Source organism: Nocardia elegans NBRC 108235 (assembly GCF_001612845.1).
Lineage (GTDB): Bacteria > Actinomycetota > Actinomycetes > Mycobacteriales > Mycobacteriaceae > Nocardia > Nocardia nova.
This window is the reverse complement of the sequence record NZ_BDBF01000019.1, coordinates 1-57465: the sequence shown is the minus strand read 5'-3', so window position 1 is coordinate 57465 and position 57465 is coordinate 1. Positions and strand designations below refer to the sequence as shown.

Here is a 57465-nt window from a genome sequence, read left to right as displayed (position 1 = left end):
TCGATCCGCGATGCGCGCCAGGCTCTCGCATTGCTCGAGGGACGCGATGTTTGGGGCACCGCGATGTGCTCCCAGCATCTCGGGCAGATGGCCTCGCAGGCGGCGCGGTACGAGGAGGCCGTGGGCTACTACCGTCGCGCGGTGGAGCTGATGCAGGAGTTGCGCTGCTTCGAGGAGAGTGTGGAACTGCGCAGCTTCCTCGCGGTCTCCATGGTCGGCGCCGGACAGCTGGCCGATGCGCGGCGGGAACTCGAACACGCGCTGGGCGTCATCGACGACGGCGTCGGATTGGACGAACCGGTGACGCAGCCGAACCACCGCAAGGGTGCGGTTGTCGCCGGGATGGCGGAACTCGAACTGGCGGAAGGTGATATCGAGCGCGGTCTGCGCACGTTCCGGCGCAGCCTGCAACTGTTCAATTGGCCGTATGCCGGGGCGGGTCCGGGGCCGGGGGACATCATCGTCGCCAGCGCCGTGCTCGACGCCCACATTCTCCACGACGCCGTGCACGAGGTGCCGGAGTTGCCCGGTCAGGTGGCCAGGGTGGCACGGGAGCGGCTCACCCAGTTCATCGACCTTCCGCAGATCGGCGGCGCCGCCGGTGCGCTCGGTTCCTATCTGGTCCGGACCGGAACCGATCCGCAAACCGGCACGACGCTGTTGGCGCTGGCGATGAAAGTTGTCGGCCGCCAGGATTATTCGTCGATGCGCTGGAATCGGCATCTGGATCTGGCGCGGGCCACCGTCGGTACGGAGATGATCGATGCCGGACAGGATGCGGTCTCGAGTCTCAACCGCCGTTCGGCCGCACAGCGCATCCTCGCGATGCTGCCGGAACTGGAAACTCTGCTCGGCGCCTGAGGCGGGGGTCGTGCGTTCTCCGCGGGAGGTGGCGACAGCTGCCCACAGCACTGTCCGCCGGTCACCTTCGCGACCGGCGGACAGTGTGGCGGTGGATTCGATCACGCCCGGCGCATGTAGGCCCGGATGGCCAGCGGGGCGAAGATCGCGATCACGACCGCCGAGCCGATCAGGCACCACGCCAGGTTGCTGCTGTAGACGTTGCCGTTCATCAGCTCGCGGCACGAATTCACCATGTAGTACACGGGATTGGCCTTGTTGATGCCCTGCATCCAGCCGGGCATGGTGCTGACCAGAGCGAACGCACCGGACATGAAGGTCAGCGGGAACATGATCATCATCGAGATGCCCTGGACCGAGGCGGCGCTCTTACCGGTGACACCGACCAGCGCCCAGATCCAGCTGACCGCGAACGAGCAGAACACCACGACCAGACCGGCGACGACCACGCCGACGACGCCGCCCTCGGGCCGGTAGCCCAGGATCAGGCCGACCACGATGGTGAGGACGGTGGCGATGCCGTAGCGCACCATATCGGCGATCAGCGCGCCCGCCAGTGCCGAAACACGGGCGATGGGAAGGGATTTGAAGCGGTCGAAGACGCCCTTGTCCATATCCTCGCGCAGCTGGGTGCCGGTGACGACCGAGGTGAGTACGACCGTCTGGACCAGGATGCCCGGAATCAGCACCGGTAGGTAGGCCTGCACGCTGCCGCCGATGGCGCCGCCGAAGATGTAGGCGAACAGGGCGGTGAACAGGATCGGCTGCACGGTGACGTCGAACAGCTGTTCCGGATTGTGCTTGATCTTGAGGATGCCGCGATACGCCATGGTGAGCGAGTTCTCGACGGTCTGGCGCAGTGAAATGCGGTTGCTGGCAACGGGAATCGCGGCGCGCGCGGCGTGCCGGCCGGTTGCGGGGGCGGGAAGTGTGGTGGTCACGATATGTCCTTCGGGGAAGTGGGGAACGTGGCGGGGGCCGGTCTCATGCCGCGGTGCCCTCGGAATCGGTATCGGCGTCGTCGGATTCGGCGGCGTGGCCGGTGAGGGCGAAGAACACCTCGTCCAGGCTGGGCTTGCTGACGGTGATCTCGTCGACGCGGATATCGTTGTCGCGCAATCGGATCAACAGATCCGCGGTCACGCTCGGATCGCTGAGCGGGGCGGTGACGCGACCGGCCTCGGGCGAGATGCTCGCCTCGACGAGCTTGCCGTCGGCGCGGGAGAGGAATTCGCCGATCAGGGTGCGGGCGCGTTCGATGGCGTCGCGGTCGGCGACGGTGATCTGCAGCGCGGACTGCCCGACCGAACCCTTGAGTTCGTCGGAGGTGCCGTCGGCGATCACCCTGCCGTGGTCGATCACCGCGATGCGGTCGGCGAGCTGGTCGGCCTCGTCCAGATACTGCGTGGTGAGCAGCACCGTGGCGCCCTCGCGCACGAGCCGGCGGATGGTCTCCCACATCTGCGCGCGGGTGCGCGGATCCAGGCCGGTGGTCGGCTCGTCGAGGAACAGCAGCGGCGGCGTCGCGATCAGGCTGGCGGCCAGATCCAGGCGCCGGCGCATACCGCCGGAGAAGTTCTCCAAAGCCTTGGTCGCCGCCTCGGTGAGCCCGAATTCCTCGAGCAGGTCGGCCGCGCGGCGCTTGGCCTGCGACCGGCTCAGCCCGAGCAGCCGGGAGAAGATGATCAGGTTCTCGGTGGCGCTGAGCTTTTCGTCGACCGAGGCGTACTGGCCGGTGACACCGATCAGCGAACGGACCGCGGTGGGTTCGGCCACGACGTCGTGGCCGAAGACCCTGGCCCGGCCGCCGTCGGGGCGCAGCAGGGTGGCGAGCATGCGGATGGTGGTGGTCTTGCCGGCCCCGTTCGGACCGAGCACGCCGTAGACGGCGCCCTGCGGCACCGCCAGGCTCACGCCGTCGACGGCCCGCTGCTCCCCGAAGACCTTGACCAGCCCGTCCGCCTCGATGGCGAGTGCATCAGCAGGTGCGTAAGAAGTCATGCCACAACTGTGCGGGGGCCGACTTGCACCCGTCTTGCACCGCTGTTGCACGGTCGCGCAAGGGCGATCGCGGGCCACTTGCATATCCGCACCGCCCACGCAAGTGGCGGCATCATCGCAGGTGGAAGCGTTGATCAGAGCTGCGACGCGGTGATCGGTGTCACCGCGGCACGGTCAGTGGGTCGCCTGCTCCAGCAGGTGTTCGCGCAGCTTCACCCGATTCGGTTTGCCGGGGCCGCGCATCGGGATCTCGTCGAGGATCGCCAGTTCCCGCGGGGCGGCGATCGGGTCGAGCTCAGCGACCACATGGGCACGCAATTCGTCCAGCGTGGGGGTCGTGCCCGGATTGGGCACCACCGCCACCGCCACCCGCTGCCCCAGCCGCGGATCGGGCAGACCCAGCACCACAACCTCGTTGATCGCCGGGTGGGTGGCGAGGACGGCCTCGACGACCTGCGGGATCACCAGCAGGCCACCGGTCATGATGGCCTCGTCCAGGCGCCCGGTGATGGTCAGCACGCCGTTGTCGAAGGTGCCGGCGTCCTCGGTGCGGAACCAACCGGGTTCGGCGAACGCCGGGTGGTCGGGGATGCCGCGATAGCCCTTGGCCAGCATGGTCCCGCCGAGCAGTACCCGTCCGTCCTCGATGCGCACTTTCGCACCCGCCAGTGGCACGCCCTCGTAGACGCAGCCACCGCAGGTCTCGCTCATCCCGTAGGTGCGGACCACGTTGATGCCGGCCGCGCGGGCCCGGTCGAGTACCGGCTGCGGTGTGGCCGCGCCGCCGACCAGTACCGCGTCCAACGCCGCGAGCGCCTGCGCGCCGACCGGATCGTCGAGTGCCTTGATGAGCTGCGTCGGCACCAGTGAGGTGTAGCGCCGGGGTGCCGTCATACCGGACACCGCCGTCGCCAGCCCGCCCGGCAGGAAACCACCCGAGACGTCCAGCACCACCGGTTCGGTGCCCGCCTGGATGCTGCGCAACAGCACCTGCACCCCGGCGATGTGATGGGTGGGCAGCGCCAGCAGCCACTGGCCCGGACCGCCGAGCCGCTCGTGGGTGGCATCGCCGCTGGCGCGCAGGGCGGCCGCGGTGAGCATCGCGCCCTTGGGGACGCCGGTGGTGCCGGAGGTGGTGACCACGAGGGCCACGTCGTCGTCGATCTCCTCACCCGGGCGCAGTGCGCTGGAGAGTCGATGGGATTCCCGGCGATCGCCGGTGGGGATCGGCAGCCACGCCGGACCGTTGCCCTCCAAGGCTTCCCGCAGATGCGGCAAGATGTCACCCACCGCGGCTCCGGTGGGCATGGGGAGGGTCCGCAGGGTGGTGCTCACGTTCGCGATCGTGTCATGTCGAGGTCGATGACCCGTGAACGGGTCCGCACTTCCTTCGCTGAATAAGGGGAGAAGGTCAGTCCGACGTCGGTGTCGCCAGCGGCCAACCACCCGCTGCCAGGTGCGATGCCACTCGAGCGATATCGTCCTCGCCCGGCAGCTCCTTGGCAACTCGGGCGATCGCCGCCTCGATCTCCTCCTGGGCGATCTCGTCGTCGCCGGCGCGTTCGCGCACCAGCTCCTCGACCACCAGATGCACCTCGTAGTCGGTGAGCCGGCGATGCAGGACGGCCAGCAGCGCGACATAGTCCGATTGGGGCACACCCTGCGGATATCCGGCGCGCAGCCAGCCCAGCACTTTCTGCAGAACCGACGGCGCGGCGTCGTTCGATTCGGGTTGCTGTGGCGATGCGGATTCGGTGGTCACGTATGTCCTTTCGACGATCGGGGCGGCGCCGCGCGGCAGCTCAGCCCTGACCGAACAGATGGATGCCGAGTCGGGCGGCCAGAAAACCTCTGGCAACGAACAACACTCCGGCGATGACGGTCAGCAATACCACCGAATAACACAACCCCGCGCAGGCCGCAGCCGCACGCCGGCGGGTGGAATCCGGTTGTGGCGCATCTCCCGCGATCGAATGCAGCCGCACCCCGAGCGCGAAGATCGCCGGCAATCCGGCCCCGAAGATCAAGGCGGCGGCGGTGACTCGCCACAGCTCGGTCAGATCGTCGATCAAGGTCTGCATCAGAAGTTCCTTGCGGCGCGATGGGCGGCGCGTGAGTCGCCGGAGGGGGAGGTCGTGTCACCGGAGTCGGCGGCGCCCGAATCGGTGGGCCCCGAATCGGCGGTACCCACGGTCTGCTCGGGGGCGGCGGACCGGGATTCGACGGCCGGTCCGGTGCCGTCGGCCCCCGGCAGGCTCGTCCACTGCTCGTTCACGTTCGCGGCGTGCACCGGGGTCCGGCGCGAGCGCAGGTAGATCAGGCCGGCCGTCGCGATCAGGAGGGCGAAGACGACCAGCACGCCGGGCAGTCCGCCGATCAGATGCGCCAGCGCCCAGCAGATCGCACCCGCCAGCCCGGCCAGCGGCAGGGTGAACACCCAGGCCACCACCATGCGCCCGAGCACCGACCAGCGCACCTCGGCGCCCGGACGGCCCATGCCGGTACCCAGGATGGCGCCCGTCACCGTCTGCGTGGTCGACAGCGGCAACCCGAAATGCGCCGAGGTGAGAATGATCGCGGCACTGGTGGATTCGGCCGCCAGGCCCTGCGGCGGGGTGATGTCGACCAGACCCTTGCCGAGGGTTCGGATGATGCGCCAGCCGCCCAGCGAGGTGCCGGCGGCGATGGCCACCGCACACGCCACGATCACCCAGAGCGGCAGCGGTTCGCTGGGTTGTGCGGACCCGTAGGCGATCAGCGCCAGGAAGATGATGCCCATCGTCTTCTGCGCGTCGTTGGTGCCGTGGGCCAGCGACACCAACGAGGCCGAGCCGATCTGGCCCCATCGGAAACTGCGGTTCACGATCCGCTGATCACTGCTGCGGGTGATCCGGTACACCAGCCAGGTGCCGATCGAGGCGACCAGCGCCGCGACCACGGGCGCCAGCACCGCGGGCACGATGATCTTGGTGAGCACGCCCTTCTGCCCGGCCGACCAGATCACCCCGCTCCAGCCGAGCGCGGCGATGGTGGCACCGATCAAGCCGCCGAACAGGGCGTGTGAGGAGCTGGACGGCAGGCCGAAGAGCCAGGTGAGCAGATTCCACAGGATCCCGCCGACGAGGCCCGCGAAGACGATGGCGAGCAGGTCCGCACCGCCCACCTCGTCCAGTCGGACGATGCCCTCGGCGACGGTGGCGGCCACCTCGACACTGAGGAAGGCGCCGATCAGATTCAGCCCGCCGGACAGCAGCACCGCGGCGCGCGGGCGCAGGGCGCCGGTGGCGATCGAGGTCGCCATGGCGTTGGCGGTGTCGTGGAAGCCGTTGGTGAAGTCGAAAGCGAGAGCCGTGACGACGACGATGAGCAGAACGAACAGTTCGGCGGTCACGCCTCCAGTGTGCGTTATCGATCCGTTAACGCGATGGCCAGGTTCCCGACATGTCCGACCGACCGGGATGGTAAGGCGGGGTCATTCCGGTGGCCTGCGGGTGTCGCGGCGCATCGGATGGTCGGCGGGCACCTCGACCAGAACGATCGGAACACCGTCCGGGTCGCGCAGCCACATCTCGATCAGGCCCCAGGGTTCGCGCACCGGCGGCCGGTCGATGGGGATGCCGCGGGTCGCGAGTTCCGTGGCCGCGATGCTCGCGTCGCGCACCTGTAACCACACCGCGCCCGCGAAGCCGGCGGGGGCCGTCTCGTCGCGTCCGTGCGCGGCCACCTCGATCAGCGACTGCCCGGCGAAGAACACCGTGCCGCCCGGATACTCCCGCGCGATCGCCAATTCCAGCCCGTCTCGGTAGAACGCCAGCGTGCGTTCGTAATCGCTCGGCCGCAGGATGATTCGACTGCTGAGGATGTCCACGAATCGAGCCTAGAGGGACCGCCTCGGGCCGAGTGGTGGCTTCGTGAGGTCCGACGCGAACCGGCCGGACTCCGTGACCGAATGACGGCCACGGAGTCGACGGGAGGCCGCTCGGAAGTGGGCCGCTCAGAAGTAGTACGGGTAGGGACTCCAGTCCGGCTCGCGCTTCTCCAGGAATGCGTCGCGGCCCTCGATCGCCTCGTCGGTCATGTAGGCCAGGCGCGTCGCCTCACCGGCGAACAGCTGCTGGCCCACCAGACCGTCGTCGGTCAGGTTGAACGCGTATTTGAGCATGCGCTGAGCCTGCGGCGATTTCGCGAGGATGTCGGCGGTCCACTCCAGGGCCTCGTCCTCGAGCCGGTCGTGGTCGACGACCGCGTTCACCGCACCCATGTGATGCATCTGCTCGGCGGTGTAGGGGCGGCCCAGGAAGAAGATCTCCCGGGCGAATTTCTGCCCGACCATCTTCGCCAGGTAGGCACTGCCGTAGCCGCCGTCGAAGCTGCCCACATCGGCGTCGGTCTGCTTGAACCGCGCGTGCTCCCGGCTGGCCAGGGTCAGGTCGCAGACCACGTGCAGGCTGTGCCCGCCACCGGCCGCCCAGCCGTTGACCAGCGCGATGACCACCTTCGGCATGAACCGGATCAGCCGCTGGACCTCGAGGATGTGCAGGCGTCCGGCGCGGGCCTTGTCGACGGTGTCGGCGGTCTCACCCTCGGCGTACTGGTATCCGCTGCGCCCGCGGATGCGCTGATCGCCGCCGGAGCAGAACGCCCATCCGCCGTCCTTGGGACTGGGCCCGTTCCCGGTGAGCAGGACCGCACCGACATCCGGCGTCGTCCGCGCGTGGTCGAGCGCGCGGTACAGCTCGTCGACGGTGTGCGGCCGGAAGGCATTGCGCACCTCCGGACGATCGAAGGCGACGCGCACGGTGCCCTGCTCGATGTGCCGGTGGTAGGTGATATCGGTCAGGTCCTCGAAACCCGCGACGGGCTCCCAGAGTTTCGGATTGAACGTCACCCGAGCCATCATGCACCCCACCCGTCACCGGCTGTTCGCCCCCGCCGGGGTCGGCCGTCGGCAATGTGATGTTCGTCCGATTCGTTCCGGAACCGGAGAGCTACCGACGGGTCGGGTTGGACGGTGTAAGAACTGGCGTTACCGTGCAGGTATGAGTGAGCGCGCGGAACCGGCGATCGACACCAGTGCGGTCGATGCCGATCGGTACGAGAAGCACGGCGGATTTCCCAAGGTGGAGGAGGCCGAACTCGGCGCGAACTACGCGCCGTTCCTGGAGGCGATGCGCACCCTCCAGGACCTCACCGTCTCGGTCGACTGTCCCGACGAGGTATTCGGGCAGGCCCTCGCTCAGGCCGACGCGCTGATCGAACTGCTCGCGCCCTATCGCGCACCGGAATTGCAGGGCCCGTCGGGACGCGTGCCGGCGCTACCGGGGCGCGGCAGCCTGCTGCTGCCGCCGTGGGTGATGACCGAGGCCGGTCCCACCGGTGTCCGGATGCGCGGCGAATTCCGCCGCTATCACCTCGGCGGCAACAACGCCGTGCACGGCGGCGTGCTGCCGCTGCTGTTCGACGATCTGTTCGGCTCGCTCGTGCACTATGCGGGCCGGCCGATCAGCCGCACCGCATTTCTGCACGTCAACTACCGCAAGGTGACCCCGTTGGAGACGCCGCTGACGGTCGAGGGGACCGTCGATCGGGTGGAGGGACGCAAGACTTTCGTCTCCGCGCGACTGCGCGACGAATCCGAAACGTTGCTCGCCGATTGTGAAGGGCTCATGGTGCAGTTGCTGCCCTGGCAGCCGTAGTCGGCGAGAGGACGGTGTGTCCGGTGCGTCCGATGCGTATAGTTACCCGCGCTCGCTCATCGAAAAACTATCCGGAGGAACCTGAAAGTGGTTGCAGCACTGTCTGAATCCCTGCTCGATGACGCCAAACGCCCGGCCTTCCTGGCCGACGCCCAGGAGGTTCTGGATGCGGAGGTGTCGGATAAGGGGGGTGCATCGGGCCTGGCCGTGAAGGGCGGCTACGCCGCGGTGAAGAAGGTCAGCCCGACCATCGTCTCGGACGCGCTGGAGTCGTTCGCACCCAAGTTCGTCGAGCGGCTGGAACCGTACTGGGCTCAGTACCAGGCGGCGGGTAGCGGCTCGTTTGCCGATCTGCTGGTCGCCAACTCCGACGAGGTTGCCGAGTCGCTGCTCGCGGTGACCGACGCTCGTGCCGAAGCGTCGTCGCGTCCGGCGCTGAAGAAGGCGTACTCGTCGCTGCGTTCGTCGGCGAAAAAGCATGTGGTCGAGGCGCTCCCGCGCGTCGGCGACCTGGTCCAGCGGCACGCCGGCTGAGTTGCGGTTCTGCGACCTCGTCGTTCGGCATCCGGATGGAGTGTGATCCCCGGATGCCGAACGGCGGGGGCCCGCGGCCGGCTCGATCAGCCCGGCGCCGACCTCCCGAACGGCTCGGCCATGTAGATTAGGTTAGCGAAACCTAACTAGATGGACGGGGTGTGAGCGGGTCGACGTCCCCTCCGGCCCAAAGGTCTGACAGTCTGAGAGTGTGAATCCATCGACAGCACAGGCCCAGGTCGTGGTGGACGAGCTGGTGCGCGGGGGTGTGCGCGATGTCGTGCTGTGCCCGGGCTCGCGCAACGCGCCGCTGGCCTTCGCGCTGCAGGCGGCCGATGCGGCGGGGCGGCTGCGACTGCATATGCGCATCGACGAGCGGACCGCCGGATTCCTCGCGGTCGGCATGGCGGTGTCCACCGGGGCGCCAGTGCCGGTGGTGATGACCTCGGGAACCGCGGTGGCCAACCTCGGGCCCGCGGTGCTGGAGGCGAACTACGCCCGGCAGCCGCTGATCGTGCTCAGCGCCAACCGTCCCTACGAGATGCTGGGCAGCGGCGCCAATCAGACCGTCGAGCAGTTCGGCCTGTTCGGTAGCCAGGTGCGTGCCGCGATCAGCCTGGGCTTGGCCGAGGAGGAACCGGATTACCGCAGCCAGAACAGCGTCTGGCGGGCGGCGGTCTGCCGCGTCCTGGCCGCCGCGCGCGGCACCCGGTCCGGCAACGCCGGACCTGTGCACTTCGACATCCCGCTGCGGGAACCGCTGGTCCCCGATGCCGTTGCGGGCGAGCCGATTCCGGCCGGACGCATCGGTGACGCGCCGTGGACCGAGACCCAGTACGCGACCCTGGACGTCCCGCTGGAGATCGATCTGACGCCCGATACCGTCGTCATCTCCGGTCACGGCGCGGGCTATCGCGCCGAGCTGGCGCAACTGCCCACGGTCGCCGAGCCCACCGCCGCGATGCCCGGTCCGGCCCTGCATCCGCTGGCGCTGCCGTTGCTGAAGCCGCGGCAGGCGATCATCACCGGTCGGCCCACGTTGCATAGGCAAGTGTCGAAGGTGCTGGCCGATCCGGATGTCACCGTCTTCGCCCTGACCACCGGCCCGCGCTGGCCCGATGTCTCCGGCAACGTCGTCGGCACCGGCACCCGCGCGGTCACCTCCGGGGCGCCGCGTCCGGAATGGCTCGAGCAGTGCCGCGAACTCGATGCGATGGCCTGCCGCGCGATCCGGACCGAACTGGTCCGCCATCCCAAGCCGACCGGCCTGCATGTGGCCTCGGTGGTGATGGACGCCCTGCGCGAGGGGGACCAGCTACTGCTCGGCGCCTCGAATCCGGTGCGGGACGCGGCGCTGGTGTCGCATCCCCATCCCGGGGTGAAGGTGCTGTCCAACCGCGGTGTGGCCGGTATCGACGGCACGGTGTCCACCGCGGTCGGCGCGGCGTTGAGTCATCCCGGCCGGACCTTCGCGCTGATCGGCGACCTGACCTTCCTGCACGATGCCTCCGGCCTGCTGATCGGCCCGGGGGAGCCGCGTCCGGCGGATCTCACCATCGTGGTCGCCAACGACGACGGCGGCGGCATCTTCGAACTGCTCGAACAGGGTGATCCGCAGTACGCCGGCGTCTTCGAGCGCATTTTCGGCACTCCGCACGGGATGGATCTGGCAGCGCTGTGCGCCGCCTACCGGATTCCGCATCGGCAGGTCGATCCGGCCGAGTTGGCGGTGGAACTGACCGGGCACGCCCACGGCATTCGCGTGCTGGAGGTCGCGACCGAGCGATCCAGCCTGCGCGAGTTGCATGCCGCGGTGCGTGCCGGCATCGAATAGGTCAGTATTCGGCCTCGGGCTCGTCGTATTCGTCGTCGAGCGGCACTGGAATCGACTGCTCGATGAGGTCGGCCTCGGCGGCTTCGCGTTCGGCCGTGGCCACGGGCATATCGACTTCGGATTCCTCCGGAGCGACCTCGAGGCTCTGCTCCAGCTGATCTGCCTCCGGAACCATGTCCACGGAGGTGGTGTCGATGGTGGGATCGGTCATCGGTTGCTCCCTTCCGCTGGGGGCCGACATGTCGGATACGGCGATCCGGCACTGTCGAGGATGCCCTCACCCGCTCCGGCTGGCAACCCGCTCGCATGCGACCACCGATGAATTCCGGCGGCTCGCCCCGTCCCTTCTGTGGGTGCCTGTGCCGGTACAGGCCGTATTCGGAGGAGGACCATATGGCGACACCCCACTTCGATCTGGAGAGCGCCACCGATGCGATGGTCGAGATCGTCAGCGGCATCGGCGCGGACGATCTGACCGCGGCGACCCCGAGCCCGGGCGTCACCGTGCGAGATCTGCTGTTCCACACCATCGGCTTCAGCGAGGCGTTCCGGCAGGGCGCCACCAAGGAGGGCATCGGTCGTTCCGCGCCGCCGGAGCAGGCGCCGGACGCCGATCTGCCCGACGGTTGGGGCGAGTTGATCACCACGCAGTTGAAAGCCCTGGCCGAGGCGTGGCGCGACCCGGCTGCCTGGGAGGGCGATACCGAGGTCGGCGGCGTCACCGCCCCCGCGCCCGCGATGGCCGGATTCGCCCTGAACGAGGTCGTGATGCACAGCTGGGACCTGGCCCGCGCCACCGGCCGCCGCTTCGAGCCCGCCGACAAGGATGTGGCGGTGCTGCTCGAGCAGTTTCGCGATACGCCGCGCGAAGGCGTTCCGGGTCTGTTCGGCCCGGTGATCGAGGTCCCGGCCGACGCGTCGGACTGGGAGCGCCTGCTCGGCCTGACCGGCCGCGACCCGCACCGGCAGGCCTGAGCTCACCGGGTGAACAGGCCTGCGGTGGCCGCTGCCGCCGCGGCGTCGGCGGCGGTCACCGCCACCGCGTCGTCGATCGTGTCGCCGGAGATCAGGAAGCGGTAGTACAGCGGGGCGGAGACGGCGGAAATCACTGCGCGTGTATCGGTTCCGGGGGTGAGTTCGCCCCGTTCGATCGCGGCCGCGACGCACGGCTCCCATTCGGTGATCCGCGCGTCGTAGAACCGGTGCAGGGCCGCGGTGGTTTCGGGATCGCAAACGGCCGCCGCCACAAGTGCTTTGAACAGTGGGCCCTGGCGTGGATCGGTCAGGGTGCGCGCGACGAGGCGAGCATTCGCGGTGAGGTCGCCGCGCAGCGATCCGGTGTCGGCGTGCGGCAGTGAGGTTTCCGCCATGTCGGTGAGCAGGTCCGCCACCAGCCCGGCCGGGGTGCGCCAGCGGCGGTAGACGGTGGTCTTGCCGACCTCCGCGCGGGCCGCCACCTCGGCGAGGTCGAGTTCGGCGAAGCCGTGTTCGGCCAGCAGATCCCCGGCCGCGCGCAGGACGGACTCACGAACGCGGGCCGTGCGACCGCCCGGGCGCACCGAACCGGGGGTGGCGGCGTCCGAACTCATAACGGTCCTCCAGTTTCATTAGCGTCCGATCGAGTGTAACGTCTTCGGTGTTAATGAAACTTCAGTTCCGTTAGGGGTTGATCATGGACTATCGTCGACTGGGTGCCTCGGGTCTGCTCGTTCCGGCTCTCAGCTTCGGAGCGGGCACATTCGGTGGCCGCGGTGAACTGTTCGGCGCGTGGGGCGATACCGACGCCCAGCAGGCGCGCCGGATGGTCGATGTGGCGCTGGAGGCCGGCGTCACGATGTTCGACACCGCGGACGTGTACTCCGACGGCGCCTCGGAAGAGATTCTGGGCCAGGCGATTCGAGGCCGCCGGGATCGAGTTCTGCTGTCCACCAAGGCGAGCCTGCCCACCGGGCCCGGAGCCGCCGAGGCGGGATCGGGACGTTCCCGGCTCATCACGGCCGTCGATACCGCGCTGCGCCGGCTCGGCACCGACTACATCGATCTGTTCCAGCTGCACGCCTTCGACGCCGCGACGCCGGTCGAGGAGGTGCTGGACACCCTCGCGGATCTGGTGCGCGCCGGGAAGATCCGCTATCTGGGCGCCTCGAATTTCGCCGGCTGGCAGCTCATGAAATCGCTGGCGGCAGCCGACCGGGGCGGCCATCCGCGATACGTCGCCCATCAGGTCTACTACTCGCTCGTCGGCCGCGACTACGAGTGGGAGCTGATGCCGCTCGGCCGTGACCAAGGCGTCGGCGCGATGGTGTGGAGCCCGCTGGGCTGGGGCCGGCTGACCGGCAAAATCCGGCGCGGACAACCACTTCCGGCGGGCAGCCGGCTGCACCGCACCGCGGAGGCCGGACCCCCGGTGAACGACGAACTGCTCTACGACGTCGTGGACGTCCTCGACGAACTCGCGGCCGAAACCGGGAAATCCGTCCCGCAGATCGCGCTGAACTGGCTGCTCTCCCGCCCGACCGTCGCGACGGTCATCGTCGGCGCCCGCAACGAGGAACAGCTGCGCCAGAACCTCGGCGCGATCGGCTGGCAGCTCGACGCCGAGCAACTGGCCCGTCTGGACAAGGTCAGCGCCGTGACACCGCCGTATCCGTACTACCCCTACTACCGCCTACCGGATTTCGCCCGGCTCAACCCGCCGGCGGTGTAGGTCCTCGACGATCGGCGGAATTCTTCCCGCCGGTGGGAACACCCATACTGAATTCCGGCGCACTGCGACGATCAGCGCGACGCACACAGCGAGGTTCCCATCGGCGATTTCACCACCGACTTCGGCGGCTTGCGGCACGCCGCGCCCCGCGCGGTTCATCGAATGCCCGCCGCGTTTCCCGCTGCCCTGCTCGGCTCGGGGCGCCCACTGACGCTGCGAGGTTCAGGACACTCGTGCGACGGGCAAACCGTCTCCGAGGCCGAACTCCTGGTCACCTACGAGCCCGACACCGCAGCGCGGCAACTTCGCGATCTCGGGGACGGATTGTTCGAGGTCCCGGCCGGAATGAGCTGGTACGGGCTGGAGCGGCACCTCAATGGCCGGGGGAGGGCGATCCCGGTCCTGCCCAACTACTTACACATGTCGGTGGGCGGCACGCTGTCGGTGGGCGGGGTCGGGGTCGACTCGGTGCGTCACGGCATGCAGATCGATCATGTCGAGCGGATTCAGCTGATCGATGGAATGGGCATCAGTCGCTGGTGCTCGCGAACCGATAATCCGGAGCTGTTCCGGTTCGCCCTCGGCGGACTGGGCACCGTGGGATTGATCGAGCGGGTGGTCCTGCGCACGGTCGGGTATCGCAGTCGTACCCACCTGCATCGCGTCGAGCACGCCTCCCTGGCGGAACTTGCTGATCACGCCGAGCGAGTCGCGCAGCGCGATGACGTCGACGTCTACTGGGCAGAGATGCGGCGAGGCAGGATTTCCGCCACGGTGGGATGGCATAGCGAGCGCACCGATTGCGCGTCCGGCAACTGTGAGATCACATCTGATCTCACCTTTGCCGGCCATCCGGTGAGCGCCAAAACGCCGCCGGCCGACCGGGTCCGACTGTGGGCCGACTATGTCGTGCCTGCCGGCCAGTTCAGTTCGATGCTCGCGGCCGTCGAGGGCATCGGCCACCGATCGCTGCTCGACGACCCGCTGACGATGGTGTACGTCCTGATCATCCGGCGTCCGATCGATGCGCCCGCGTTCGCGTTCGGTCCCGTCGGCGCCGCGCCCGTATCGATCGGCGTGGGCCTGTACGCATCGGTGGAACGGACGCCTGCCGCCATCGACGCGACGCGTTCGGCGCTGCGGGAGTGCTTCCAGCATTGTTGCGAATCAGGCGGGCGGCCTTACCTTTACGGCGTCACCGAGCTCGACGCGGCGACGGCGGAGCGGCTCTACGGGGACGATGTGGATCGGTTGGGCCACTTGCGTTCGTCTCACCGGCTGCACCACGTCAACTCTCACGTTCCGCTTGCCCGGGTGGCTGCGGAGCGTCATGACGCAGTCGCCAATTCACGAAGCGCGGAGCGAAGGTAACAGATCGGCATTCGCCGAAAGCCTCTTCACCGGCCGGGATTGTCGGCATCCCAGGTCGGGGTCCCGTACACATTGAGCTTATCGATGCCGTCAGCGGCCGAAAAACCGAGACCGAAAGCCGTGTAACGCCAATTCGCTCCCTGCGATTTCGCGACGTGGGAAAGCGCATCGACGGCACAAGTGCTGCCGTGGTGCCGGGACGCCAATTCATACACGAGCGGGGCGAGATCGTCATCTCGCCCGGCGGTGACGGAAAGAGTGAGCGACTCGGTTCCACTGCTGTCCCGCGAACAGCAGACGAAAAAGTCATGGTTGTGCAGACCGGCCGGATCGACGCCGCACCGGACCAGTTCGGACAACACCTCCCAGGCCGGCTCGCCGAAGTACCGGACCAGCTTCATCGGCACGGCGGTGTCTTGGGAGCGGGACGACAGGTAGAACTTGTGGCTGATACCTCCGCCCTCATCAACTTCGATCGCAGCGATGCCGTAACGGAAATGCTCGTCGTTCGCGGGGACCGACACCAGTTCGCGGAAGCCCGGCAACACGCTGTAGAGCCTTTCCAACGTCTTGGGCACCATCGGGGGCGTGCCGTACACCTTGAGCCGATTGAGCTGACTGGGCGCCGCGGAATGGTGGACGATACCCGTCCAGGTGGCGGAACGTTGCCGCCGCGAGACGTGCGCTGGATCCGGGTACAACATCGTCACGAAGGAGCACAGCACGTCCGCGGCTTTCCGCCCGCCGTTCGGTAGCCAGTCCACAAGATCTCGGATCGCGGCCAGTTGGACGTCGATCCGGGTGGTGAACACCGCCTCGTCCGTCCCGGCTTCCGTGAGGTATCGAATCGCGGGCGTGTACCGCCCCCGACCACCCGCCACGCTTACTTCGAACGGGGTTCCGGCGATAGTCAGCCCGCTTGCCCGACGGCCGTCCGGCATCCGCGTCGCCAGCCGTCCTCCGCACGCCCGCGCGAAGACGGCGCGGATGGTCGCCGGGTCACATCCGAGGTTCAGGCGCTCAGCCACGTCGACGAGATAATTCCCGGCGGCCGCAGCAGTCGCCTCGGTCACGTTTCGGTAGTCGACGTGGCGCCACTCGGCGGCGCTGCGGGTGCCGAGAACGCCACGGCCTGCGCACTCGAATTCCCTTGCGCCTGTTGCCCGTTGTTCGATCCGGCGCCGTCGGGATGGAAGAACGTGAAGTCCTGATTCGGGTCCTTGACGTTCAGCGGTCTCAACTGACCGTCGACGATCATGTACGCATTGTCCGGGCCCTCCCGGACGATAACCGCGCTGCCGCCGTTCCAGCGCACAATGTCACCGGTGTGCGCCGCAGAGGGATCGATTTGCGTCTCTTGACCGCGCAATGTCCCGTACGCGGCATCGGCATTGCTGCCGTTCGGGTTGTTCAACTCTTTGTTCACGACATCCGCGACCGTCGACGGGACCACCTGGTTGCTTCCGTCCGGCAGCTTCATATCGACATTCGAGTGCGTCGGCACAGGGCCGGCGGCCGGTGTCGCGGAAATTGGAGACACATGACCCGGACCAGCCGTCTGCTGGGTCGTACCAGGGATATTGAGCATGGGGTTGGAGCTCGCCACCGCGGGGGCCGCCTGTCGCGCGGCACCGCTGTCGCCTGAACCGGACCGACCGCCCATCTGCGTGAAGGGGTTGCTCTGATCGGCCGATGCCGGATTCATCATCGGATTCATCATCGGGTTCGTCATGGGGTTCAGCATCGGGTTGGTCATCGGATTCGTCATGGGGTTGGTCATCGGATTCGATGCCTGAGTGAACGGATTCGACGACTGTGCTGCTGGAGTGGCACCACTGGCTGCGTCGCTATTGGTGATATCGGCGATAGCCTGCTGAATAGCCGATGCGGCGTCAGTCTTACCGCTGGTGTCGGTCGATTGCTGGTCGCCACCGGTGAGGTCGGTCTGGGTGGGATCGGTCGACGTCAGATCGTTGCCCGCGGTCGGATCGCCTGCCGCCCCGATATCCTGCGGGAACAGGTCCTTGAAGTCTTGCGGGGTGGCATCGGCCGCTGCGGGGGTCGGCGTCGGTGTAGGCGTCGGCGTCGGAGTGGGGGTGGGGGTCGGCGTGGGAGTGGGAGTCGGCTTCGGCTTGGGCTTACCGCCGTCGCCGTCGTCGCCGTCTACATCCTTGGCCTTCTTCTGGAAGTAATCCACCGCTTCCTGGTAGTGCTTGTCCCACTCCGCCCCGGCATCGTCGATTGCCTTGACGTAGTATTTCTGTTCCGCTTCGGGAGACAGATAGAATTCTCCGGCTTTTTCGTAGACTTGGCCGGTCTTGTCGTCTTTGACGTCCACAGTGGCTTTGACGAACTTGATGGCCTCTTGTTTCGACGGCCCCCCGGGACCATACATAACGGTGACTGTGTCCCCGTCTCGCGTCGTTGCGCCCTGGGTGAGATCGACCGCGAGGGCGCTCTTCAGCGTCTGATAAACGGTGTCGAGGTTTTTATAGACGTCCAAGTTCTTCACCTTCGCGTCGAATGTGCTCGCTTTGACGTCGCCTTCTTTGGTTTCGAAGACCTGCTGCCGCTTGTCCAGTTCGGTCTTCAGATCGATGTGGTCATTTCTGACGTGTCCCCAACCGTCGGCACCCACGAGCTCGGTGTCGAGGACATTGGCTGTGCCGGGCGAGTCCTGCGGTTTTCGACTGCCGAGGGTGTCGAAACCCCATTGCATGGTCGATCGCATGTCGGAAACCAGTTGGATCAGCTGGGCGGAGGCACCGTTCGGGGGGTGTAGTTCAACCGGGATGAAGTGATCGCCTTCAAGCGGTGCGCCCCATTTTTGTGATCCGAATGTCGGCTTGTCGGCATCCTTTTCGCGTTGCTTTTTCCCATCGACGACGGTATCCGTCTTACCGTTCCCAAGCGCAATATATAGGTCCTTGTACTTGGTCTGAAGGCTGTCATTCGTATCCTCGTGGAGGTCATCCTTCAGCCACTGGGGCATTTTGTCCCAGACTTTTGTGAAATCAGATGAGCTCAGCTGGTCGAGAATCTTCAGAGAGTCTTCAGCTTCGCTATCGGTGAAGTGCGGATCGAAAACCCAGCCACGCTCGTCATGCTTTTTGATCTTGTTGTAAGCGTCATCTACAGTATCGCCCACCAGAGTTACCTCCGCTCATTCGCGACCGGCCGGCCCGTCGACACTTCCCATGCTGCAGAGGGGACCGGAGCCCCCTCGGTGGTCGCACGCAACGGATCCGCAAGTACAGAACCGGCGAGACGGCGGGTGTCAGCCTCGATACGAGGTAGTGCCCTGCCGCCGGGCGCCGAGACATCCGCATCGATCCCGACGGCCGACGACAACCGCGGATGATCGACTATCTGACCATGGGCATACAACACATCCCGCAACATCTGACTGTTCGCCTCATTGCAGCCGATCAACAGGAGGATTTCGTCGGCACGACGTTGAAAGACCGTTCGTCGTAGGGCTTCTGCTCCGGGCAGATCGAGTCGGCCGCGACCGAGTGTGATCGTAGATGTGTCGACCGACACCGAACGCAGCGGATACGCGGCTTTGTCGTACTCGGCGCGCAGCTGATCCCACCAACCCTCCGGGATCGAGCTGTTCGACTGCAATGCTGCGATGATCTGCCGCCGCATCGCATGTTGCCCATCACCGAAGACACCGACTCGGCCGCCACTGCGGGCGAGCAATTCGTCGGCTGCTCGCGCCAACTGAAGACAAACCGTCCATATGTCCTGTTGCGCAACGGCTTCGGCTTGATGTCGGGCGCGATCGGAACCGGCTGATCCGAGCCGATCGACGAGCCCTTTTCCTGGCCTGGAGAAATCCACCTCGGACTCCGCGGCCGTTACGTTTTCTTCGAACGCCACCTCTGCCCCCAACGCGATACGGAGTTCGTCCGAGATCCGTCCGGATGCTGCCAATGCGGTGATCACAGATCGACGCCGACGACCTGCTCGCACACCGAATTCGGCCAAGATCCGGGCAGGATCAGCGATACCTTCGTAGGTCGAAATCGCTTCCATTCCCGCTGTACCGAGAACCGAATCCCACCGCCATGGAACGACTATCTCCGAGGGGATGAACAACCCTGGCGGCAACCATCCTCGTCCCTCGCTGGAGGTCAGCAGGATCATCGGTCCGTCGGGCCTTCGCAGTATTCCCACCGCCCAGCCGAGGCCATGCTGTGACGGCCCAACGGCCGCGAGAACCCCGGCGAGTACGGTGCGCGCGAGCGACAAGTCGTCGTCGACTGTCGCGCCGACCACCAGTGGAGGGCGTCCCCGCGCCACGCCGACATTGCCGAGCGCGGCCGTCAGCGGGCCGATCCGTAATGCCGTGGGCGCCGCAGCGGAAATGCCGGTTCCCAACGTAAGTGTCGTCGCCGAGCCCGCTGTGGGGGACTCCGGCACCCCGACGCTCGGCGGGGTACCTTCCACACCGGGCGCGCTTTCCGTCGATGCGCCGGACGCCGCAGGAAGAGCGGCGGCCGGGTCGCCGGTGAGGGCTTCGGAATCAGCCCGAGACAGCGGTGTCGCCTCGGATGTCGCTACCGTCGCCGACCCGGAGCCGGGAGGGAACGCAAAGGTAGTGTGCGGCGCCCCAGGGGCTACCGCGGAGGACGCTCCTGGATGTGACGAACCGACTCCGCTGGGCGCGGCCGAAGCGTGATGAGCGACCGGCGCACGATGGGCTCCCGGACCGGGGGCTGTTTCGTGTGTGGTCGGCATGTCCGAACGGGTGTGACCTCGCGCCCTCGATTCCCCGGGACCGACAGGCCCGACAGGGCCCGTACCACCCGCCGCCGGATCCTCCCCGGCATGCGTTATCTGCCTGCCCCCCGCCCCATCGCCATTCTCCAGTGCCGCTGCGGCCGCGAGCAATTGGTCGCGAGTGTTTTCATGAGCCTTCGCGTGGCGCTCGGCATTGTCGTGGCGGCGCTGGTAGTAGTCGTGGAGCGCCCCGTGTAGCTGGTCGGCTATGCTTCCGTAGCCCGAAGGAAACTCCTCGAGCCATTCTTTCGGAATCTTCCCCCATCTACGGAGTTCGTCGGCACGCTGCTGGTGTTGGGCCGCCATTTTGCGGAGTTGGTCCGGCTCGATATCCAGATAGTCGGGCATCCTCCGCCATTCCTCCCACCAGACATCTCGTGTTCATTCTCCTGGCTTCTCAAAGTTGGGAAGCGCGTCCCGATCGGACGAGGCCCGCCATTCGCGTACTGCCTCCTCGAGTGGCCGGGGGAGGTTCGCGCGATCATTCATGGCGATTCGGTACTGCCTCTTCGCATCCTCGGTGCTTTCTGTGATTGCGGCCATGATGTCTGTAACCAGCTCGTCGCTGTCGAACCGATCACACGTTCCCGGCGCCAGGTACAGATCTGTCAAGCGGCCCATTACATCGACCTCGGGGATGACCAGGCCGCTGGGTGAGGGGCGACGCGCCACTATCGCCTCCGAGCGCTCACGCACAGTTGCGACGCGATGGCGTAGCTCGCGCATCATGGCGAGGGCGACGCGCACATCGGGATGTATCTCTCTCATCAGGCCTCACTCACTGTCCGATGTGAATTGTGGCGGCCGGACTCGAGGCGATCCGCACCGGACTTCCCAATGATGGGGACAGTCGTGCCCGGCAGGCAGCGGTGCTGACCGGAACGAACTGACCCGCCCCTGCCGGCCGCACCCGCGTAGCGCACTCAGTACACGTCGCGCACGTACCGCTTCTCCGCGGTCAGCTGCTTCTTGAAGGCCAGCGCCGCATCCTCGTCGAGGTTGCCGTGGATGCGGGCGATCTTCAGGAGGGCGTCGTCGACGTCGCGGGCCATGCGCGCGGCGTCACCGCAGACGTACAGGTGGGCGCCGTCGCGCAACCACGCCCACAGCTCCGCGCCGTGCTCGATCATGCGGTGCTGCACGTAGATCCGTTCGCGCTGGTCCCGCGAGAAGGCGAGGTCGAGCCGGGTGAGAAAGCCCGAGCGGAACATGTCCTCGAGTTCGGTGCGGTAGTAGAAGTGGTCCTGGGCGTGCTGATCGCCGAAGAACAACCAGTTGCGCCCGCGGCATCCCAGCGCGCGGCGTTCGTGCAGGAAGCCGCGGAACGGCGCGATGCCGGTGCCCGGACCCACCATGATCATCGGCGCGTTCGGATCCAACGGCGGCCGGAAATGCGGTGCGCGCTGCAGGAATACGGGTACGCCACCGGTCTCGTCCCGGTCGGCGAGAAAGGTGGAGCAGACTCCGCCGCGCGGGTCCTCGGTCGCGCCGTAGCGCACCACGCCGACGGTGAGCTGCACCTCGCGCGGACTCACCAGCGGGCTCGACGAAATCGAATATTGCCGCGGTTGCAGCTTTTTCAGCACCGACAGCCACTCCACCAGATCGGCCCGCACGGGAAAGTCGCGCAGGACGTCGACGGCATGGCGATCCCACAGATAGCGGTCCAGTTCGTTGCGGTTGTCGCGGCGCAGCAGTTTCGCCAACTGCTGACCGGGATTGCGGGCGGCGATGAAGGACAGCAGATCGCCACTGATCTTGGTGATGTCGAAATGCGTGCGCAGTGCCGATTCCAGCGGCACGTCGCGCCCGTCGATCTCCACCGGCCGGGCGCCGTCGAGCCCGGTCGCCGCCAGCCAATTCCGCACGGCGGCAACCCCGTTCGAGGGCCATATGCCGAGGCTGTCGCCGACCTCGTAGCCGGCGTCCAGACCGCTCAGGTCGAAACCGAACTGCCGCACCTCCTTGCCGGATCCGGGCCGCGACAGCAGTTCGTTGCGGACCAGCGGGGCCAGGACCGGAGCGTTGCGGGTGAACGGCGCGGGGATCGAGCGGGGGGCGCGGGTGGGCGCGGGGGAGCGGGCCTCGACGCGGTCGAGCACACGCACACCGAGCCCCGCGGGCGCGCCGGCACGACCGCCACCGGTGGACGGCACCACACCCTCGGAGCCGCCGGACGTCTCGGCCACACCGCTACCGCTGGGCGCACCCGCACCATGGTCGCCGGTGGGCGCATTCCCACGACCGTCACCCAGCGCGGCGAGGACCGCGGTGATCCACTCGTTCGACAGATCCTCGTGATCCGGTTCGCTGTCGACGCGATCCAGCAAGCGGACACCGCCCCGTTCGGACAGCAGCCGATCCACCTTGCGGCCGTAACCGCAGAAATCGTCGTAGGAGGAGTCGCCGAGGGCGAAGATGCCGTACCGCAGACCGTTGAACCGAATCCCACTCTCCTGCAGCCGGTCCCAGAAGTCGGCGGCATTGTCCGGTGGGCCGCCGTCACCGAAGGTGCTGGTGACGAGCAGTACGTCACCGGTCAGCTCGGGCAGATCGCACGCGTTCATCTCGACCAGCCGGGGCGCGTGCCCGTGTTCGGCGAGCGCCGCCGCCACCGTCGCGGCCAATTCTTCGGCGGTACCGGTCTGGGAAGCCCACAGCACGGTCACCGGCCGTTGGTGTGAGCCTGCCGGCGCGGCGGGTGAGGGTGCTGCCACTGTGGCGCCGGTCGGGGAGCCCGCCGCCCGCGAGTACATCCCCGCCAGCAGCCCGTCGATCCACCAGCGGCTGCGGTCGGACAGCGGCGCCGATTCCGGGAGGACGGGCTGCCCCTGAACCGGAAGCGATTGCAGCGCGGCCAGATAGCCGCCCAGATAGATCCGCTCCGCCTCGCTGAGCATGGGCGCGGGCGCGGAATCGAGTCCCAGCATGGCGGCGAGTGGATGCGATGCCGGTGCGCCGCCGGATGTGATCGGGCTGCCGCCCGCGGCGTCGACACGGTGGTCCGGTTCGGTGCCGCCCCGGTTGTCCTCGTCGATGCCGTCGCGGGTGTCCCGTGCGGGGCCGACGCGTCGCAGCGTCACCGCGCACACCTTGAATTCCGGTTGTAGCGAATCCTGATCCACGGCATCGTTGGTCACGGCATTGATCGTCAGATATTCGCCCTGCTCGTCGTTCCAGTGGAACGGTGCGAAACACGAACCCGGCCGCACCCGATCGGTGATCCGTACCGGCAGCACGGCTCGGCCACGGCGAGAAGCGATGTCGATCTGGTCGCCGGGACGCACATCCAGCGCGCGCGCATCGTCGGGATGCACTTCGAGAAACGGCGCCGGATTCAATTTGTTCAACTTCGCGACCCGGCCGGTTTTGGTCATCGTGTGCCATTGATGTTGGACGCGACCGGTGTTCAGGACGAAGGGATAGTCGTCGTCGGGCATTTCGGCGGCCGCCATATGCGGCCGGGGCCAGAACACGGCTCGTCCGCTCGTGGTGGGAAAGAGCAGCGCACCCGCATCGCCGGTGCGACAGCGAATCGGATTGCGGCGCTGCGCGGAATCGGCACAGGGCCACTGCATCGGACCCTCGCGCAGTGCGGTGTAACTCATTCCGCTCAGGTCGTATCCGGTCGCCGGATTGGCGAAGCCACGGATTTCTTCGAAAATCTCGGCGCTGGAACGATAGTCGAATCCGTCGAAGCCCATCGCCGTCGCGATCCGCGCGATCCATTCCCAATCCGGCAGTGCCGCGCCGAGTGGATCCACCGAATGCCGCAGGAGGGTGACCGTGCGTTCGGAATTGACCATCACGCCGTCGGATTCGGCCCACAGCGCCGCCGGCAGCAGCAGATCGGCATAGGCATTGGTCGCGGTGTCGAGATAGGCGTCCTGGGTGATCACCAGTTCCGCCGCCTCCAGACCGGCGATGACGGTTTTGCGATTCGCCACCGAGGCCACCGGATTACTGCAGATGATCCAGCACGCCTTGATGGTGCCCTCGGCCAGTTCCCGGAACATCTCGATCGTGCCGTGTCCGGATTCGGCGCGAATGGTGCCGGGCGGCAGGTGCCATGCGGTTTCGACGAAGCGGCGATCGGCCTCCACGAGGGCACTGCGCTGGCCGGGCAAGCCGGGACCCATGTAGCCCATTTCCCTCCCGCCCATGGCATTCGGCTGCCCGGTCAGCGAGAACGGCCCGCTGCCGGGCCGGCAGATGGCGCCGGTGGCCAGATGCAGATTGCAGACGGCATTGGTGTTCCACGTGCCGTGGGTGGACTGATTGAGCCCCATCGTCCACAGCGTCATCCAGTCACCGGCCGCGCCGATCCACGCGGCGGCGGTGCGAATATCGTCCTCGGCCAGCCCGGTGATCTCGGCGACGCGGTCCGGTGGATAGTCGGCGAGGAACTGCGGCATCGCCTCCCAGCCCTCGGTGTGCGCGGCGATGAATTCGGTGTCGATATCGCCGTTGCCGACCAGCAGGTGCAGCAATCCGTTCAGCAGCGCCAGATCCGTGCCGGGTCTGATCTGCAGGAAGAGATCGGCCCGGGCGGCGGTGTCGGTCCGCCGCGGATCCACCACGATCAATTTGGCCCCGGCCTTGAGCCGATCGGCCATGCGCAGGAACAGAATCGGATGACAGTCGGCCATATTCGAGCCGATCACGAAGAACAGATCGGCACGGTCGAGGTCGTCGTAGGACCCCGGCGGGCCGTCGGCGCCCAGCGATTGTTTGTATCCGGTGCCCGCGCCGGCCATGCACAGCCGTGAATTGGATTCGATATTGATCGTGCGCAGGTAGCCCTTTGCGAGTTTGTTCGCCAGATACTGCGCTTCCAGCGACATCTGCCCGGAGACGTAGAGCGCGACGGCATCGGGACCGTATTCGTCGACGATCGCGCGCAACCGCTGTGCCGCCTGCCGCACGGCCTCCTCGACGGGCAGTTCGACCGGTTCTCGTCCGCGCTGGGGCCGGTGCAGGGCGGTCGTCATCCGCCCGGGCGCACGCATCAATTCGAGGTGGGTGGCGCCTTTGGTGCACAGCCGCCCGGCATTGACCGGATGCAGTTTGTCGCCGCTCACCTTCGCGATGACGGGTGCGCCGGCCGCGTTACGCTCGGTCTGCACCGTGATGCCGCAGCCCACGCCGCAGTAGGAGCACGCGGTCCGGACGGTGCTCTTGGAGTTCTCGGCGCTCGACACATCCCCGATGATGGCGAGCCGCCGTTGCGACGGATTTACCGAACGTTATCGGCAGATGACGAAAATCCTCACCACTTCGGCATCTGCACGGTGAGATTTCCGGTTCGCGCCCGGTCGGGCGCCGTTTCCGCGGTCGATACCACGGCGTGCGGTGAGCTACTTCACCCCAGTTTGTAACCGCGATGCAGTGCGACGATGCCGCCGGTCAGATTGCGCCACTGCACCGACGACCAGCCGGCATCGGCGATCCGCATCGCCAACTGCCGCTGATTGGGCCACGCCCGGATCGATTCGGCCAGGTAGACGTAGGCGTCCGGATTGCTGCTGACGGCCTCGGCGACCTTCGGCAACACCTTCATCAGGTATTCCATGTAGATCGTGCGGAACGGCCCGAAGACCGGGGTGGAGAACTCCGCCACGACCAGGCGTCCGCCCGGTTTGGTGACGCGCAGCATCTCGCGCAGGGCGGCGTCCGGTTCGGAGACGTTGCGCAGGCCGTAGGAGATGGCGACCGCGTCGAAGGAGTCGTCGGCGAACGGCAGGGCGGTGGCGTCGCCGTTCACCATCGGCACCCGGCGGAACCGCCCCGCCTCCAACATGCCCTTGGAGAAGTCCAGGGCCAGGCACCAGGCGCCCGATTTCGCGAATTCGGCGGTGGAGACGCCGGTTCCGGCCGCCAGGTCCAGCACCCGTTCCCCGGGCCGCAGGGCCAGCGCCCGGCGGGTGGCCCAGCGCCAATAGCGGTCCTGCCCGCCGGTGAGCACCGTATTGGTCAGGTCGTACCGCTTCGCGACCCCGTCGAACATGGACGCGACCTCATGCGGTTGCTTGTCCAATGAGGCCCGAAACGACTCTGTCTTCGCCACGGAAGTGACCCTAGCGTCCGCCGCCCGGCGCAGGGACGCGGGCCGGTGCGCGATCACGGGGAGGATTGGGCGCCTGCGCTATTCGCTCGTCCGGCTCGACAGTGCATAGGCCAGATGCTTGACCATCTCGGTCGCCAGCACCGCCTGACCGGAGGTCGAGAAGTGGATGCGATCCGCGCTGAGCAGGTTGTCGCGATCGTTGACGGGGTGATCCCACATGTCGACGACGACCGCCCCGTAGTCGGCGGCGATTCGGCGGGTGAGGGCGTTCATGGTGCGAATTCGCTCGGGCCAGTCGGGAAAGGCCGGTACGACATAGGCGCTTGCGAGAGTGAACGTCGTCAGCAGGGCGCCGGTGCCCGCCGCGGCGTCGTACATTCGCCGCATCCCTGCGTCGATCTCGTCGAAGTCGGGATCGCGCCGCGTGATGTCGTTCGGACCGCACGGCAGATGCAGCAGGTCCGGACGGAAGTCCACGATGCGGTCGAGTTGGCGGGCCGAGGTCTGCGCCGTGGTGGCCCCGACCTTCGCGGTGCAGAGATAGCGCAGGTCCGGGCGTACGCGCCGCAGTATTTTCACGAGTCGCTCGGGCCAGCCCGCGTTCGAGTAGCCCGGCGTGGGATCGCCGACGCCGGCCGACAGACTGTCACCGGCCACGGCGAATCGTCGCCACGGCACATCGAACAGCAATGCGGCCGCGGTGGTGTCGGAGAGGCAGAGCGGATCGGATTCCTCGGACGGGGCCGCGGAGGTGATCGGGGGATTCGACATGATGACCTGCTTCATTTCGAGCTACGGGCACGAGGCGTGATACCGAATGCCGTTGCCGCCCCGACGACGGCTACGACCGCGATGAACAGCCAGCCGTGCCGAAAAGCGGTCACCATCCGGTCGGTGGTGGCCAGCGATCCGAGCAGCGCGATCAGCACCGCGACGCCCAGGACGTAGCCGAGTTGGCGGGCGGTGTTCACCACGGCGCTGCCGGTGGCCGACCGTTCCGGCGGCAGATCGACGGCGGCGGAGGCGATCATCGTGGGCAGGGCGAGACCGATGCCGATGCCGGAGATCACCCACCCCGGCAGAACCGCGGTCGCGTACTGCACCGGAGTGGCGGCCGTGAACAGCACCAGCAGGACGCCGGCCGCGAACAGCGCATTGCCCAGGGCCACAACGACTCCCGCCGGTATCCGCCGGATCAGTCGCTGGCTGACGGCGGCGAAGATCGGCACCATGATCGGGCCGGGGACGATGGCGAGCCCGGTTTCGATCGTGCCGAAACGGGCCGCGTTCTCGAGCCACAGCGTGATGCTCAGGAACCACGCCCCGAATGCCGTGCAGAAGGCCAGCACGGTGGCGTTGGCCCAGGCGAACGTCGGCACCCGGAACAGGTCCGGCGGCACCACCGGATCCGGATGCCGGCGCATCCGCAGCACGAACAGGACCACGCCGAGCACCGCCACGGCCGATGCCGTCCACGTCGCGCCGCCGGTCCACGCATCGCTTTCGACCAGCGCCAGCGCCAGCGCCCCGATCGCCACGATCAACGCCACCACCCCGAGCAGATCGGGCACGCGGGTGGAGGTTCGCTGCGCGAGATTCGGCACCAGCCATACGGCCGCGAGCCCGGTCACCACACCCACCGGCAGATTGATCAGGAAGACCCAGCGCCAGGAGATCTCGACCAGCGCTCCGCCGACCACCGGGCCGCAGGCCGCGGCGAACGAACTCGTCGTGGCCCAGATCTTCACCGCGCCCGGCACCCGCGCCTGCGGCAGCACCGTGAGCAGCAAACCCAGGCCGGCCGGCGTCAGGGCCGCGGCGCCCACCGCCTGCAGCAGCCGGAACGCCACCAGCGCCCACAGCGTCGGAGCCGCGGCACAGGCCACGCTCGCCGCGGTGAAAAGGCCGAGGCCGGAAAGGAATCCGGCCTTGCGGCCGAAACGATCGGAGAATCGGCCCGCCGGAATCAACAGAGCCGCGTAGACGATCGCGTAGCCGTTGAGCACCCAACTCACATCGGCCGGCGACGATCCCCGGTAGGACTCGCCGATCTTCGTGAAGGCCACGTTCACCACGAAGACGTCGAGCATCGCCACGAATGCGGCCGAGCACAGGATCCACACGATCGCCGTCGAACGGTCCCGGACCGGCGTGAATTCGTCCGCGGTTACGGACTGTTCTGCTGTTACGCCATCCATCAGGCATCCCTTCTCGTCACCATCGGCGGTGCCGTCGCGCGCCGATGTGCTCGAAAGAATACGGTCGACCGTATGTTTAAGGCAACAGTCGATTCGCCGCGATCAGTGACATACGATCGACCGTATGGTCGTATCCGAGGAGCGCGAGACAGCGGAAAGTGCCGACCAGCGGCTACGCCGCGGTGCGCGCTCGCGCCGCGCGGTGACCCGCCGTGCGATCGAGATCGCCTCGGTGGACGGACTCGACGGGCTGAGTTTCGGCCGGTTGGCCGAGGATCTCGAGGTCAGCAAGGCCGGCATCCAGACCCTGTTCCGAACCAAGGAGAAGCTGCAACTCGCGACCGTCGACGCGGCGCGGGAGGTGTTCGTGGAGACCGTCGTCCGCCCGGCGCGCGACGCCCCGGCGGGCATCGCGCGGCTTCGCGCCCTCGTCGACCGATGGATCGACTATGTCGAGCGCCCGGTATTTCCCGGCGGATGCTTCTTGGGCGCGAATCTGCCCATTTTCGACAGCCGGCCGGGGCCGGTCCGCGACGCATTGCGCGAACAGCAGCGCGACTGGGTCGCCGTTCTGGCAGCGCAGTTCCGGCGCGCGGTCGACGCCGGCGAGATCGCCGACGTGGATCCCGAGGCGGCCGGCTTCGAGGTCGCGGCCGTCCTGAATGCCGTCAACGTCGCGCTGCGCCTCGGCGACGACGACAGCGTGGCCATGGCACGAGGGGTCATCGACCGTCTGCTCCGGAAGGCCGTCTGAAACCGTCGGGCGCGCCGGGTCGTCTCGGATCGGCTGCGATGCGGCGCTTCACGCGCTGCGGTGCAGAGCTTCCTGCCCGCCGATCACCTCGTGATAGTGCCCCATCAGCTCGGTGCAGATCGCGGGCCAGGTGCGGTGCAGCACCGATTTGCGTGCCGCGCCGGCGAATCGGGCTCGCAGCGCCGGATCACGCAGCGCCGCAACCGCACTCGGCAGCAGTTCGGCGAACCGGTCGACGGGCAGCAGATATCCGTTGCGGCAGTGGGCGATCAGATCGCGCGGACCGCCGGCATCGGGTCCGATCACCGGAGTGCCGCAGGCCAGCGCCTCCTGCACGCCCTGGCAGAAGGTCTCGTGCTCGCCCGGGTGGACCATCAGGTCCAGGCTCGCGTAGGCCTGGGCGAGTTCGGCGCCGCCGAGTTCGCCGGTGAAGACGGCCGTCGGCAGCAGGCGTTGCAGATGCGCCCGCTCCGGTCCGTCGCCGACCACGACCAGCCGAATATCGGGATCGTTCGCCAGCGCGGCGAGACGTTCGACATGTTTCTCCGGCGCCAACCGGCCGACGAATCCGACCACCAGCCGGTCACCGTCCGCCCATCGCGCGTGCACGTCGGCGTCGCGCGCGCCGGGTGTGAACCGCACGGCATCCACGCCACGGGCCCAGCGGTGCACGCGGGCGATGCCGTGCCGCTCGAGGTCGTCCATCGCCGCTGTCGAGGGCGCCAGGGTGCGCGCCGCGCGATTGTGGATGCGCCGCGTCCACGCCCACGCCGCCCGCTGCGCCGCGCCCAATCCGTAGCTGGCCGCGAATCCGGCGACATCGGTCTGATACACGGCCACGGCCGGCAGATCCAGGCGCAAGGCGGCCGCCGCACCGCCCGCACCGAGCAGGAAGGGTGAGGCCAGATGCACCACATCGGCATCGAAATCCTCGATCGCCGAGGTCAGCAGCGGTTGCGGCAGGCCCACCGGCAGTGAACTGACCCGGGGCACCATGACCGCCGGCACCCGGATCACCGGAAAGCGGCCGTACGAGCGAGGCGCCGCGGCCTGGCCGCGGGGAGTGTCCGGGGCGATGACGAGCGCATCGTGTCCGTTGCGGTCCAGGTGGGCCAGGACCTGCAGCACGGAGTTCACGACACCGTTCATATTCGGCAGAAACGATTCGGAGACGATCGCTACACGCACCCCTGCAGTGTGCGATGCGCGGCACGCCAGGACACCACACCCATGTGACGGATGTGCGAAGTTCGGGCGAACAGCTAGCCGGAGGTGCGCACCGAACGGCGCTCGAAGCGGCGCACCACCAACAGCACCGGCAGCGCCACCACCCACACCACCACGATCACCGACAGCGCCGGAATGACCGCGACCCGGGCGTCGCGCCCGGCGACTCGGACCAATTCCGGATCGCTGCGGCTGTATTCGACATTGATCCGCTCACCGGCGGTGAGTTTGGTGGGATACAGCACCCCCACCTTCGGATTGTGCGTGACACCGTCCGGCGTCACGTAGGTGACCGCGGAGCGCAGCCGGCCCGCCGACAACACTTCCGCGCTGGTCACCCCCTTGTCGGAACTGATCAACATGTCGTCGCGCCACGCCGCCAGCACCAGCAGTACGGCCAGCACGCTCACCGCGGTGGCGATCACCACGAGGATGATCCGGGTCCGGCGCAGCCGAGGCGAACCGGCCTCGGCTCGGTGCTCGCGCGCAGCAGACTCGGTGGTTTCCGACACCGCAACAGGCTATTGCATGCTTCCGATAGCGTGTGCGCTCATGTCCCGAAACTTCCGCTTCACCGTGTCATACACCGTCCCGGTCGAGGAATTGCACCGGGCGCTCACCAGCGACGAATTCTGGCAGGCCCGCTTCGAGGGCGCGGAGACCGCGACCATCGAGCTGGCGCACCCGAACGGGCCCGGCACCATCCATCTGCGCATGACCGAGACGGCCCGCCAGGACAAGATTCCGGCCATCGTCCGCAAGGTGCTCAAGGCCGAACTGGTGCTCGAACGCACCGACGACTGGGGTCCGCTGGAGGGCAATTCCGCCGCGGGCACCTTCTCGGCGACCTCCTCGGGCATCTCCTCCGAGATGACCGGCAAATACCTGCTGCGGCCCGCGGGCACCGGCTCCGAACTGGAGGTCAGCGGCAGCGTGAAGGTGAAGGTGCCGCTGGTCGGCGGGGCCATCGAGCCACTGGCCGAACAGTTGCAGCACCGGGTGGTGAACAGCGAGCGCAAATTCGTCGAGCAGTACTTCGCCGCCAAATCCGGGACATAGATCCGGGACATCGCGGAAAGTGGGTGCGAGCAGCGCGGCCGCTCGCACCCGTCGCACGATCGGCTACTGCGCCCCCGGACCGAAAGCGCCGCCGTCGAATTCACGCTGTTCGACCAGGACGAGCCAATTGCCGGAGTTGTCGCGCATCACCGCTTCCACGCCGTACGGGCGCTCGGCGGGCGGCTGCACGAAGTCGACACCCTTGGCGGTGAGCTCCTCGTAGGCCTTCTGGCAGTCCTCGGTGCGCAACCCCAGCGCGCCCATGGTGCCGTTGCCGAGTGAGCGGCGGATCGCCTCGGCCATCGTCTCGTCGAGCGGCGGTCCCGGCACCATCAGCGTCACCTCGAGTTCGGGGTGATCCGGTTGGGCCACGGTGACCCAGCGGAAGCCGTTGTCGCCCATGGAGATATCGGCGGTTTCCACGAAGCCCAGCTTGTCGATGTACCACTGCTTGGCCGCGGACTGATCGGTCACATACACGGTGACCAGCGATACGTTGGTGATGGTCGTCATGAGCTCAGGCTATGAGCCCGCGGCGCCCGCCGGCTTCTCCGAAATTGCGCCACCGGGATCGGGCGCGGGCTCCGGCGGTTTCCGATCGGAGAGCCCGTGCATGAACACATAACACCCCGGAATGCGCGGGACTCCGTCCGCCGCGAATTTCGCCTGATAGGCCGACGGCGTCATCCCCACCAGTTCGGTGAATTTGCGGCTGAACGAGCCCAGGCTGGTGTACCCGACCAGCATGCACGCCTCGGTCACGGTGATGTTGGTGGCGCGCAACAGGTCCTGCGCGCGTTCGATGCGCCGCTCGGCCAGATACAGCGCGGGGGTGCGGCCGTAGGTGGCGGCGAAACAGCGCAGGAAATGATATTTCGACACCCCCGCGGTCGCGGCCAGCTCATCCACGTCGAGGGGACGGGCGTATTCGCGATCCACCAGATCCCGCGCCCGGCGCAGATGCGGCAGCAGGTCCTCCGGCACCGACGGCGTTCGATCGCGACGCGGACGTGCCCCGCCGCGGTCGTTCTCGCTGCGACTGTCCACGCTGCCTCCTGCCCGCCTGTCGGCGCCGCGTATCGCTAGCTGAACGGCGCCGGATCGTCGAAACGCAGCGATGCCCGGCCCGCCGCCCGCCAGGCCCTGGCGGTGAGGTCGGCATCCTCCTCGTCGACGAGATTGCCCATCACCCGCACGGCCGTGCGCTGCAGCAGCGCCGAGCGCATCACCGGCGGTCCGCCGGTCGGCACCATCCGCGGGTGGGTGGCCAGCGCCGCGATCCGGCGGGCCACCGAGAAGGTGCGCCCGTAGCGGGCCCGCAGCAGATCCGGCCACACCGTGGTCAGATCCGGTTCGCCGAGTAGTCCGGACAGCAGATGCCCGCCCTCTAGCCCGTAGTCGATGCCCTCGCCGTTGAGCGGATTCACACATCCGGCGGCATCGCCCACCAGCACCCAGTTGCGACCCGCGATATTCGACACCGCCCCGCCCATCGGCAGCAGCGCCGAGGCGACGGCCCGCGCCTCGCCCTCGAAATGCCACTCCGGCCGGCGCAGCGAAACATAATGCTGCAGAAGCGGTTTCAACGCGATATGCGACGGCCGGCGTTCGGTGGCCAGTGAGCCCACGCCGATGTTGACCTCGCCGTTGCCGAGCGGGAACACCCAGCCGTAGCCGGGCACCAGACCGCCTTCGGCATCACGCAATTCCAGATGCGACGTGATCCATTCGTCGTCGCTGCGGGCGGAGCGGATGTAGGCGCGTGCGGCCACGCCGTAGGCGAAGCGGCGATGCCAGACGCGGCCCAGCAACTTCCCGACCGGCGAGCGCACCCCGTCGGCGACGATGAGGATGTCGCAGCGGATCTCCCGCGCGCCCGATTCGGTCTGCACGGTGACACCGGTGACCCGATCGTCCGCGCGCGCCACATCGACCACCCGCACTCCGTCGACCATGCGCGCACCCCACTTGACCGCGGTTTCACGCAGTTTGTCGTCGAGTTCGGTTCGAGGAACGGCACTTCCGTAGGTGGGAAAGGACCCGCCCGGCCAGGGCAGCAGTGCCTCCCGGCCGAATCCGGCCATCCGCAGGCCCCGGTTGACGGTATGCGCGCGCAGCCAATCGCCGAGCCCGAGCGCCTCCAGCTCCGCGGTGGCACGCGGCGTCAATCCGTCGCCGCAGGTCTTGTCCCGGGGAAAGACCGCGGAATCGGTGAGCAACACTTCGCGCCCCGCCCGCGCCGCCCACGCCGCCGCCGCCGAACCGGCTGGTCCCGCACCCACCACCAGCACCTCGACGTGCTCGGGCAGGACGGTGCCGCCCTCCCGTTCCGGTGCTGTCGAACCGCCGTGAGCTGAACCCATAGCCCAATAGTGGCAGAGGGGCCGCCTCGGACTCGCTCGGGCGGGTTGTGTGCCGAGCGGATCGGTACGCCGACGAGGTTGCGCTACCCGAAACGATTCGGGCGATAGTCACACCGCACTTCTGGGTATGCGTTTCGAGGATGGTGCTCGGATCACGGTTTCGGCCCGCCTCGATTTCGGACCGACGGAGCGGGGGAGCGAAGCGGAGGAGCGGAGGAGGGAAAAATCGAGGCCCAGGGGGCCGAAACCCCGCCGGAGCGAAGCGGAGGCCACAGGCAGAGTGACGGTGTTCATGGGAGCGGGGAGGGCAACACGCTAGGTTCTTCGGTGTGGGGACGGACGCGGCATTGGGAGAAGACATGAGTGCATCGGCTGTGAGCGATGAAAGCACCGTGGTTGCCGGGGTCGATCTCGGCGATCCCGAGCTCGCGGCGACCGTGCGCAACGGGCTCGACGAGGTGGAGAAGCTGCTGGTCAGCGAGCTCTCCGATGGGGAGGACTTCCTGCTGGAAGCCGCGCTGCACCTGGCGCGCGCCGGCGGTAAGCGGTTCCGGCCGCTGTTCACCATCCTCACCGGCCAGCTCGGCCCGCGCCCGACCGACCCCGATCTGATCACCGCCGGCACGGTGGTGGAACTGGTGCATCTGGCCACGCTCTACCACGACGACGTGATGGACGAGGCGTCCATGCGCCGCGGCGCCCCCAGTGTGAACTCCCGATGGGGCAACAGCATCGCCATCCTTTCCGGCGACTACCTCTTCGCACACGCCTCTCGGCTGGTGTCCACCCTCGGCCCGGACGCGGTGCGCATCATCGCCGAAACCTTCGCCGAACTGGTCACCGGTCAGATGCGGGAAACCTTGGGCGCCAAGAAATCTCAGGATCCGGTCGAACACTATCTGCGGGTGGTGTGGGAGAAGACCGGCTCGCTGATCGCCGCGTCGGGGCGCTTCGGCGGCACCTTCTCCGGCGCGAGCCTCGACGACGTCGAGCGGCTGGCACGCCTGGGCGACGCCGTCGGCACCGCCTTCCAGATCTCCGACGACATCATCGACATCTCCTCGGTATCCGAGCAGTCCGGTAAGACGCCCGGCACCGACCTGCGCGAGGGTGTGCACACCCTGCCGGTGCTGTACGCGCTGCGCGACGAGGGCGCCGAGGGTGACCGGCTGCGCACGCTGCTGGCCCGGCCGCTGGAATCCGACGACGAGGTCGCCGAGGCGCTGGAACTGCTCTCGCGCTCGCGCGGCATGGTCCTGGCCAAGCAGAAGCTGCAGGGCTACGCCGATATCGCGCACGCCGAGCTCTCGGCCCTGCCGCAGGGCCCGGCCAACGACGCGCTGGAACGCCTGGTCCGATACACCATCGAGCGGGTCGGCTGAGCCCGCCGTCGCGGCGGTCGACGGGGTGCCCGGACAGCCGGTTCGCGCTGGTGTGATCGATATCGCAGCGCCGAGAGCCGGACCGCGGGCGGAACCCGAGTTCGCCGCCGATCGTTGATCCGACATGCATGGTTACGCGAACGGTTTGAAGACCTTCGGGCTCATGGTGGGCCTGTCGGCACTGATCGTGTTCGCAGGTGCGATGTTCCGCAACCCCACGATTCTGATCATCGCCATCCTGCTGGCCGTGGGCATGAACGCCTACGCCTATTTCAGCAGCGACAAGCTGGCCCTGCGGGCCATGCACGCGCAGCCGGTATCCGAACTCGAAGCGCCCGTCATGTACAAGATCGTGCGCGAGCTGGCCACCACCGCGCGCCAGCCCATGCCGCGGCTGTACATCAGCCCGACGAACGCGCCCAACGCGTTCGCCACCGGTCGCAACCCGCGCCATGCGGCGGTGTGCTGTACCAGCGGCATCCTGCAGCTCCTCGACGAACGGGAACTGCGCGCGGTGCTCGGTCACGAACTGTCGCACGTCTACAACCGCGACATCCTGATCTCCTCGGTGGCCGGTGCCCTCGCCGCGGTCATCTCCGGCCTCGCCAACCTGGCCTTCTTCGCGAGCATGTTCGGCGGCGGCAGCCGCGACGGTGAAGGCCCGAACATCCTCGGCGTGTTGTTGGTCTCACTGCTGGGCCCGATCGCCGCCACCCTGATCAAACTCGCCGTCTCCCGCTCCCGCGAGTACCAGGCCGACCAGGACGGCGCCGAACTCACCGGCGACCCGCTGGCCCTGGCCTCGGCGCTGCGCAAACTCGAACGCGGCACCCAGGTCGCGCCGCTGCCGCCCGAGCCGCAGCTGACCGCGCAGTCACACCTGATGATCGCCAACCCCTTCCGGGCGGGCGACAAGATGGCGCGCTGGTTCTCCACCCACCCGCCCATGGGCGAACGCATCCAGCGCCTCGAGCACATGGCCGGCGGGCCCCGCAGGTACTAGCGGTAGTTGACGAACTGCAGGGCCACGTCCAGGTCCGCGCCCTTCAGCAGGGCGATGACGGCCTGCAGATCGTCGCGCTTCTTACCGCTGACCCGCAGTTCGTCGCCCTGGATCTGCGCCTTCACGCCCTTGGGGCCCTCGTCGCGGATCTTCTTGGCGATCTTCTTCGCGTTCTCCGGGGAGATGCCCTGGACCAGGGTGCCGGTGATCTTGTAGGTCTTGCCGGAGGCCGCCGGCTCGCCCGCGTCGAAGGCCTTCAGCGAGATGTCGCGGCGAATCAGCTTCTCCTTGAACACCTCCAGCGCCGCCTTCACCCGTTCCTCGGATTCGGCCGACAGTACGATCTTCTCTTCACCCGACCACTCGATGCTCGCACCCGTGCCGCGGAAGTCGTAGCGGGTGTTGAGCTCCTTGGCCGCCTGGTTGAGGGCGTTGTCGACCTCCTGCCGGTCGACCTTGCTGACGACATCGAATGACGAATCGGCCACGCTGCGCTCCTGTCTGACGGCTCACATTTCACCCGGAACTCCGGTAGGGAACTTTCTACCCCGGCCGCCGTGCAGCGGTCACGGCACCCCTGCTGGCCAGCCGGTTTGCATCCGGGCGCCCTGGTCGTTGTATTCTGCTCTGCGCGCTGGCAACAGCGCGAAAGGCGGATTGCCCGAGTGGCCAAAGGGAGCTGACTGTAAATCAGCCGCGCAAGCTTCGGAGGTTCGAATCCTTCATCCGCCACCCTCTCAGGGCCCTCCCTATCGGGGAGGGCCCTCTTCTTGTTCGAGGGTGATGTGTGGGGGCCCGGCCCCCACACCCCCACGCCGGAGGGGCTTCGCCCCCCGGACCCCCCTTCCAGCCGGTGGCGTTTCTCGTGTCGGTTGAGTTCCCGAGCGTTCGTCGCAGAAAATATGGCTCTTACCAGCTGGTTTGGTAACTTCGCCGGGGAGTGTGTAACCTCGTTCAAGGCTTCAGCGCCCCGGGTTCGAGGATTCGAGTTCGGAGCGAATGCAGCCATGCCCCCTTAGCTCAGTCGGCAGAGCGTTTCCATGGTAAGGAAAAGGTCAACGGTTCGATTCCGTTAGGGGGCTCGCCGGATTGCCGGTGGTGACCGACTCGGCACTCCACATAGAGCCGAACCTGGTTCCGCCCGCATTGCCGCGCATATGGCGGTGTAGCTCAGGCGGTAGAGCAAACGACTCATAATCGTTGTGTCGCCGGTTCGAGTCCGGCCATCGCTACCCATACTGATTGACCCTCTAGGTTGACCGGAAAGAAGGCATAATCGTGGCCGCGAAGTCCACCGATGTCCGGCCAAAGATCACCTTGGCCTGCGAGCAGTGCAAGCATCGCAACTACATCACCAAGAAGAACCGGCGCAACGACCCGGATCGTCTGGAGCTGAAGAAGTTCTGCCCGAACTGCGGCACCCACCGGGCGCACCGCGAATCTCGCTAGATCTCATCGCGTGCACGCTGCCGCGCGCGAAGTCGGCGCCCGGATTCAGGGAGGTCTGTCGATGACCTTCCCGGATATTCGTGGACCGCGCCGACCCATGCAGCACTCCATGCCGGAGCAGGTTTCCCGACCCGCTCCGGCATTTGCTGTACATGCGGTAGTTTCACGCTCCGCAGACTCCCGGTAGCGGAGTCAGATAGGGACCTACTTTCCGTGACAATCAACACCGGAACCGATGCCGTGGACGCGCAGACCGCCGACAGTGAACCGTTCGACCCCTCGGCCCACGCTGCCGCCATGGTCGGGCACCACTACCGCGTCGACGACTACTACGAGGTCGGGCGCGAGAAGGTGCGCGAGTACGCACGCGCGGTGCAGGACTACCACCCCGTGCACTGGGACGAGAGCGTCGCCCGCGACTACGGCCACGACGGCCTGCTCGCACCGGTGACATTCATCTCCCTGGTCGGGATCCTGGCTCAGCGCAAGCTGTTCGAGCAGGTCGTCACGGGTTACGACCTGAGCCAGATCATGCAGACCGACCAGATCCTGGAATTCCATCGTCCGATCCGGGTCGGCGACCAGCTCACCTGCGACGTCTACCTGCACTCGTTCCGGCAGGCCTTCGGCGGCGACATCATCGTCACCAAGAACATCGTCACGGCGCAGAACGACGAGCTGGTGCTCACCACCTACACGACCTTGGTCGGCCGTAGCGGCGGTGACGTCGATCCCAATATCGCCGACGCGGTCCGCAACATCCTCATGCACGGCATGGGCGAGGCGCCCGACCGTCCCACCGCCGAGCCGCCCATCACCGCGCCCCCGGTGCCGGTGACCACCGTTCCCGAGGTCACCGTCAGCAGCCACACGCGCTCGTTCGACAGCGTGGCCGTCGGCGACGAGCTGCCGACTCGCGTCGTCCGGCTCACCCGGGGCGATCTGGTGAACTACGCCGGCGTCTCCGGTGACGCTAACCCGATCCACTGGAGCGACGAGGTCGTGGCACTCGCCGGCCTGGACAACGTGGTGGCGCACGGCATGCTGACCATGGGCCTGGGCGGCGGATTCGTCACCTCCTGGCTCGGTGATCCGGGCGCGGTGAAGGAATACAACGTGCGGTTCACCAGCCCCGTCTACGTGCCCAGCGATCATCCGGCCGAGGTCGAATACACCGGCAAGGTGAAGTCGGTGGATCCGGAGAACCGCACCGCCGTGATCGCGATCGTCGCCAAATCCGGCGGCCGGAAGATCTTCGGACGTGCGACCGCGACGGTGCAGCTGGCATGATGGTCGGCGGGCCGGTAAGCCGCTTCGCGGTGGCGGACGGCCCGATTGGCTATCCGCCGGGGCGGTAACGTACACTCGGATTTCTGGGGTCGCCAGCCACTGCGCGCTGCTCTGAGGGGCTGGTTCCGGGCGGGTGACCGCCGGGGCCGGCACACCGGCGGAGCGGCGCGCGTGTTGTGTGGCCCCGGGTTGGCACAACTGAATAAGCACCGTGCTGGATGACATTGCGATTCCAGCCGAAGGGGCGTAGCTCAATTGGCAGAGCAGCGGTCTCCAAAACCGCAGGTTGCAGGTTCAAGTCCTGTCGCCCCTGCACTGGATGCCAGCGACGAGAGAGGGTTCACGTGAGCGACGAGCGGGACATTCGCCACGGCGCGCATGCCGCCGATGACGAAGACACCGCTGCGGTCAGCCGGCCGAGTGGTAAGCGGTCGACTCGCCGGGCTCGCGCCGGATCCTCCTCGGACACCGGCTCCGTCGCCACGATCGACCGTGGTGACAGCTCGGATTCGGCATCGCGTAAGGCGTCCAAGTCGGCGGGGAAGAAGAAGACCGCCGAACGCGGTCGGGGCAATCCCTTCAAGCGTCTGGTGAAGTTCCTGCGGGAAGTCATCGCGGAACTGCGCAAGGTGATCTGGCCCAACCGCAAGCAGATGGTCACCTATACAAGCGTTGTCCTGGTGTTCGTGATCTTCATGGTCGCGTTCATCAGCGGGTTGGACCTGGCGTTCATCAAGGGTGTCAACTGGCTGTTCGGCTAGCTGACCGGGTGCGTCAGGAGCGGAGCCTGCGGAGCGACCCATGGGCGCTGCTAGCCGTCCGCCACGCGAGGACGGAAACCATCCGCCGGATTCACCGCCGGCGTAGTGGATGTACGTGACGACACAGGAAGCGAGTGCCCAGTGAGCACCCCGGAGAACGGCACAACCGACGAGTTCCCGGTCGACGACGAGGCGGCGGAGACGGCCGTCGACGAGGCGACCGTCTCGGACGGTACCGAGGCGTCCTCCGGCGAAGTCGAGGGCGACACCGATACCGACGAGACCGAGACCGACGCATCCGCGGAGCCCGCGGCACCGGAAGAGCCTGCCGACCCCGTCGCCGAGATGAAGGCCGCGCTGCGTCGCGCCCCCGGTGACTGGTACGTCATCCACTCCTACGCCGGTTACGAGAACAAGGTGAAGACCAACCTCGAGACACGCGTGCAGAACCTGGGCCTCGAGGACTACATCTTCCAGGTCGAGGTGCCGACCGAGCAGGTCACCGAGATCAAGAACGGCCAGCGCAAGAACGTGCAGCGCAAGGTGCTGCCCGGTTACATCCTGGTCCGGATGGATCTCAACGACGAATCGTGGGGCGCGGTCCGCAACACCCCCGGCGTCACCGGATTCGTCGGCGCCACCTCCCGTCCGTCGCCGCTGACGATCAACGACGTGGTCAAGTTCCTGGTCCCGGCCGAGCAGCAGCAGAAGAAGCCGGCCGCCGCCGCGGCGGGTGCCGCCGCGTCCACGTCGGAGACCGTCACCGAGGCCGCGGCCAAGCCGGCCATCGAGGTCGACTTCGAGGTCGGCGAGTCGGTCACCGTCATGGACGGCCCGTTCGCGACGCTGCCGGCCAGCATCTCCGAGGTCAACGCCGAACAGCAGAAGCTGAAGGTGCTGGTGTCGATCTTCGGTCGCGAGACCCCGGTCGAACTCGCCTTCACGCAGGTCGCGAAGATCTAAGACTTCCGGGGTTCCGCCCCCGGGACAGGCTTACGGAAGTCCGTAAGGAACCTAAACCAAGGAAAGAAAGATGCCCCCCAAGAAGAAGAAGGTCGCCGGGCTCATCAAGCTCCAGATCCAGGCCGGCGCGGCCAACCCGGCCCCGCCGGTGGGTCCCGCGCTGGGTCAGCACGGCGTCAACATCATGGAGTTCTGCAAGGCGTACAACGCCGCGACCGAGTCGCAGCGCGGCAACGTCATCCCGGTCGAGATCACGGTCTACGAAGACCGCTCGTTCGACTTCAAGCTGAAGACTCCGCCCGCCGCCAAGCTGCTGCTGAAGGCCGCCGGTGTGCAGAAGGGCTCCGCCGAGCCGCACCGCAACAAGGTCGCCACGGTCACCATGGACCAGATCCGTGAGATCGCCAAGACCAAGCAGGAAGATCTGAACGCCAACGACATCGATCAGGCGGCCAAGATCATCGCGGGTACCGCTCGCTCGATGGGTATCACCGTCGCCGACTGACGGTCCCCGTCTCCGCCGGTGACCGGCGGGATGTGCGTGGGAGGGACGGCCAGTCCCGACAACCACTTCTGACTTACGAACAGGACAGAGAATCATGGCAAAACGAAGCAAGGCTTATCTCGAGGCGGCCGCCAAGGTCGACCGCTCCCAGCTCTACACTCCGCTGTCGGCCACCCGGCTGGCGAAGGAGACCGCGACCACGAAGACCGACGCGACCGTCGAGGTCGCCGTCCGTCTGGGCGTCGACCCCCGCAAGGCCGACCAGATGGTCCGCGGCACCGTCAACCTGCCGCACGGCACCGGTAAGACCGCGCGCGTCATCGTGTTCGCGGCCGGCGAGAAGGCCGCCGAGGCCGAGGCCGCCGGTGCCGACGCCGTGGGCGCCGAGGATCTGATCGAGCGCATCCAGGGCGGCTGGCTGGACTTCGACGCCGCGATCGCCACCCCGGACCAGATGGCCAAGGTCGGCCGCATCGCGCGTGTGCTGGGCCCCCGCGGCCTGATGCCGAACCCGAAGACGGGCACGGTCACCACCGATGTGACCAAGGCCGTCAACGACATCAAGGGCGGCAAGATCAACTTCCGCGTCGACAAGCAGGCCAACCTGCACTTCGTGATCGGCAAGGCCTCCTTCGACGAGAAGAAGCTGGTCGAGAACTACGGCGCCGCGCTGGAGGAGATCCTGCGTGTGAAGCCGTCGACCGCCAAGGGGCGCTACGTCAAGAAGGTGACGATTTCGACGAACACCGGACCGGGCATCCCGGTGGACCCGAACCGCACCCGCAACCTCACCGAAGAGGACGCGTAAGCGTAGGTAGCTTTCGAATCCGAAGGGCCGGTAGGGATTTCCCCGCCGGCCCTTCGGCATTTCGGGAATTGCGGCGGAGTAGAGGCCCGCAGAAACAGCCGTTTTGGGTTTCAGCTGCTCATCCGCTATTCTGTACTGCGATCGCTGACCAGTTCGGCGATCACCCCCAATCGTTCTACCGAAGACCGTTGGTTGCTGCCGTCAGGCAGTCGAAGGTCCGGCGATATTGCCGGCGGCCCACGCAGGGAGAGCCGAGGTGAGGGACGACATATGAGCCGTGTGTTCATGTCGAGTTTCTTGTGCGCCCCGGGACCACTCTGCGTCCGGGGCGTTTGCTTTGTCGCCGGGTCGACGTAGCCTCCCCGGGCCCAGCCTCCGTGAGTCGGTAGTTCATCGCAGAACCGACCATCCAGAGAGGAGGCGAAGTATGGCGAAACCAGAGAAGGTCACCGCGGTCGCGGAGATCACCGAGCAGTTCAAGAGCGCTACGGCCACCGTGGTCACGGAATACCGTGGTCTGTCGGTCGGCAGCCTCACCCAGCTGCGTCGTGCGCTGGGCAGCAATGCCACCTACTCCGTCGCCAAGAACACCCTGGTCAAGCGTGCGGCCGCCGAGGCGGGCGTCGAAGGCCTGGATGACTTGTTCGTCGGTCCGACCGCGATCACCTTCATCACCGGTGAGCCGGTCGACGCCGCCAAGGCCCTCAAGACCTTCGCCAAGGACAACAAGGCGCTGGTCATCAAGGGTGGCTACATGGACGGCGCCCCGCTGTCGGTCTCCGAGGTCGAGCGCATCGCCGACCTGGAGTCGCGCGAGGTGCTGCTGGCCAAGCTGGCCGGCGCCATGAAGGGCAACCTGACCAAGGCGGCCGGCCTGTTCGCCGCGCCGGCCGGCCAGGTGGCTCGCCTGTTCGCCGCGCTCGAGGACAAGCAGCGCGCCGCGGGCGGTGCCGAGGCGGCTCCCGCCGCCGACGCCGAATAAGCCGACACGAACAAGTCGACAAACCAACTCTTATCTCCCCGCCGACGCGGGGATGAACTACCGAAAGGAAACACCATGGCCAACGTGGACGAGCTGCTCGAGACCATCGGCAACATGACCCTGCTGGAGCTCTCGGACTTCGTCAAGAAGTTCGAGGAGAAGTTCGAGGTCACCGCCGCCGCTCCGGTCGCGGTTGCCGCTGTCGCCGGTGGCGCTGCCGCCGGTGGCGCCGAGGCCGCCGAGGAGCAGGACGAGTTCGACGTCATCCTCGAGGGTGCCGGCGACAAGAAGATCCAGGTCATCAAGGTCGTGCGCGAGATCGTCTCCGGCCTGGGCCTGAAGGAAGCCAAGGACCTGGTCGAGGGTGCCCCGAAGCCGATCCTGGAGAAGGTCGCCAAGGACGCCGCCGACGCCGCCAAGGCCAAGCTGGAAGAGGCCGGCGCGAAGGTTTCCGTCAAGTAATTGCGGTAATCGAGTCCGGAAAAGAGCGGTCCCGTTGCGGGGCCGCTCTTTTCGCATTTTCGTGGTGAATGTTGTGGACCGCCGCGACCAGCTCATTACCGTCGACATTTCTACCGACCAGTCAGGTAGGGTGTCCTGCACCAGCGGCATGCGATACAGTGGCCGCACCCCAGTGTGACGCGTCACACCGCGCTGAAATACGGTGACGCGGCCATGGGCGCTCGTCAGAAGAAATATGGAGGTCGGCGTGGGCGTCGAAGTCAGGACCGAAGGTGTTACGAAATCTTTCGGGTCCCAGCGGATTTGGCAGGATGTCACTCTGACTCTGCCCACGGGGGAAGTCAGCGCTCTGCTCGGCCCCTCCGGTACCGGTAAGTCGGTGTTCCTGAAGTCGCTGATCGGTCTGCTGCGCCCCGAGCGCGGCTCGATCTACATCGACGGCACCGACATCACCACCTGCTCCAACAAGGAGCTCTACGAGATCCGCAAGTTGTTCGGCGTTCTGTTCCAGGACGGCGCGCTGTTCGGTTCGATGAACCTGTTCGACAACGTGGCCTTCCCGCTGCGCGAGCACACCAAGAAGAGCGAATCCGAGATCAAGCAGATCGTGATGGAGAAGCTCGAGCTGACCGGTCTGCTCGGCGCCGAAGGCAAACTGCCCGGTGAGATCTCCGGTGGTATGCGCAAGCGTGCCGGTCTGGCCCGCGCGCTGGTGCTGGACCCGCAGATCATCCTCGTCGACGAGCCGGACTCCGGCCTGGACCCGGTGCGTACGACCTATCTGTCGCAGCTGCTGATCGACATCAACGCGCAGATCGACGCGACGATTCTGATCGTTACCCACAACATCAACCTGGCTCGTAGCGTGCCCGACAACATCGGCATGCTCTTCCGCCGCCAGCTCGTCATGTTCGGTCCCCGCGAGGTGCTGCTGACGTCGGAGGAGCCGGTGGTGAAGCAGTTCCTCAACGGCCGCATGGTCGGTCCGATCGGTATGTCGGAGGAGAAGGACGAGGCCCAGATGGCGCGCGAGCAGGCGCTCGCCGACGCCGGCCACTACGACAACGGCACCGAGGAAATCGAGGGCATCATCCCGCAGATGAAGGCCACCCCGGGCATGCCCGTGCGCCAGGCCGTGGAACGCCGCCGCCGCCGCGTACTCGAGATCATGCACACCCTGCCGCATTCCGCGCAGGTGGCGATCCGTGAGTCGATGGAAGAGAACGGCGATACACAAGTCCTTCCGGCGTATACGGGTAACGGTCCGCAATATCAGGGCGGCACGTACGACACCACCGTGCGTCACGACACAACCAACGGGTAACATACGCAACCGTGAATCAACCCCTGGCACGGCTGCGCACTCCGGTCGAGTCGGGATTTGCGCAGGCCGGCAATATTTTTGCGCTGCTCATTTCCGTGGCACGCAACACCCTGCGCCGGCCTTTCCAATGGCGTGAGTTTATTGAGCAGTCGTGGTTCATCGCGAGTGTCTCGATCCTGCCCGCCGCACTGGTGGCAATCCCGTTCGGCGCCGTTGTGGCATTGCAGACCGGTTCACTTATCAAGCAGCTCGGTGCTGAATCGTTCACCGGCGCAACCAGTGTGCTGGCAACTGTGCAGCAGGCCGCGCCCGTTGTCACCGCGCTGATCATCGCCGGTGCCGCGGGTTCGGCCGTCGCTGCCGACCTCGGCTCCCGAACCATCCGCGAAGAGATCGACGCGATGGAGGTGCTCGGCATCGATCCGGTGCAGCGCCTCGTCGTGCCGCGCGTCCTCGGCATGATGCTGGTGGCGCTGTTGCTCAACGGCCTGGTCTCGGTGGTCGGCATCTGCGGCGGATATTTCTTCAATGTGTTGCTGCAGGGCGGAACTCCCGGCGCCTACCTGGCGTCGTTCTCCGCGCTGGCGCAGCTCCCGGACCTCTGGATCGGTGAATTCAAGGCACTCATCTTCGGACTGCTCGCGGGCGTGATCGCCGCATACAAAGGTTTGAATCCCAAGGGGGGACCGAAAGGTGTTGGTGACGCGGTGAATCAATCCGTGGTGATCACCTTCCTGGTGCTCTTCTTCGTCAATCTGCTTTTGACGTTGGTGTACCTGCAGGTTGTCCCGGCCAAGGGTTCGTGACGATGGTTGTTTCCCAGCGTTCTCCGATCTTTTCGAGGCGGATGCGCCGAGTAGGCGCTGCGCTCAAGTCGCCGGTGAACGTCATCGATCGCGCGGGCGATCAGATGTCGTTCTATTCCAAGGCGATCGCGTGGATTCCGCGCACGGTCGTGCACTACCGCAAGGAGGTCATGCGGCTGCTGGCCGAGGTGACCTTCGGCTCGGGTGCACTCGCGGTCATCGGCGGCACCATCGGCGTCGTGGTGATGATGTCGGCCTCGGTCGGTGTGGTCGTCGGCCTGCAGGGCTTCAAAGCGCTCGACGCCCTGGGTAGTTCGGTGCTCACCGGCTTCCTGACCGGCTACATCAATACTCGCGAATTGGCGCCGCTGGTCGCGGCATTGGCATTGTCGGCGACGGTTGGCTGTGGTTTCACCGCGCAATTGGGTGCGATGCGCATTTCCGAGGAAATCGACGCGCTCGAGGTGATGGCGGTACCCGGCGTTCCGTTCCTGGTGACCACACGCGTGATCGCCGGATTCGTCGCGGTCATTCCGCTCTACATCGTCGGCCTACTCGGCACGTTCATAGCGTCCAGGCAGATCAGCGTGTGGTTCAACGGGCAATCCACGGGATCGTACGACCACTATTTCGGTCTGTTCCTGCCACCCGAGGACGTGCTGTATTCGTTCGTGAAGGTGCTGGTGTTCGCCTTCGTGATCATCCTGATCCATTGCTATTACGGCTTCAACGCCACCGGCGGCCCGGCCGGCGTGGGCGTGGCCGTGGGCCGCGCGGTGCGTGCGTCGATCGTGCTGGTGAACATCCTCGACTTCTTCCTCAGCCTGGCGATCTGGGGTACGACGACAACAGTGCGGGTCGCGGGATGAGCGGACAGGGCCGCGGCGCGACCGACGGTTTGAGGGCGACGGCGTCCCGAAAGGTGGGAGCATGAGCGCGCGCAGTGTGCAATTCTGGCGCTCTACCGAGAAACTCCGCATCCGCACGCTGGGCATCGTGTTCTTCGTGGTGATGGCGCTGTTTCTCGGTACGACGATCGCGTCCTACAACAAGGTGTGGGTCAAGGTCGTCAAGGTGGATCTGATCACCGATACCGTCGGAAACGCGTTGACCCGCAACGCGGATGTGAAAGTCCGCGGGGTCAATGTCGGCGAGGTGCGGTCCAGTGAATCCGCGAACGGCAAGGTGACGCTGCACCTGGCGATCGATCCGGACAAGACCTCCAAGATCCCGTCCAATGTGACGGCCCGGCTGCTGCCGAAAACCCTGTTCGGTGAGCGTTATGTCGACCTGGTCTGGCCCGAGCAGCCCAGCCCGAAGCATCTGCAGGCGGGGATGACGCTGTACCAGGACGCCAGCGGCAACGCGATCGAGGTGAGCCAGCTGCTGGATTCGATCATGCCGCTGCTGCAGGCGATTCCGCCGCAGTATCTGGCCTCGACGCTGGGCGCGCTCTCGCAGGCGCTGGGCGGTCAGGGTGAGGAACTGGGCCACACCATCGATCGGCTCGACGACATCTTCCGCGATATCAACGGCGTGATGCCGCAGCTGCAGGACGACATCCACACCTTCGCGACGGTCGCCGACACCTATTCGGACGCGTTGCCGCAGCTGGTGGATGCCTTCGACAATCTGCGCACGCTGAACGCCACCATCGTGCAGAAGCGTTCACAGTTGGACACGCTGTACTCGGTCCTGACCCCGACCTCGTCGAAGACCGCCGATTTCCTGACGGCCAACCACGACAACATCATCGATGTCGCGGCCGATTCGCGTGAGGCGCTGGAACTGCTGGCGACCTACTCTCCCTCGTTCCCGTGCACGCTGAAGAATTTCGCGCAGCTGAAGCCGCGCATCGACAACCTCTTCGGCAAGGGCACCGATACTCCGGGTTCGCGGGTGACGATCGAGATCACCAATCCGCGCGGCCGCTATCTGCCCAACCAGGACGAGCCGCGCTGGCTGGACACGAACCGGCCGCCGGCGTGCTTCCCCGAATATCCGCTCGGGGTGGATCCCGGTCAGTATCCGACCGGGTCGGCCAACGACGGTTCCTATCAGCCGCCGACCCGGAATCCGGGTGACCAGAACATCGGTCAACTGCCGGCGGCACAGTTCTCGGTCTACGGCGCAGCGGGCGCCACGACCATGGGTTCGCCCGCCGAACAGCACACCCTGGGTGCGATCTACGGTGCGGCGAACGGGGTTTCGCCCGATCAGGTGCCCAGCTGGGTGAGCCGGATCGGCGCCCCCGCGATGCGTGGAAGTGAGGTGAGTGTGCGATGAAGGCAAAGTTGCGTGGTCTGGGCGGACCCCTGACCAAGCTGGGCATCTTCGTGCTCGTGACAGTGCTCGCGACCGCGTTCCTGGCGCTCACCATCGCCAACTATTCCGGCGGCGGCACCGAGTTCAAGGCGCGGTTCAGTGATGTGACGTCGCTGAACAAGGGCGACGAGGTGCGCATCGCCGGTGTGCGGGTCGGCAAGGTGACCAAGGTGTCGGTCGTCGACCGCAACATGGCCGAGGTTCACTTCCAGCTCACCGATCGGGACTGGCTGCCCGCCTCCACCACCGCGACCATCCGCTACCGCAACCTGGTGGGGCAGCGCTACATCGCGCTGGAACAGGGCGCCGGACAGCAGGGCCGCAAGATCACGAAGGGCGCCACGATTCCGCTGGAGCGGACCAAGCCCGCGCTGAACCTCACCACCCTGTTCAACGGTTTCCGGCCGCTGTTCCAGACGCTGTCGGCCGAGGACGTGAACAAGCTGTCCTACGAGATCATCCAGGTCTTCCAGGGTGAATCGGGCACGATCACCGATCTGGTGCGCAACACCGCGAGCCTGACTAACAAGATCGCCGACAAGGACGCGGTGATCGGCGAGATCGTCAAGAACCTCAACCAGGTGCTGGATGCGGTCAACGCCCGCGACGGACAGCTCAACGATCTGATCGTCAACACCGAGGCGCTGGTCAGCGGGCTCAACGCCGAACGCGGCACGATCGGCTCGGCGGTGCAGTCGCTGGGCAATCTCGCCTCGGCGACCGCCGATCTGCTGGTTCCCACTCGGCCGACCCTGCAGGGTTCGATCGCCGGTCTGAACCAGCTGACCGGGACCTTGAACGATCGCTCCGGCGAGGTGAACCAGGCACTGGAGAATCTGCCGATCAAGATGGAGAAACTGGGTCGGGCGGCCAGCTACGGCTCGTGGTTCCAGTTCTATCTCTGCGGTATCGATATCGTCGCCGGCCCCGGGGTGCAGGATGCGCCGCAATTGAACCTGCCGGCCCAGATGCCGACAGTGAATCAGCCGGTCTACACCAACCCGGCGCCGCGCTGTCACGGGAAGGGTGGCCGCTGATGGAAGACCGGGTTCTCTTCGGCAGGCGCAGCCCGGCGTTCATGGGCGGGCTCGGCCTGTTCATGGTGCTGCTGGTCGCGCTGTCGGCGTTCTTCTTGGACAAGCTGCCGATCATCGGCGCGAGCACCAGCTACACCGCGGAATTCTCCGAGGCGGCGGGACTGAAAAAGGGTAACGAGGTTCGCATCGCGGGCGTGAAGGTCGGCGATGTGTCCGACGTGCGCCTGGACGGCGACCGGGTGCTGGTCGACTTCCGGACCAAGGACGCGTGGATCGGCGATGCCACCACCGCGTCCATCCAGATCAAGACCCTGCTCGGGCAGAAGTATCTGGCGCTGGATCCCAAGGGTTCCCACCCGGCCGATCCGGGCAAGCGAATCCCGTTGTCGCGCACGGTTTCTCCGTACGACGTGGTCGAAGCCTTCAGCGACGCCGCCTCGAGTATCGAGAAGACCGACACCGCGCAGCTGGCCACCAGCTTCCGGGTGCTCTCGGATGCGTTCTCCGGCACCCCGCCGGAGATCCGCGGCTCGATCGACGGCGTCGCCCGGTTGTCGGAGACGCTGGCCAAGCGCGACGAAGAGCTCAAGCACCTGTTCAACGCGACCAACAAGACCACCAAGGTGCTCGCCGATCGCAACGAGCAGTTCGAGCGGTTGCTGGCCAACGGCGGTCAGCTGCTGGCCGAGTTGAACGTCCGCCAGCAGGCCATCTCGCAGCTGCTCAACGGAGCGAAAACCGTTGCCGCCGAATTGAGTGCGCTGGTGCACGACAACGAGCAGCAGATCGGTCCGGCGCTGACCAATCTGAAGAAGTCCATCGACATGCTCAACGACAATCAGCAGAACATCTCCAAGACGCTGAAGCTGGCGGCGCCGTTCTACGGCCTGTACGCCAACGTGCTGGGTAACGGGCGCTGGTTCGACGCGGTGATCGTCAACCTGATCCCGCCGGCGCTGCCGGAGATTCCGGGTAACCGCCCGCCGATCCGCACCCTGGGAGGCAACTGATGCAGGCTGCTCTCGGTAAGGGATCGCGCCGGGATCCGCTGACCGCGATCCGGGAATCCGGCCGCGGCACCAAGATCGCTCTCGCCCTCGGCACGGTCGCCGTGGTGGTCCTCGCCGGTGTGCTGTGGTGGGTGTTCAGCAGCTACAACACCACCAGGATCACCGCCTACTTCGACAAGTCGATCGGCATCTACGAGGGCTCCGAGGTGCGCATCCTCGGTGTCCCGGTGGGCAAGGTCGATTCGGTGACGCCGCAGGGTGATCAGGTGAAGGTCACCATGCACGTCGACCGGAAATACGACATTCCGGCCGACGCCAAGGCCGCTCAGATCACGCCGTCGGTGGTGTCGGACCGCTACATCCAGCTCACGCCCGTGTACAAGGGCGGGCCGAAGATGCCGCGCAACGCCACCATCCCGCGCGACCGCACGGCGACCCCGGTCGAGGTCGACCGGCTGTACAAGAGCATCCAGGAACTGTCGGATGCGTTGGGGCCCAACGGCGCCAACAAGGACGGCGCGGTGAACGAGCTGGTCCGCACCGGTGCGGCGAATCTGACCGGAAACGGCGACGCGCTGGCCAACAGCCTGACCCAGCTCTCGCACGCCGCCCGGTATCTGTCCGATGCCCGTGGTGACATCTTCGACACGATCAAGAATCTGCAGGTCTTCGTGCACACCCTGGCGGTCAACGACCAGCAGGTGCGCGAATTCAACACGCAGCTGGCGGATCTGGCCGGATTCCTTTCCGGTGAGCGGGAAAACCTCGGGCAGGCACTGAATCTGCTGTCGATCGCGCTCGGCGATGTCGCCCGGTTCATCGACAACAACCGGGATCTGGTGGCCGACAACGCCGACGCGCTGACCAAGCTGACCCAGACGCTGGCCGACCAGCGCCAGGATGTGGCGAACGCGCTGCCGGTGCTGCCGCTGGCGCTGAGCAACCTGATCAACATTCACAACGGTGAATCCGGCACGCTCGACATGCGCGCCAACTTCACCGATCTGCAGAACCCGTTCGGCGCCGTCTGCAAGATGCTCGACCTCGGCCAATTGCGGCCGGGCGACCCGAAATTCGATGCGATCAGCCGGCAGATGCGCCCGATTCTGGATCAGTGCAAGGTGATCACCGATCAGATCAAGGACGGTGTGCAGACGCCGTCGCTGGTGTTGCCGTTCGGCATCCTCAGCGGTGAGAACATCCAGAAGACCCCCGCTCCCGGCAGCGTTCCGGGCACCCCGTCGGACCGGCAGCCGCCGTCGCAGCAGGAAGGTGGCCAGCGATGACGCCCTTCGCATTCCGCAGGACGGCCCGCGGACTGGGTGCCGTCGCGGTGGTCGGCGTGACCGCGGTGCTGGTGGGTTCGTGCTCGTCGGACGGTATCTACAGCGTGCCGCTGCCCGGCGGCGCCGATGTGGGTGACCACCCGATGCATATCGACGTGCGCTTCGACGACGTGCTGGATCTGGTGCCGCAGTCGGCGGTCAAGGTCGAGGGTGTGCCGGTCGGGCGGGTGGAGTCCATCGACGTCGCCCCGGACGGCTGGACCGCCAGCGTGCACACGGTGGTCAACTCGTCGGTGAAGCTGCCCGCCAACGCGCACGCCGAGGTGCGGCAGTCCAATCTTCTCGGTGAGAAATTCATCGAACTGTCCGCGCCGAAGGACGAGGCCTCGCCCGATCGGTTGAAGGACGGCGCGGTCATCCCCGTCGACCGGACCCGGCACGCGGTCGAGATCGAACAGGTTCTCGGTGCGCTGTCGCTGCTGCTCAACGGCGGTGGTGTGGCGCAGCTGCAGCCCATCGTGGTGGAACTGAACAAGGCGCTGGCCGGCCGGGAGAACCGGGTGCGGTCGCTGCTGGATCAGGCCGACACCCTCATCGACGGCCTCAACCAGCAGGTTGCCGATATCCAGCACGCGCTCGACAGCCTGGGCACGTTGTCCAGCCGGGTGGGGCAGCAGTCCGATCAGATCGGCAAGATCCTCGACGAGCTGCCGGCCGGTATCAAGATTCTCGACGAGCAGCGGCCGCAGCTGATCGGCTTGCTGAAGCAGCTCGACCGGGTCGGTCAGGCGGGCGTCGACGTGCTGGACCGGTCCAAGGACAACTTGATCCGGGATCTGCAGGCGCTGCGGCCGACGCTGCAGGAGCTGGGCCGCTCGGCGCCCGATCTGGTGACCGCGTTCCCGCTCGTGCTGACCTATCCGTTCCCGGACGAGGCGATCAAATCGACCTTCGGCGGTTCGGTGAACACCTGGCTGTCGGTGGACACGCAGATCGGCGTCCTGATGTCGAATCTCGGTGTGGGCAAACCGGATCCGGTGTACATCCCGCCGAAGTACGGGCCGCCGGTGCCGGTGGATCCGACCAATCCGTATTACAACGGCAACGGCCCGCGGCCGGGCTGGCCGACGGTATCGCTGGTGCCGCTGCCGCCGACCGTGGTGGCGCCGGCCCCGGCCAAGCCGGGTGACCCGATCGGGTCGATTCTGGATCAGTTGGGAGTGAAGCCGCGATGAGTAGATTGGTGCGCTACCAGCTGGTCGCCTTCGCGGTGATCGCCGTGCTCGGCGTGGTGTTCGTCGGCGCGAAGTACATCCACCTCGACCACATGCTCGGCTTCGGCCAGTATCAGGTGAAGGTGAAGGCGAAGACCACCGCCAACCTGTCCAAGGGCGCCGAGGTGACCTATCGCGGTGTGCCGGTCGGGCGGGTGGACTCGCTCGATGTCACCCCCGACGGCGTGATGATCTATCTGGAGCTGGATTCCGGGAAGCCGAAGGTCCCGGCCAGCGCCAAGGCCGTGATCGCCAACCGCTCGGCGATCGGTGAGCAGTACATGGATCTGGTGCCGGATACGGCGAAGGGTCCCTACCTGCGCGAGGGTTCGGTCATCGACGGCGCCGAGACCCCGATTCCGGTCGAGGATCTGCTCGCCAGCGTCAACCACTTCTCGAGCACGACGGATCTGACGGCGTTGAGCACGACCGTCACCGAACTCGGTAAGGCCTTCGACGGACAGGGCGACAACCTGCGCATCCTCGTCGATTCGCTGAACAAGTTCTCCCAGACGGGAATCGGGGCGCTGCCGCAGACCGTGCAGCTGATTCGGGACGCTCAGACCGTACTCGGCACCCAAGCCGATCAGTCTCCGGCGATCCGGACCTTCAGCGACGGCCTGGATCGGCTCGCGGTGCAGCTGCGGGCCAACGATCCCGATATCCGGCGGTTGATCGGCACAGGCGCCGACGCCGGCGACCAGATCGGCAAGCTGCTCGATCAGAGCGCGCAGCCGCTGACCACGGATCTGTCGAATCTGCGACTGCTGCTGCAGGCGGTGTCGCCGCAGACCTACACGCTGAAGCCGCTGCTGCAGATGCTGCCGCTGCTGTCGGTCGGTGGTTCGGCGACCGCGCCCGGCGACGGTACGACCCACTTCGGCCTGGTGCTGGAAACCAACAATCCACCGGCCTGTACCGTCGGGTACGAGGGAACTCAGCGCATTCTCGACCAGATGAAGGCGCAGAACCCCAATTTCGACGACACCCGTGACGATTTCCCGTTCAACACGGACGCGAAATGCACGGTGCCGTTCGGAAGTCCGACCGACGTCCGCGGCGGCGCGCGTGCGCAGTACGCCGATCCGAATGTCCCGCAGCCGTGGGATTCCAAGCCCAAGACCGATCCAGACAAGCTCAACCTGAGCCCCGTCGCCATCCAGCTGGCCACTCTCATCGGAGTGACCCCGAAGCGGTGAGGCGGGCACGGAGGCAAGTCCGGAAAACCGACGACGCTAGGGTGTCGCTGTGAGTTCTGATCTGCCCAACCCCTCCTCGCAACCTGCGGTGGAGCCGCCGGACGATGCCGAAAAGGCGGTAGCTGATCCGTCGCCGGCCGCCGCCCGGCCCGGCTCCTCGACGCTGCGCACGGTCGTGACCTCCGTCGCGGCGGTGTGGCTGGTGGCGGCGCTGGTGCTGGCGGCCTGGTTCGGCGCCGGCTGGGTGCGCGCGATGTGGTTCACCGACGGTCCGCGCGCCGATGCGCGCGATACCGCGCTGGATGCGGCCCGGCAGGCGGCGATCAACCTCACCTCGATGAATCCCAGCGATGTCGAGGGGTCGATCACCACCATGCGGTCCTCGATGACCGGCGACATGCTGACCCAGCTCAACGAGAACCACGACCGCATCAAGGATGCCGCCGAGAAGTCGAAGACCAAGATCGACAGCAAGGTGCTGGGCGCGGCGCTGAGCTCGCTGGACAGTGAGCGCGACAAGGCCTCGGCGATCGTGGTGCTGAAACTCACGCAGACCGCGCCCAACGTTCCGGTGCAGTCCTTCCGGGCCACCTGGACGCTGGATATGAAGAAGGACGGCGACACCTGGAAGGCCGAGCAGGCCAATTCGCTCGGCCAGCTGGTGTCGCTGGACACCCCCGGTCCCGCCGGGGCGGCACAGCCGCCCGCGAACGGAAACGCCGCGCCGGCGCCGGCGCCGGCGAATCCGTCCGAGGCGCCCGCCCCCCAGCCGGGATCGTAGGAGAGGTACACCGATGGCATCCCGTCCGCCGATCAACAAGGTTTCCCCCCGGCTCACGCCCGGCGATCGCTCGTCCGACGCCGCCGATCGCACGATCCGGCGTCGCGGCTCGGCCGATCGCGCCGCATCCGGCGGCAAGTCCGCCAAGCCCGCCGGTAAGTCCGCGAAAACCAAATCACGCACCAAGACCGTGCGCGCGGGTGCCGCGGGCACTCGTCCGGCCCCGACGGTGGCGTCGCGCCGGCCCCGGAAGTTGCTGCGCCCCGGTCGGCTGCCGCGTCCCGCGTTGGCCACCTGGGGTCTGGCCGCGGGACTGATCGTGGCGAGCCTGTTGCTGACGGCGTTCGCCGTCGTCGCGGCGCTCGAGCCGGGGGTGGACAACGGTAACAAGGCCTTCGTCGACACCAAGGCCACCCAGGAAGTGACCGCGGCGGCCGACAACGCGCTCAAAACGGTCTATTCCTACGACGTGAAGACCGTCGGCGGCTACAAGGACGCCGTGCACAAGGTCGTCACCGGCAAGATGCGCGGCGATTTCGACAAGTTCGCCGATACGACGATCTCCGCGATTCAGCAGGCGCAGTCGACCGCGCAAGCCACTCCCGATCCGATCGGTGTGACTTTGCTCACCGATGACCGGGCGGAACTGCTGGTGAATCTGACGGTGAGCGCGACCAAGAACGGCGCTCCGCAGGAGAGCGCGTCGGGTCCGATCGTGTTGCACATGCAGAAGGTGGACGGTCGCTGGCTGGCGAGCGAGATCGCCGACCGTTGAGTGGCGCAGACGGATTCGGAAGTATGTTCGAGCCCGTCACCTGCGGAATCTTCCCAGCTCAGCGGCGGATATTCGCCCGCGTGACGGTGTGATTCGCCAGCGCCACAGGGGATCTCGCAGTTATCGAGGTGGTCTCGCCACTTGACGACTTACGTCCGAACCGTCACGCTATTCACAACAGCGGCAGCTGTGACAGGGTCGAGTACCCAGGTCGAGGCGCCGCCGGAGACTCGAACGCAGCCAGCGTAAGCGGGTCCGGCGCGCCGAACATCCGGAACTCGGTTCGGATGGTACTTTGACACCCCTTCTTCGTGGGTGTAGGTTTGGACTTTGCGCTGGCTGCCTCCTGTCCACTCCTTGATCGCATCACGAAAGTTCCACCGTTGAGGTGTTACTTCCGTTGTTTGCTGTTCGGGTTTTGTCCGGGTTGTAACCAGCAGAACTCGTAGCAGACAAGCGACGGTCGCTTGGTGTCTTGTACGTACAGGCACCGGGCGACGCGCGTGAGGTGCTGGAAGGACGCATCTTGGCAGTCTCCACCCAGACCAAGGCCGGTATTCCCGGAGCCCCGAAGCGGGTGTCTTTCGCGAAGATTCGTGAGCCCTTGGAGGTTCCGGACCTTCTCGATCTACAAACCGAATCGTTCGCGTGGCTGGTCGGTGCCCCCGATTGGCGTGAGCGGGCCATCGCCCGGGGCGACGCCAGCCCGGTCGGTGGGCTGGAGGAGGTGCTCGAGGAGCTCTCGCCGATCGAGGACTTCTCCGGTTCGATGTCCCTGTCCTTCTCCGATCCACGCTTCGAAGAGGTCAAGGCCTCGATCGATGAGTGCAAGGACAAGGACATGACCTACGCGGCGCCGTTGTTCGTCACCGCGGAGTTCATCAACAACAACACCGGTGAGATCAAGTCGCAGACGGTCTTCATGGGTGATTTCCCGATGATGACCGACAAGGGCACGTTCATCATCAACGGCACCGAGCGCGTGGTCGTGTCGCAGCTCGTGCGTTCGCCGGGTGTGTACTTCGACGAGTCCATCGACAAGGGCACCGAGAAGACGCTGCACAGCGTCCGTGTCATCCCGTCGCGCGGTGCGTGGCTGGAATTCGATGTCGACAAGCGCGACACCGTCGGTGTGCGTATCGACCGCAAGCGTCGTCAGCCGGTCACCGTGCTGCTGAAGGCGCTGGGCATGACTACCGAGGAGATCACCGAGCGTTTCGGTTTCTCCGAGATCATGCTGTCGACCCTGGAGAAGGACAACACCGCCGGCCAGGACGAGGCGCTGCTCGACATCTACCGCAAGCTGCGTCCGGGCGAGCCGCCGACCAAGGAGTCCGCGCAGACCCTGCTGGAGAACCTGTTCTTCAAGGAGAAGCGCTACGACCTGGCTCGCGTCGGCCGCTACAAGGTCAACAAGAAGCTGGGCGTCAACACCGGTGAGCCGGTGGTCGGTTCGACGCTGACCCGCGAGGACATCGTCGCCACCATCGAGTACCTGGTGCGCCTGCACCAGGGCGACAAGCTGATGACCGTGCCCGGCGGCGTCGAGGTTCCCGTCGAAATCGACGACATCGACCACTTCGGCAACCGTCGTCTGCGAACCGTCGGCGAGCTGATCCAGAACCAGCTGCGCGTCGGCCTCTCGCGTATGGAGCGCGTCGTGCGTGAGCGCATGACCACCCAGGACGTCGAGGCCATCACCCCGCAGACCCTGATCAACATCCGCCCGATCACGGCGGCGATCCGGGAGTTCTTCGGCACCTCGCAGCTGTCGCAGTTCATGGACCAGAACAACCCGCTCTCGGGTCTGACCCACAAGCGTCGTCTGTCGGCGCTGGGCCCGGGTGGTCTGTCTCGTGAGCGCGCCGGCCTGGAAGTGCGCGACGTGCACCCCTCGCACTACGGCCGCATGTGCCCGATCGAGACCCCGGAAGGCCCGAACATCGGCCTGATCGGTTCGCTGTCGGTCTACGCGCGGGTCAATCCGTTCGGCTTCATCGAGACCCCCTACCGCAAGGTGGAGAACGGCCGGGTCACCGACGAGGTCAAGTACCTGACCGCCGACGAGGAGGACCGGCACGTCCGGGCCCAGGCGAACTCGCCCGTCGACGCCGACGGCAACTTCCTCGAGGAGCGCGTGCTCGCTCGCCGCGGTAACGAGGAGATGGAATTCGTCTCCCCGGCCGAGGTCGACTACATGGATGTCTCCCCGCGCCAGATGGTGTCGGTCGCGACCGCGATGATTCCGTTCCTCGAGCACGACGACGCCAACCGCGCCCTGATGGGTGCGAACATGCAGCGTCAGGCCGTGCCGCTGATCCGTTCCGAGTCGCCGCTGGTCGGCACCGGTATGGAGTTGCGTGCCGCGGTGGACGCCGGCGACGTGGTCGTCAACGAGAAGCCGGGTGTGGTGGAAGAGGTTTCGGCCGACTACATCACCGTCATGCACGACGACGGCACTCGTAAGAGCTACCGGATGCGGAAGTTCGCCCGCTCCAATCAGGGCACCTGCGCCAACCAGCGTCCGATCGTGGACGAGGGCCAGCGGGTCGAGCACGGCCAGGTTCTGGCCGACGGCCCGTG

55 protein-coding genes and 4 tRNA genes (1 of these 59 only partly in view) are annotated in these 57465 nt (G+C 66.7%); 35 read left to right on the top strand and 24 right to left on the bottom strand.

Annotated elements, in window-relative coordinates:
- A protein-coding gene (locus tag NE2_RS15770; RefSeq protein WP_063026845.1) for an AfsR/SARP family transcriptional regulator crosses the window boundary here: on the top strand, positions 1-861 show its end. Its footprint begins 2490 nt before the window's first position; only the last 861 of its 3351 coding nucleotides appear in the window; the start codon falls outside the window, past its left edge; it ends in the stop codon at positions 859-861.
- Positions 862-962: 101 nt separating this feature from the next.
- Here NE2_RS15770 and NE2_RS15765 read toward each other — a convergent pair whose 3' ends face one another.
- From NE2_RS15765 to NE2_RS15730, 8 genes are all read right to left on the bottom strand, one after another.
- Entirely contained in the window at positions 963-1802 is an 840-nt protein-coding gene (locus NE2_RS15765; RefSeq protein WP_063015402.1) for an ABC transporter permease, read from the bottom strand.
- A 43-nt stretch (positions 1803-1845) separates the two neighbouring features.
- On the bottom strand, positions 1846-2862 hold the full coding sequence (locus tag NE2_RS15760; protein ID WP_063026843.1) for an ATP-binding cassette domain-containing protein: 1017 nt from the start codon (positions 2860-2862) through the stop codon (positions 1846-1848).
- A 174-nt stretch (positions 2863-3036) separates the two neighbouring features.
- Positions 3037-4170, bottom strand: a complete 1134-nt coding sequence (gene menE, locus NE2_RS15755) for an o-succinylbenzoate--CoA ligase (RefSeq protein WP_063026858.1) — start codon at positions 4168-4170, stop codon at positions 3037-3039.
- Positions 4171-4273: 103 nt separating this feature from the next.
- Positions 4274-4624, bottom strand: coding sequence for a DUF3349 domain-containing protein (locus tag NE2_RS15750; protein ID WP_084494077.1), 351 nt, complete (start codon positions 4622-4624; stop codon positions 4274-4276).
- Between the two features lie 40 nt (positions 4625-4664).
- The gene (locus tag NE2_RS15745) at positions 4665-4943 is read right to left on the bottom strand and encodes a hypothetical protein (protein WP_063015400.1); all 279 of its coding nucleotides are present in this window, start codon (positions 4941-4943) and stop codon (positions 4665-4667) included.
- Positions 4943-6253 carry an inorganic phosphate transporter gene (locus tag NE2_RS15740; protein WP_063026841.1) on the bottom strand — a complete coding sequence of 437 codons (1311 nt, stop codon included), beginning with the start codon at positions 6251-6253 and terminating at the stop codon, positions 4943-4945. Before NE2_RS15740 ends, NE2_RS15745 begins: the two co-directional genes overlap by 1 nt.
- Before the next feature lie 81 nt (positions 6254-6334).
- Positions 6335-6730 (bottom strand): VOC family protein, encoded by a 396-nt coding sequence (locus NE2_RS15735; protein WP_063015398.1) that lies wholly within the window; start codon positions 6728-6730, stop codon positions 6335-6337.
- A 126-nt stretch (positions 6731-6856) separates the two neighbouring features.
- On the bottom strand, positions 6857-7759 hold the full coding sequence (locus NE2_RS15730) for a 1,4-dihydroxy-2-naphthoyl-CoA synthase (protein ID WP_174553946.1): 903 nt from the start codon (positions 7757-7759) through the stop codon (positions 6857-6859).
- A gap of 142 nt (positions 7760-7901) precedes the next feature.
- Here NE2_RS15730 and NE2_RS15725 point away from each other — a divergent pair, with 142 nt between their 5' ends.
- From NE2_RS15725 to menD, 3 genes are all read left to right on the top strand, one after another.
- On the top strand, positions 7902-8558 hold the full coding sequence (locus NE2_RS15725) for a PaaI family thioesterase (RefSeq protein ID WP_063026839.1): 657 nt from the start codon (positions 7902-7904) through the stop codon (positions 8556-8558).
- An 87-nt stretch (positions 8559-8645) separates the two neighbouring features.
- Entirely contained in the window at positions 8646-9092 is a 447-nt protein-coding gene (locus tag NE2_RS15720) for a DUF6918 family protein (protein ID WP_030516248.1), read from the top strand.
- A 211-nt stretch (positions 9093-9303) separates the two neighbouring features.
- The gene (gene menD, locus NE2_RS15715; RefSeq protein WP_063026837.1) at positions 9304-10926 is read left to right on the top strand and encodes a 2-succinyl-5-enolpyruvyl-6-hydroxy-3-cyclohexene-1-carboxylic-acid synthase; all 1623 of its coding nucleotides are present in this window, start codon (positions 9304-9306) and stop codon (positions 10924-10926) included.
- Between the two features lies 1 nt (position 10927).
- Here the strand turns inward: menD and NE2_RS15710 are convergent, their stop codons facing one another.
- Positions 10928-11137, bottom strand: coding sequence for an Rv3202a family protein (locus tag NE2_RS15710; protein WP_063026835.1), 210 nt, complete (start codon positions 11135-11137; stop codon positions 10928-10930).
- A 182-nt stretch (positions 11138-11319) separates the two neighbouring features.
- Between NE2_RS15710 and NE2_RS15705 the strand changes: the two genes are divergently transcribed.
- The gene (locus NE2_RS15705; RefSeq protein ID WP_063026833.1) at positions 11320-11901 is read left to right on the top strand and encodes a TIGR03086 family metal-binding protein; all 582 of its coding nucleotides are present in this window, start codon (positions 11320-11322) and stop codon (positions 11899-11901) included.
- A 2-nt stretch (positions 11902-11903) separates the two neighbouring features.
- On the opposite strand, the gene NE2_RS15700 is transcribed toward NE2_RS15705, so the two are convergent.
- Positions 11904-12515: a TetR/AcrR family transcriptional regulator gene (locus NE2_RS15700; protein WP_063026831.1), complete on the bottom strand. Its 612-nt coding sequence runs from the start codon at positions 12513-12515 to the stop codon at positions 11904-11906.
- Between the two features lie 83 nt (positions 12516-12598).
- Between NE2_RS15700 and NE2_RS15695 the strand changes: the two genes are divergently transcribed.
- The gene (locus tag NE2_RS15695) at positions 12599-13633 is read left to right on the top strand and encodes an aldo/keto reductase (RefSeq protein ID WP_063026829.1); all 1035 of its coding nucleotides are present in this window, start codon (positions 12599-12601) and stop codon (positions 13631-13633) included.
- A 162-nt stretch (positions 13634-13795) separates the two neighbouring features.
- Positions 13796-15004 (top strand): FAD-binding protein, encoded by a 1209-nt coding sequence (locus NE2_RS15690; protein ID WP_195023534.1) that lies wholly within the window; start codon positions 13796-13798, stop codon positions 15002-15004.
- A gap of 26 nt (positions 15005-15030) precedes the next feature.
- Here the strand turns inward: NE2_RS15690 and NE2_RS15685 are convergent, their stop codons facing one another.
- The 8 genes from NE2_RS15685 to NE2_RS15650 all read right to left on the bottom strand — a co-directional run bounded on the left by NE2_RS15685 (position 15031) and on the right by NE2_RS15650 (position 28057).
- Complete coding sequence (locus NE2_RS15685) at positions 15031-16077, bottom strand: hypothetical protein (RefSeq protein ID WP_063026825.1); 1047 nt, start codon at positions 16075-16077, stop codon at positions 15031-15033.
- Positions 16074-18152 carry a hypothetical protein gene (locus NE2_RS36585; RefSeq protein ID WP_063026823.1) on the bottom strand — a complete coding sequence of 693 codons (2079 nt, stop codon included), beginning with the start codon at positions 18150-18152 and terminating at the stop codon, positions 16074-16076. The genes NE2_RS15685 and NE2_RS36585 overlap by 4 nt, the downstream gene beginning before the upstream one ends.
- Positions 18153-18157: 5 nt before the next feature.
- The gene (locus NE2_RS37800) at positions 18158-20140 is read right to left on the bottom strand and encodes a type VII secretion target (protein WP_084494076.1); all 1983 of its coding nucleotides are present in this window, start codon (positions 20138-20140) and stop codon (positions 18158-18160) included.
- Between the two features lie 33 nt (positions 20141-20173).
- Positions 20174-20560, bottom strand: coding sequence for a hypothetical protein (locus NE2_RS15670; protein ID WP_063026818.1), 387 nt, complete (start codon positions 20558-20560; stop codon positions 20174-20176).
- Between the two features lie 155 nt (positions 20561-20715).
- The gene (locus tag NE2_RS15665; protein WP_233429794.1) at positions 20716-24993 is read right to left on the bottom strand and encodes a bifunctional nitrate reductase/sulfite reductase flavoprotein subunit alpha; all 4278 of its coding nucleotides are present in this window, start codon (positions 24991-24993) and stop codon (positions 20716-20718) included.
- Positions 24994-25154: 161 nt separating this feature from the next.
- Positions 25155-25859, bottom strand: a complete 705-nt coding sequence (locus NE2_RS15660) for a demethylmenaquinone methyltransferase (RefSeq protein WP_030516260.1) — start codon at positions 25857-25859, stop codon at positions 25155-25157.
- Between the two features lie 78 nt (positions 25860-25937).
- On the bottom strand, positions 25938-26630 hold the full coding sequence (locus tag NE2_RS15655) for an SGNH/GDSL hydrolase family protein (protein ID WP_063026856.1): 693 nt from the start codon (positions 26628-26630) through the stop codon (positions 25938-25940).
- Positions 26631-26641: 11 nt separating this feature from the next.
- Positions 26642-28057 (bottom strand): MFS transporter, encoded by a 1416-nt coding sequence (locus tag NE2_RS15650; RefSeq protein WP_084494074.1) that lies wholly within the window; start codon positions 28055-28057, stop codon positions 26642-26644.
- A 124-nt stretch (positions 28058-28181) separates the two neighbouring features.
- On the opposite strand from NE2_RS15650, the gene NE2_RS15645 reads away from it, so the two are divergent.
- A complete protein-coding gene (locus NE2_RS15645; protein WP_063026814.1) occupies positions 28182-28811 on the top strand; it encodes a TetR/AcrR family transcriptional regulator in 630 nt (209 codons plus the stop codon).
- Between the two features lie 48 nt (positions 28812-28859).
- On the opposite strand, the gene NE2_RS15640 is transcribed toward NE2_RS15645, so the two are convergent.
- Positions 28860-29999 (bottom strand): glycosyltransferase family 4 protein, encoded by a 1140-nt coding sequence (locus NE2_RS15640; RefSeq protein ID WP_063026812.1) that lies wholly within the window; start codon positions 29997-29999, stop codon positions 28860-28862.
- A gap of 74 nt (positions 30000-30073) precedes the next feature.
- Positions 30074-30550: a DUF3592 domain-containing protein gene (locus tag NE2_RS15635; RefSeq protein WP_063026810.1), complete on the bottom strand. Its 477-nt coding sequence runs from the start codon at positions 30548-30550 to the stop codon at positions 30074-30076.
- A 40-nt stretch (positions 30551-30590) separates the two neighbouring features.
- Between NE2_RS15635 and NE2_RS15630 the strand changes: the two genes are divergently transcribed.
- Positions 30591-31097, top strand: a complete 507-nt coding sequence (locus tag NE2_RS15630; RefSeq protein WP_063026808.1) for a DUF2505 domain-containing protein — start codon at positions 30591-30593, stop codon at positions 31095-31097.
- A gap of 63 nt (positions 31098-31160) precedes the next feature.
- Here NE2_RS15630 and NE2_RS15625 read toward each other — a convergent pair whose 3' ends face one another.
- The 3 genes from NE2_RS15625 to NE2_RS15615 all read right to left on the bottom strand — a co-directional run bounded on the left by NE2_RS15625 (position 31161) and on the right by NE2_RS15615 (position 33460).
- Entirely contained in the window at positions 31161-31610 is a 450-nt protein-coding gene (locus NE2_RS15625) for a VOC family protein (protein ID WP_063026806.1), read from the bottom strand.
- Between the two features lie 9 nt (positions 31611-31619).
- On the bottom strand, positions 31620-32081 hold the full coding sequence (locus tag NE2_RS15620) for a helix-turn-helix transcriptional regulator (RefSeq protein WP_030516268.1): 462 nt from the start codon (positions 32079-32081) through the stop codon (positions 31620-31622).
- A gap of 98 nt (positions 32082-32179) precedes the next feature.
- Positions 32180-33460, bottom strand: a complete 1281-nt coding sequence (locus tag NE2_RS15615) for a geranylgeranyl reductase family protein (RefSeq protein WP_063026804.1) — start codon at positions 33458-33460, stop codon at positions 32180-32182.
- Positions 33461-33819: 359 nt separating this feature from the next.
- On the opposite strand from NE2_RS15615, the gene NE2_RS15610 reads away from it, so the two are divergent.
- Positions 33820-34842 (top strand): polyprenyl synthetase family protein, encoded by a 1023-nt coding sequence (locus tag NE2_RS15610; protein WP_030516270.1) that lies wholly within the window; start codon positions 33820-33822, stop codon positions 34840-34842.
- A 124-nt stretch (positions 34843-34966) separates the two neighbouring features.
- On the top strand, positions 34967-35845 hold the full coding sequence (gene htpX / locus NE2_RS15605; protein WP_063026802.1) for a zinc metalloprotease HtpX: 879 nt from the start codon (positions 34967-34969) through the stop codon (positions 35843-35845).
- Here the strand turns inward: htpX and NE2_RS15600 are convergent.
- Positions 35842-36333: a YajQ family cyclic di-GMP-binding protein gene (locus NE2_RS15600; protein WP_030516272.1), complete on the bottom strand. Its 492-nt coding sequence runs from the start codon at positions 36331-36333 to the stop codon at positions 35842-35844. The genes htpX and NE2_RS15600 overlap by 4 nt on opposite strands.
- 163 nt (positions 36334-36496) lie before the next feature.
- Between NE2_RS15600 and NE2_RS15595 the strand changes: the two genes are divergently transcribed.
- The 24 genes from NE2_RS15595 to rpoB all read left to right on the top strand — a co-directional run.
- Positions 36497-36577, top strand: a tRNA-Tyr gene (locus tag NE2_RS15595).
- 277 nt (positions 36578-36854) lie between these two features.
- Positions 36855-36927 (top strand) — tRNA-Thr (locus NE2_RS15590).
- Positions 36928-37004: 77 nt separating this feature from the next.
- A tRNA-Met gene (locus NE2_RS15585) sits at positions 37005-37077 on the top strand.
- A 46-nt stretch (positions 37078-37123) separates the two neighbouring features.
- Positions 37124-37294, top strand: coding sequence for a 50S ribosomal protein L33 (gene rpmG, locus NE2_RS15580; RefSeq protein ID WP_011211653.1), 171 nt, complete (start codon positions 37124-37126; stop codon positions 37292-37294).
- 219 nt (positions 37295-37513) lie between these two features.
- On the top strand, positions 37514-38584 hold the full coding sequence (locus tag NE2_RS15575; RefSeq protein ID WP_063026853.1) for a fused (3R)-hydroxyacyl-ACP dehydratase subunits HadA/HadB: 1071 nt from the start codon (positions 37514-37516) through the stop codon (positions 38582-38584).
- Between the two features lie 240 nt (positions 38585-38824).
- Positions 38825-38897, top strand: a tRNA-Trp gene (locus NE2_RS15570).
- A gap of 31 nt (positions 38898-38928) precedes the next feature.
- Entirely contained in the window at positions 38929-39345 is a 417-nt protein-coding gene (gene secE / locus NE2_RS15565; RefSeq protein WP_063026801.1) for a preprotein translocase subunit SecE, read from the top strand.
- 141 nt (positions 39346-39486) lie between these two features.
- A complete protein-coding gene (gene nusG / locus NE2_RS15560; protein ID WP_063026799.1) occupies positions 39487-40308 on the top strand; it encodes a transcription termination/antitermination protein NusG in 822 nt (273 codons plus the stop codon).
- Between the two features lie 70 nt (positions 40309-40378).
- Positions 40379-40813 (top strand): 50S ribosomal protein L11, encoded by a 435-nt coding sequence (rplK, locus tag NE2_RS15555; protein WP_062967390.1) that lies wholly within the window; start codon positions 40379-40381, stop codon positions 40811-40813.
- A 94-nt stretch (positions 40814-40907) separates the two neighbouring features.
- Positions 40908-41621: a 50S ribosomal protein L1 gene (gene rplA / locus NE2_RS15550; RefSeq protein ID WP_030516277.1), complete on the top strand. Its 714-nt coding sequence runs from the start codon at positions 40908-40910 to the stop codon at positions 41619-41621.
- A gap of 427 nt (positions 41622-42048) precedes the next feature.
- Positions 42049-42603, top strand: coding sequence for a 50S ribosomal protein L10 (gene rplJ, locus NE2_RS15545; protein WP_030516278.1), 555 nt, complete (start codon positions 42049-42051; stop codon positions 42601-42603).
- Between the two features lie 75 nt (positions 42604-42678).
- Complete coding sequence (gene rplL / locus NE2_RS15540) at positions 42679-43065, top strand: 50S ribosomal protein L7/L12 (protein ID WP_063002280.1); 387 nt, start codon at positions 42679-42681, stop codon at positions 43063-43065.
- 235 nt (positions 43066-43300) lie between these two features.
- Positions 43301-44389, top strand: coding sequence for an ABC transporter ATP-binding protein (locus tag NE2_RS15535; protein ID WP_063015378.1), 1089 nt, complete (start codon positions 43301-43303; stop codon positions 44387-44389).
- Positions 44390-44400: 11 nt separating this feature from the next.
- Positions 44401-45195 carry an MlaE family ABC transporter permease gene (locus tag NE2_RS15530; RefSeq protein ID WP_051025193.1) on the top strand — a complete coding sequence of 265 codons (795 nt, stop codon included), beginning with the start codon at positions 44401-44403 and terminating at the stop codon, positions 45193-45195.
- A gap of 41 nt (positions 45196-45236) precedes the next feature.
- Positions 45237-46064, top strand: coding sequence for an MlaE family ABC transporter permease (locus NE2_RS15525; RefSeq protein WP_086006975.1), 828 nt, complete (start codon positions 45237-45239; stop codon positions 46062-46064).
- Between the two features lie 61 nt (positions 46065-46125).
- The gene (locus tag NE2_RS15520) at positions 46126-47481 is read left to right on the top strand and encodes an MCE family protein (RefSeq protein WP_063026797.1); all 1356 of its coding nucleotides are present in this window, start codon (positions 46126-46128) and stop codon (positions 47479-47481) included.
- Positions 47478-48557 carry an MCE family protein gene (locus tag NE2_RS15515; RefSeq protein ID WP_174553943.1) on the top strand — a complete coding sequence of 360 codons (1080 nt, stop codon included), beginning with the start codon at positions 47478-47480 and terminating at the stop codon, positions 48555-48557. The genes NE2_RS15520 and NE2_RS15515 overlap by 4 nt, the downstream gene beginning before the upstream one ends.
- Positions 48557-49567, top strand: a complete 1011-nt coding sequence (locus NE2_RS15510) for an MCE family protein (RefSeq protein WP_063026795.1) — start codon at positions 48557-48559, stop codon at positions 49565-49567. Before NE2_RS15515 ends, NE2_RS15510 begins: the two co-directional genes overlap by 1 nt.
- Positions 49567-50853 carry an MCE family protein gene (locus tag NE2_RS15505; protein WP_084494073.1) on the top strand — a complete coding sequence of 429 codons (1287 nt, stop codon included), beginning with the start codon at positions 49567-49569 and terminating at the stop codon, positions 50851-50853. The genes NE2_RS15510 and NE2_RS15505 overlap by 1 nt, the downstream gene beginning before the upstream one ends.
- Entirely contained in the window at positions 50850-52088 is a 1239-nt protein-coding gene (locus NE2_RS15500; RefSeq protein WP_084494072.1) for an MCE family protein, read from the top strand. The genes NE2_RS15505 and NE2_RS15500 overlap by 4 nt, the downstream gene beginning before the upstream one ends.
- A complete protein-coding gene (locus tag NE2_RS15495) occupies positions 52085-53326 on the top strand; it encodes an MCE family protein (protein WP_063026794.1) in 1242 nt (413 codons plus the stop codon). The genes NE2_RS15500 and NE2_RS15495 overlap by 4 nt, the downstream gene beginning before the upstream one ends.
- Before the next feature lie 49 nt (positions 53327-53375).
- Entirely contained in the window at positions 53376-54107 is a 732-nt protein-coding gene (locus tag NE2_RS15490) for a hypothetical protein (RefSeq protein ID WP_084494071.1), read from the top strand.
- Positions 54108-54120: 13 nt separating this feature from the next.
- Complete coding sequence (locus NE2_RS15485; RefSeq protein ID WP_063026790.1) at positions 54121-54882, top strand: hypothetical protein; 762 nt, start codon at positions 54121-54123, stop codon at positions 54880-54882.
- 508 nt (positions 54883-55390) lie between these two features.
- A partial coding sequence (rpoB, locus tag NE2_RS15480; protein ID WP_084494079.1) for a DNA-directed RNA polymerase subunit beta occupies positions 55391-57465 on the top strand: 2075 nt, incomplete at its 3' end.

Excerpts from the sequence above, each read along its gene's own strand:
- NE2_RS15615 (WP_063026804.1), bottom strand. The coding sequence starts at position 33,460 with ATGGGTTCAGCTCACGGCGGTTCGACAGCACCGGAACGGGAGGGCGGC.
- NE2_RS15520 (WP_063026797.1), top strand. The coding sequence starts at position 46,126 with ATGAGCGCGCGCAGTGTGCAATTCTGGCGCTCTACCGAGAAACTCCGC.
- rplJ (WP_030516278.1), top strand. The coding sequence starts at position 42,049 with ATGGCGAAACCAGAGAAGGTCACCGCGGTCGCGGAGATCACCGAGCAG.
- NE2_RS15650 (WP_084494074.1), bottom strand. The coding sequence starts at position 28,057 with ATGGATGGCGTAACAGCAGAACAGTCCGTAACCGCGGACGAATTCACG.
- rplL (WP_063002280.1), top strand. The coding sequence starts at position 42,679 with ATGGCCAACGTGGACGAGCTGCTCGAGACCATCGGCAACATGACCCTG.
- htpX (WP_063026802.1), top strand. The coding sequence starts at position 34,967 with ATGCATGGTTACGCGAACGGTTTGAAGACCTTCGGGCTCATGGTGGGC.
- NE2_RS37800 (WP_084494076.1), bottom strand. The coding sequence starts at position 20,140 with ATGCCCGACTATCTGGATATCGAGCCGGACCAACTCCGCAAAATGGCG.
- NE2_RS15695 (WP_063026829.1), top strand. The coding sequence starts at position 12,599 with ATGGACTATCGTCGACTGGGTGCCTCGGGTCTGCTCGTTCCGGCTCTC.
- NE2_RS15710 (WP_063026835.1), bottom strand. The coding sequence starts at position 11,137 with ATGACCGATCCCACCATCGACACCACCTCCGTGGACATGGTTCCGGAG.
- NE2_RS15705 (WP_063026833.1), top strand. The coding sequence starts at position 11,320 with ATGGCGACACCCCACTTCGATCTGGAGAGCGCCACCGATGCGATGGTC.
- NE2_RS15610 (WP_030516270.1), top strand. The coding sequence starts at position 33,820 with ATGAGTGCATCGGCTGTGAGCGATGAAAGCACCGTGGTTGCCGGGGTC.
- NE2_RS15760 (WP_063026843.1), bottom strand. The coding sequence starts at position 2,862 with ATGACTTCTTACGCACCTGCTGATGCACTCGCCATCGAGGCGGACGGG.
- rplA (WP_030516277.1), top strand. The coding sequence starts at position 40,908 with ATGGCAAAACGAAGCAAGGCTTATCTCGAGGCGGCCGCCAAGGTCGAC.
- menE (WP_063026858.1), bottom strand. The coding sequence starts at position 4,170 with ATGCCCACCGGAGCCGCGGTGGGTGACATCTTGCCGCATCTGCGGGAA.
- rplK (WP_062967390.1), top strand. The coding sequence starts at position 40,379 with ATGCCCCCCAAGAAGAAGAAGGTCGCCGGGCTCATCAAGCTCCAGATC.
- NE2_RS15495 (WP_063026794.1), top strand. The coding sequence starts at position 52,085 with ATGAGTAGATTGGTGCGCTACCAGCTGGTCGCCTTCGCGGTGATCGCC.
- NE2_RS15515 (WP_174553943.1), top strand. The coding sequence starts at position 47,478 with ATGAAGGCAAAGTTGCGTGGTCTGGGCGGACCCCTGACCAAGCTGGGC.
- NE2_RS15485 (WP_063026790.1), top strand. The coding sequence starts at position 54,121 with ATGGCATCCCGTCCGCCGATCAACAAGGTTTCCCCCCGGCTCACGCCC.
- NE2_RS15645 (WP_063026814.1), top strand. The coding sequence starts at position 28,182 with ATGGTCGTATCCGAGGAGCGCGAGACAGCGGAAAGTGCCGACCAGCGG.
- NE2_RS15655 (WP_063026856.1), bottom strand. The coding sequence starts at position 26,630 with ATGTCGAATCCCCCGATCACCTCCGCGGCCCCGTCCGAGGAATCCGAT.
- NE2_RS15535 (WP_063015378.1), top strand. The coding sequence starts at position 43,301 with ATGGAGGTCGGCGTGGGCGTCGAAGTCAGGACCGAAGGTGTTACGAAA.
- NE2_RS15630 (WP_063026808.1), top strand. The coding sequence starts at position 30,591 with ATGTCCCGAAACTTCCGCTTCACCGTGTCATACACCGTCCCGGTCGAG.
- NE2_RS15690 (WP_195023534.1), top strand. The coding sequence starts at position 13,796 with ATGCCCGCCGCGTTTCCCGCTGCCCTGCTCGGCTCGGGGCGCCCACTG.
- NE2_RS15500 (WP_084494072.1), top strand. The coding sequence starts at position 50,850 with ATGACGCCCTTCGCATTCCGCAGGACGGCCCGCGGACTGGGTGCCGTC.
- NE2_RS15505 (WP_084494073.1), top strand. The coding sequence starts at position 49,567 with ATGCAGGCTGCTCTCGGTAAGGGATCGCGCCGGGATCCGCTGACCGCG.
- NE2_RS15725 (WP_063026839.1), top strand. The coding sequence starts at position 7,902 with ATGAGTGAGCGCGCGGAACCGGCGATCGACACCAGTGCGGTCGATGCC.
- NE2_RS15525 (WP_086006975.1), top strand. The coding sequence starts at position 45,237 with ATGCGCCGAGTAGGCGCTGCGCTCAAGTCGCCGGTGAACGTCATCGAT.
- NE2_RS15745 (WP_063015400.1), bottom strand. The coding sequence starts at position 4,943 with ATGCAGACCTTGATCGACGATCTGACCGAGCTGTGGCGAGTCACCGCC.
- NE2_RS15730 (WP_174553946.1), bottom strand. The coding sequence starts at position 7,759 with ATGGCTCGGGTGACGTTCAATCCGAAACTCTGGGAGCCCGTCGCGGGT.
- NE2_RS15625 (WP_063026806.1), bottom strand. The coding sequence starts at position 31,610 with ATGACGACCATCACCAACGTATCGCTGGTCACCGTGTATGTGACCGAT.
- NE2_RS15700 (WP_063026831.1), bottom strand. The coding sequence starts at position 12,515 with ATGAGTTCGGACGCCGCCACCCCCGGTTCGGTGCGCCCGGGCGGTCGC.
- NE2_RS15670 (WP_063026818.1), bottom strand. The coding sequence starts at position 20,560 with ATGAGAGAGATACATCCCGATGTGCGCGTCGCCCTCGCCATGATGCGC.
- NE2_RS15510 (WP_063026795.1), top strand. The coding sequence starts at position 48,557 with ATGGAAGACCGGGTTCTCTTCGGCAGGCGCAGCCCGGCGTTCATGGGC.